The 57,671-nt window shown below is 68.3% G+C and carries 55 protein-coding genes and 2 tRNA genes (1 of these 57 running past the window's edge); 22 read left to right on the plus strand and 35 right to left on the minus strand.

The genetic code is table 11. The features are described from left to right. A partial coding sequence (locus H074_RS21740; RefSeq protein WP_007032215.1) for a peptidylprolyl isomerase occupies positions 1–326 on the minus strand: 326 nt, incomplete at its 3' end. Between the two features lie 89 nt (positions 327–415). Between H074_RS21740 and H074_RS21745 the strand changes: the two genes are divergently transcribed. Then, on the plus strand, positions 416–1,105 hold the full coding sequence (locus H074_RS21745) for a hypothetical protein (RefSeq protein WP_051071983.1): 690 nt from the start codon (positions 416–418) through the stop codon (positions 1,103–1,105). A 335-nt stretch (positions 1,106–1,440) separates the two neighbouring features. Here H074_RS21745 and H074_RS21750 read toward each other — a convergent pair whose 3' ends face one another. Continuing rightward, positions 1,441–1,893, minus strand: coding sequence for a DUF6918 family protein (locus H074_RS21750; RefSeq protein ID WP_007032217.1), 453 nt, complete (start codon positions 1,891–1,893; stop codon positions 1,441–1,443). Between the two features lie 167 nt (positions 1,894–2,060). Continuing rightward, positions 2,061–2,585: a DUF2020 domain-containing protein gene (locus H074_RS21755; protein ID WP_007032218.1), complete on the minus strand. Its 525-nt coding sequence runs from the start codon at positions 2,583–2,585 to the stop codon at positions 2,061–2,063. A gap of 72 nt (positions 2,586–2,657) precedes the next feature. On the opposite strand from H074_RS21755, the gene H074_RS21760 reads away from it, so the two are divergent. The 6 genes from H074_RS21760 to H074_RS21785 all read left to right on the plus strand — a co-directional run bounded on the left by H074_RS21760 (position 2,658) and on the right by H074_RS21785 (position 7,878). Beyond that, a complete protein-coding gene (locus H074_RS21760) occupies positions 2,658–3,377 on the plus strand; it encodes a hypothetical protein (RefSeq protein ID WP_007032219.1) in 720 nt (239 codons plus the stop codon). Next, positions 3,377–4,018, plus strand: a complete 642-nt coding sequence (locus H074_RS21765) for a pyridoxine/pyridoxamine 5'-phosphate oxidase (RefSeq protein ID WP_007032220.1) — start codon at positions 3,377–3,379, stop codon at positions 4,016–4,018. The genes H074_RS21760 and H074_RS21765 overlap by 1 nt, the downstream gene beginning before the upstream one ends. Positions 4,019–4,113: 95 nt before the next feature. Continuing rightward, positions 4,114–5,391, plus strand: coding sequence for a M14 family metallopeptidase (locus tag H074_RS21770; RefSeq protein ID WP_007032221.1), 1,278 nt, complete (start codon positions 4,114–4,116; stop codon positions 5,389–5,391). A gap of 197 nt (positions 5,392–5,588) precedes the next feature. Then, the gene (locus H074_RS21775; RefSeq protein ID WP_007032222.1) at positions 5,589–6,587 is read left to right on the plus strand and encodes a helix-turn-helix transcriptional regulator; all 999 of its coding nucleotides are present in this window, start codon (positions 5,589–5,591) and stop codon (positions 6,585–6,587) included. A gap of 10 nt (positions 6,588–6,597) precedes the next feature. Next, the gene (locus tag H074_RS21780) at positions 6,598–7,452 is read left to right on the plus strand and encodes an ADP-ribosylglycohydrolase family protein (RefSeq protein ID WP_007032223.1); all 855 of its coding nucleotides are present in this window, start codon (positions 6,598–6,600) and stop codon (positions 7,450–7,452) included. A 27-nt stretch (positions 7,453–7,479) separates the two neighbouring features. Continuing rightward, positions 7,480–7,878, plus strand: a complete 399-nt coding sequence (locus tag H074_RS21785; protein ID WP_007032224.1) for a helix-turn-helix domain-containing protein — start codon at positions 7,480–7,482, stop codon at positions 7,876–7,878. Here H074_RS21785 and H074_RS21790 read toward each other — a convergent pair. The 17 genes from H074_RS21790 to dnaA form a co-directional block, all read right to left on the minus strand. Next, a complete protein-coding gene (locus H074_RS21790; protein ID WP_007032225.1) occupies positions 7,793–9,265 on the minus strand; it encodes a DHA2 family efflux MFS transporter permease subunit in 1,473 nt (490 codons plus the stop codon). The genes H074_RS21785 and H074_RS21790 overlap by 86 nt on opposite strands. Further along, on the minus strand, positions 9,262–9,429 hold the full coding sequence (locus tag H074_RS41075; RefSeq protein ID WP_167333178.1) for a hypothetical protein: 168 nt from the start codon (positions 9,427–9,429) through the stop codon (positions 9,262–9,264). Before H074_RS41075 ends, H074_RS21790 begins: the two co-directional genes overlap by 4 nt. Beyond that, positions 9,426–10,754, minus strand: coding sequence for an amidase (locus H074_RS21795; protein WP_051071979.1), 1,329 nt, complete (start codon positions 10,752–10,754; stop codon positions 9,426–9,428). Before H074_RS21795 ends, H074_RS41075 begins: the two co-directional genes overlap by 4 nt. Positions 10,755–10,835: 81 nt before the next feature. Next, complete coding sequence (locus H074_RS21800) at positions 10,836–11,348, minus strand: YbaB/EbfC family nucleoid-associated protein (RefSeq protein WP_039923116.1); 513 nt, start codon at positions 11,346–11,348, stop codon at positions 10,836–10,838. Positions 11,349–11,357: 9 nt separating this feature from the next. Beyond that, positions 11,358–12,398, minus strand: coding sequence for a hypothetical protein (locus H074_RS21805; RefSeq protein WP_007032228.1), 1,041 nt, complete (start codon positions 12,396–12,398; stop codon positions 11,358–11,360). A gap of 4 nt (positions 12,399–12,402) precedes the next feature. Beyond that, the gene (locus H074_RS21810; RefSeq protein ID WP_007032229.1) at positions 12,403–12,804 is read right to left on the minus strand and encodes a hypothetical protein; all 402 of its coding nucleotides are present in this window, start codon (positions 12,802–12,804) and stop codon (positions 12,403–12,405) included. Positions 12,805–13,027: 223 nt separating this feature from the next. Next, positions 13,028–13,100 (minus strand) — tRNA-Ala (locus H074_RS21815). Between the two features lie 36 nt (positions 13,101–13,136). Beyond that, complete coding sequence (locus H074_RS21820) at positions 13,137–13,325, minus strand: DLW-39 family protein (RefSeq protein WP_007032230.1); 189 nt, start codon at positions 13,323–13,325, stop codon at positions 13,137–13,139. A 316-nt stretch (positions 13,326–13,641) separates the two neighbouring features. Beyond that, a tRNA-Ile gene (locus H074_RS21825) sits at positions 13,642–13,715 on the minus strand. Between the two features lie 47 nt (positions 13,716–13,762). After that, complete coding sequence (locus tag H074_RS21830) at positions 13,763–14,449, minus strand: DUF3566 domain-containing protein (RefSeq protein WP_007032231.1); 687 nt, start codon at positions 14,447–14,449, stop codon at positions 13,763–13,765. A gap of 36 nt (positions 14,450–14,485) precedes the next feature. After that, positions 14,486–17,008 carry a DNA gyrase subunit A gene (gyrA, locus tag H074_RS21835; protein ID WP_007032232.1) on the minus strand — a complete coding sequence of 841 codons (2,523 nt, stop codon included), beginning with the start codon at positions 17,006–17,008 and terminating at the stop codon, positions 14,486–14,488. A 51-nt stretch (positions 17,009–17,059) separates the two neighbouring features. Then, positions 17,060–19,027, minus strand: coding sequence for a DNA topoisomerase (ATP-hydrolyzing) subunit B (gyrB, locus tag H074_RS21840; RefSeq protein ID WP_007032233.1), 1,968 nt, complete (start codon positions 19,025–19,027; stop codon positions 17,060–17,062). Positions 19,028–19,232: 205 nt separating this feature from the next. Beyond that, positions 19,233–19,772 carry a DciA family protein gene (locus tag H074_RS21845; protein WP_039923191.1) on the minus strand — a complete coding sequence of 180 codons (540 nt, stop codon included), beginning with the start codon at positions 19,770–19,772 and terminating at the stop codon, positions 19,233–19,235. A gap of 226 nt (positions 19,773–19,998) precedes the next feature. Then, positions 19,999–21,153, minus strand: coding sequence for a DNA replication/repair protein RecF (gene recF, locus H074_RS21850; protein WP_007032235.1), 1,155 nt, complete (start codon positions 21,151–21,153; stop codon positions 19,999–20,001). Between the two features lie 9 nt (positions 21,154–21,162). Further along, on the minus strand, positions 21,163–22,053 hold the full coding sequence (gene gnd / locus H074_RS21855) for a phosphogluconate dehydrogenase (NAD(+)-dependent, decarboxylating) (RefSeq protein WP_007032236.1): 891 nt from the start codon (positions 22,051–22,053) through the stop codon (positions 21,163–21,165). A 38-nt stretch (positions 22,054–22,091) separates the two neighbouring features. After that, entirely contained in the window at positions 22,092–23,225 is a 1,134-nt protein-coding gene (gene dnaN, locus H074_RS21860; protein ID WP_007032237.1) for a DNA polymerase III subunit beta, read from the minus strand. A gap of 1,110 nt (positions 23,226–24,335) precedes the next feature. Then, on the minus strand, positions 24,336–25,967 hold the full coding sequence (gene dnaA, locus H074_RS21865) for a chromosomal replication initiator protein DnaA (protein WP_007032238.1): 1,632 nt from the start codon (positions 25,965–25,967) through the stop codon (positions 24,336–24,338). 603 nt (positions 25,968–26,570) lie between these two features. On the opposite strand from dnaA, the gene rpmH reads away from it, so the two are divergent. The 10 genes from rpmH (at position 26,571) to H074_RS21910 (ending at position 33,198) form a co-directional block, all read left to right on the plus strand. Next, on the plus strand, positions 26,571–26,714 hold the full coding sequence (gene rpmH / locus H074_RS39410) for a 50S ribosomal protein L34 (RefSeq protein WP_007032239.1): 144 nt from the start codon (positions 26,571–26,573) through the stop codon (positions 26,712–26,714). A 23-nt stretch (positions 26,715–26,737) separates the two neighbouring features. After that, the gene (rnpA, locus tag H074_RS21870; RefSeq protein WP_007032240.1) at positions 26,738–27,148 is read left to right on the plus strand and encodes a ribonuclease P protein component; all 411 of its coding nucleotides are present in this window, start codon (positions 26,738–26,740) and stop codon (positions 27,146–27,148) included. A gap of 4 nt (positions 27,149–27,152) precedes the next feature. After that, complete coding sequence (yidD, locus tag H074_RS21875; RefSeq protein ID WP_007032241.1) at positions 27,153–27,458, plus strand: membrane protein insertion efficiency factor YidD; 306 nt, start codon at positions 27,153–27,155, stop codon at positions 27,456–27,458. 4 nt (positions 27,459–27,462) lie between these two features. After that, on the plus strand, positions 27,463–28,566 hold the full coding sequence (yidC, locus tag H074_RS21880) for a membrane protein insertase YidC (RefSeq protein ID WP_007032242.1): 1,104 nt from the start codon (positions 27,463–27,465) through the stop codon (positions 28,564–28,566). Positions 28,567–28,596: 30 nt separating this feature from the next. Then, the gene (locus tag H074_RS21885; protein ID WP_007032243.1) at positions 28,597–29,154 is read left to right on the plus strand and encodes a Jag family protein; all 558 of its coding nucleotides are present in this window, start codon (positions 28,597–28,599) and stop codon (positions 29,152–29,154) included. A gap of 225 nt (positions 29,155–29,379) precedes the next feature. Further along, on the plus strand, positions 29,380–30,054 hold the full coding sequence (gene rsmG / locus H074_RS21890) for a 16S rRNA (guanine(527)-N(7))-methyltransferase RsmG (protein WP_039923117.1): 675 nt from the start codon (positions 29,380–29,382) through the stop codon (positions 30,052–30,054). Between the two features lie 64 nt (positions 30,055–30,118). Then, positions 30,119–31,048 (plus strand): ParA family protein, encoded by a 930-nt coding sequence (locus H074_RS21895; protein WP_007032245.1) that lies wholly within the window; start codon positions 30,119–30,121, stop codon positions 31,046–31,048. Continuing rightward, positions 31,045–32,061, plus strand: a complete 1,017-nt coding sequence (locus H074_RS21900) for a ParB/RepB/Spo0J family partition protein (protein WP_007032246.1) — start codon at positions 31,045–31,047, stop codon at positions 32,059–32,061. The genes H074_RS21895 and H074_RS21900 overlap by 4 nt, the downstream gene beginning before the upstream one ends. Positions 32,062–32,182: 121 nt before the next feature. Continuing rightward, complete coding sequence (locus H074_RS21905; RefSeq protein ID WP_268744771.1) at positions 32,183–32,818, plus strand: HAD family hydrolase; 636 nt, start codon at positions 32,183–32,185, stop codon at positions 32,816–32,818. Then, positions 32,815–33,198, plus strand: a complete 384-nt coding sequence (locus tag H074_RS21910) for a hypothetical protein (RefSeq protein WP_007032248.1) — start codon at positions 32,815–32,817, stop codon at positions 33,196–33,198. The genes H074_RS21905 and H074_RS21910 overlap by 4 nt, the downstream gene beginning before the upstream one ends. A gap of 5 nt (positions 33,199–33,203) precedes the next feature. On the opposite strand, the gene H074_RS21915 is transcribed toward H074_RS21910, so the two are convergent. Then, the gene (locus H074_RS21915; protein ID WP_007032249.1) at positions 33,204–34,154 is read right to left on the minus strand and encodes a D-alanine--D-alanine ligase family protein; all 951 of its coding nucleotides are present in this window, start codon (positions 34,152–34,154) and stop codon (positions 33,204–33,206) included. Positions 34,155–34,190: 36 nt separating this feature from the next. Then, complete coding sequence (locus H074_RS21920; RefSeq protein WP_039923193.1) at positions 34,191–35,510, minus strand: aminotransferase-like domain-containing protein; 1,320 nt, start codon at positions 35,508–35,510, stop codon at positions 34,191–34,193. A gap of 188 nt (positions 35,511–35,698) precedes the next feature. Here H074_RS21920 and H074_RS21925 point away from each other — a divergent pair, with 188 nt between their 5' ends. Continuing rightward, positions 35,699–36,343, plus strand: a complete 645-nt coding sequence (locus tag H074_RS21925; protein ID WP_007032251.1) for a GNAT family N-acetyltransferase — start codon at positions 35,699–35,701, stop codon at positions 36,341–36,343. Between the two features lie 317 nt (positions 36,344–36,660). Here H074_RS21925 and H074_RS21930 read toward each other — a convergent pair whose 3' ends face one another. The 10 genes from H074_RS21930 to H074_RS21975 form a co-directional block, all read right to left on the minus strand. Beyond that, positions 36,661–37,809: an N-acetylmuramoyl-L-alanine amidase gene (locus H074_RS21930; RefSeq protein ID WP_007032252.1), complete on the minus strand. Its 1,149-nt coding sequence runs from the start codon at positions 37,807–37,809 to the stop codon at positions 36,661–36,663. Positions 37,810–38,060: 251 nt separating this feature from the next. Beyond that, on the minus strand, positions 38,061–38,384 hold the full coding sequence (gene trxA, locus H074_RS21935; protein ID WP_007032253.1) for a thioredoxin: 324 nt from the start codon (positions 38,382–38,384) through the stop codon (positions 38,061–38,063). Between the two features lie 37 nt (positions 38,385–38,421). Continuing rightward, entirely contained in the window at positions 38,422–39,417 is a 996-nt protein-coding gene (gene trxB / locus H074_RS21940) for a thioredoxin-disulfide reductase (RefSeq protein WP_007032254.1), read from the minus strand. A gap of 216 nt (positions 39,418–39,633) precedes the next feature. Beyond that, positions 39,634–40,428, minus strand: a complete 795-nt coding sequence (locus H074_RS21945; RefSeq protein WP_007032255.1) for a hypothetical protein — start codon at positions 40,426–40,428, stop codon at positions 39,634–39,636. Next, complete coding sequence (sigM, locus tag H074_RS21950; RefSeq protein ID WP_039923122.1) at positions 40,425–41,084, minus strand: RNA polymerase sigma factor SigM; 660 nt, start codon at positions 41,082–41,084, stop codon at positions 40,425–40,427. Before sigM ends, H074_RS21945 begins: the two co-directional genes overlap by 4 nt. A gap of 31 nt (positions 41,085–41,115) precedes the next feature. Continuing rightward, entirely contained in the window at positions 41,116–42,672 is a 1,557-nt protein-coding gene (locus tag H074_RS21955) for a protein kinase family protein (RefSeq protein WP_007032257.1), read from the minus strand. A gap of 120 nt (positions 42,673–42,792) precedes the next feature. Further along, positions 42,793–44,883 carry a murein biosynthesis integral membrane protein MurJ gene (gene murJ, locus H074_RS21960; protein ID WP_007032258.1) on the minus strand — a complete coding sequence of 697 codons (2,091 nt, stop codon included), beginning with the start codon at positions 44,881–44,883 and terminating at the stop codon, positions 42,793–42,795. After that, complete coding sequence (locus tag H074_RS21965) at positions 44,826–45,089, minus strand: hypothetical protein (protein WP_007032259.1); 264 nt, start codon at positions 45,087–45,089, stop codon at positions 44,826–44,828. The genes murJ and H074_RS21965 overlap by 58 nt, the downstream gene beginning before the upstream one ends. A gap of 99 nt (positions 45,090–45,188) precedes the next feature. Continuing rightward, positions 45,189–47,345, minus strand: a complete 2,157-nt coding sequence (locus tag H074_RS21970; RefSeq protein WP_007032260.1) for a DUF6049 family protein — start codon at positions 47,343–47,345, stop codon at positions 45,189–45,191. After that, positions 47,342–47,866 (minus strand): NUDIX hydrolase, encoded by a 525-nt coding sequence (locus H074_RS21975; protein WP_007032261.1) that lies wholly within the window; start codon positions 47,864–47,866, stop codon positions 47,342–47,344. Before H074_RS21975 ends, H074_RS21970 begins: the two co-directional genes overlap by 4 nt. Positions 47,867–48,014: 148 nt before the next feature. Between H074_RS21975 and H074_RS21980 the strand changes: the two genes are divergently transcribed. From H074_RS21980 to H074_RS21995, 4 genes are all read left to right on the plus strand, one after another. Then, positions 48,015–49,436: a CCA tRNA nucleotidyltransferase gene (locus H074_RS21980; RefSeq protein ID WP_007032262.1), complete on the plus strand. Its 1,422-nt coding sequence runs from the start codon at positions 48,015–48,017 to the stop codon at positions 49,434–49,436. A gap of 128 nt (positions 49,437–49,564) precedes the next feature. Then, the gene (locus H074_RS21985; RefSeq protein WP_007032263.1) at positions 49,565–50,872 is read left to right on the plus strand and encodes an ATP-binding protein; all 1,308 of its coding nucleotides are present in this window, start codon (positions 49,565–49,567) and stop codon (positions 50,870–50,872) included. Positions 50,873–50,888: 16 nt separating this feature from the next. Next, positions 50,889–51,740, plus strand: a complete 852-nt coding sequence (locus tag H074_RS21990; protein ID WP_007032264.1) for a class I SAM-dependent methyltransferase — start codon at positions 50,889–50,891, stop codon at positions 51,738–51,740. A 20-nt stretch (positions 51,741–51,760) separates the two neighbouring features. Then, positions 51,761–52,750: an LLM class flavin-dependent oxidoreductase gene (locus H074_RS21995; protein ID WP_007032265.1), complete on the plus strand. Its 990-nt coding sequence runs from the start codon at positions 51,761–51,763 to the stop codon at positions 52,748–52,750. Between the two features lie 122 nt (positions 52,751–52,872). On the opposite strand, the gene H074_RS22000 is transcribed toward H074_RS21995, so the two are convergent. The 3 genes in view from H074_RS22000 to H074_RS22010 are tightly spaced (at most 40 nt apart) and all read right to left on the minus strand, a layout consistent with a single transcriptional unit that may run on beyond the window. Continuing rightward, positions 52,873–54,801 (minus strand): TNT domain-containing protein, encoded by a 1,929-nt coding sequence (locus tag H074_RS22000; RefSeq protein WP_007032266.1) that lies wholly within the window; start codon positions 54,799–54,801, stop codon positions 52,873–52,875. Between the two features lie 40 nt (positions 54,802–54,841). Beyond that, complete coding sequence (locus H074_RS22005) at positions 54,842–55,963, minus strand: ADP-ribosylglycohydrolase family protein (RefSeq protein WP_007032267.1); 1,122 nt, start codon at positions 55,961–55,963, stop codon at positions 54,842–54,844. A 4-nt stretch (positions 55,964–55,967) separates the two neighbouring features. Continuing rightward, positions 55,968–57,671 carry the 3' portion of a YrhB domain-containing protein gene (locus tag H074_RS22010; protein ID WP_007032268.1) on the minus strand. 360 nt of this gene lie beyond the right edge of the window, so only the last 1,704 of its 2,064 coding nucleotides appear in the window; its start codon lies beyond the right edge, outside the window — the gene reads right to left on this strand; its stop codon occupies positions 55,968–55,970.

Genomic DNA, 57,671 nt, shown 5'->3' on the forward strand with positions numbered 1-57,671 from the left:
GAGAACTGGAGCTCCGGGTGGAACTCGTCGCCGAACTTGTAGCCGGGGCCACCGCGGCCGGTGCCGGTCGGGTCGCCGCCCTGCAGCATGAAGCCGTCGATGACGCGGTGGAAGATCGACCCGTCGTAGAACGGGCCCGCGTTCGTGCCCTGCGCGTTGGGCTGGGTGTACTCCTTGCTGCCCTCGGCGAGCCCGACGAAGTTCGCGACCGTCTTCGGCGCGTGGTCGGGGAACAGGTTCAGGTTGATGTCACCCTGGTTGGTGTGCAGAGTGGCCTTCAGTGCGCCACCAATGAGGGATCCCTTGCTTTCAGTCACGAGCTTCATCGTGCCATCTGCGGCAAGATCTGGGGAAAAGGGGCACGATAGGTTACAAGCAACGAAGCAGAATCAAAACGATTGATGAGGTGAAGGCCATGACCCGGGCCGCAGATTCGGTGAGCGAGTCGGCGAAGGCCGGCGCGCTCGGCCTGCGCAAACGTGCTGTCGAGGCGGGTAAGGAAGCCACCGCCCACGCCGTCGAGGTAGCCGAGCAGAAGCTCTCCGAGAGCGCCGGTGAGATCGCTAAGACCAGCCGTCGCGCGCGCAAGAAGCTCGCGAAGAAGACGGAACTGACCCGCAAGGAGCTCAAGCGCAGCTCGAAGGCGGCTCGCAAGGAGGCGCTGGCCAGGATTTCCGAGATGCGGAAGCCGGGCCGCAAGGCCCGCAAGGCCGCCATCCAGGCCGCGAAGTCCGCCGGCGAGTCCAAGCGCCGGGGCAAGAAGGACTTCAAGGCGGCGAAGAAGGACTTCAAGGCCGCGCTCGTCGAGGCGAAGGCCGCCGCCAAGGGGACGCGCAAGCGTCGCCGCTGGCCGTGGGTGATCGGCATCGCCGTCGTCGGTGCCGGTGCCGCCTACGCCCTGCGTTCCAAGCAGGAGCCGCCGGTCGCGCCCGCGCCGCCGAAGGCTCCGCCCGCTCCTCCCGCCAAGCCCGCCGCTCCGGCCGCGGCCGCGCCGAAGCCCGCTCCCGCGAAGCCCGCCGCTTCCGGTCCGGCTCCGGCGAAGCCCGCGGCCCCGAAGAACGGGCACCAGGCTTCGAACGCGGGCTCCGCCGACAAGAAGAACTGAGAGCTACGCCTTACCCTCTTCTTCTGCTTGGCGAAGGGCCGTCCAGGGCCGCCGCGCACCCGGCCCCTGGACGGCCCTTTCACGTCCCCGTGCCGAAGATCGACTAAGTACAGACGAAGACCGTTTGGTGCCAAAGACCGACGCGCCCCACGACAGCACCGGCGGACTCGTCTCGCCGAAAGCGCGCCAGCGCGACGGCGAGACTTCACCGATCGCGCCCTCTTTCGGGCCGAAGGCCCACGTAAACGCGATGAAGGGGCGCCCTCCACTCCCAACAGGATGTTGAAAGCGGACCGGGCGCCCCTTCGGCGCGCTTTACGTCAGCGCGATCAAGATCAGACAGCGCTAGCGTGCTTGTCGATCAGCTGGCCGAGGCGGGGCAGGGCCTCCTCGACGTTCTTCTTGCCGTTCGGGCGCAGCTTCGAGTAGACCTTCTTGATGCTGTCGCGGCTGCTCTTCTCGGCGCGCGAGTCGGTGACCGACAGGAGCGCGTCCGAAGCCTCGTCGCTACGGCCGACCAGGTAGGCGCCGAAGTCGTTGCCGCCCTTGGCCTTGTAGTCACCGTAGAACGGCTCGAGGGCGACGGTGAAGTCGTCGAGCAGGGTGTCGACGGCGGCGGGGATGATGCCCGGCTTGATCTTCTTGACGGCGGCGAAGCCGGTCTTCACGACGGCACCCGAAACGCCGCCCTTGTCCGAAACCTCGGCGTCGACGAGGCCTTCGAAGTCGCTCACGACCGCCGGGCGACGGCTGGAGTCGAGCAAGATTTCCTTGAGGGTGTCAGCCACGAAACCTGTCCTTTTGTCTTATGGGGAGAAATGATCTTTTGTGCCGCCGAGCCACACCGCAAGGCGGCCTCCGCCGGATCTGGCGTTGCGCTGGTCCCGCGAACCGTCGCGCGTGCGGCACAGGGTAGTACAAGATCAACTTCACTCTGACGTGTGGATACCACTACCTAGAGCTTCAGCTCACCGATAGCCTCCTTCGCCACCGTGCGTGCCTTGATGCTCTGCTTCTGGTTGGTGGTCACGACTACCGCGTTCCCGCCCTTCGCGACGGCGTAAACCGCGCCTTCCCCGGAGGGCTGGTAGCCGCCCTTCCAGCCGGCCGGTTCGTCGGCGGGGTTGGAGGTGTCGATGGGGGCCGCCTGATCCACCAGTGCCTTGGCCACCGCGGGTTCTCCGACGTACACGCGCACGGTGAGCTGCAGTTTTCCGCTGAGCGCGTAGAAGAAACAGGCCGGATGCGGCTGGTCGGCCGAAGTCTTGACCTTGGAGACCTTCTGCCCGTTGGCGTCCGAAACGAACTCGTTGCCCAGGTACGGGCACGGGCCCTTGCCGGTGGGTTCCGGGGCGGGCGGGAGGCTGGGCGCCGGGGTGTTCGACGGCGCGGGCGAACTCGCCGCGGGCGGCGGCTGTTCCGTCGGCCCGCAGGCCGCCAGCAGCGGCACGACGAGCGGCAAGATCAGAAGACGTCGCATAGTGGCGTCCAGTGAAGCAGATCGCCGTTCGTGCGACGATGGCCGTGCGCGAGGAGTCTTCGGGAGGCGTCAGTGCTCAGCAAGGAGCAGTACCTGGGTGCGGTGGCAGAGCGTATCCAGCGCAGCGGGGGCAGGCTGAACACCGTCCAGATCGGTCCGAGCGCGGCCGTGGTGGGCCTGTTCACCGAATCCGTGATGATGTCGACGATGAACTACTGCGTGGTCGCCGCCGCGATCCCTGAGGTGACCGCGCCCGCGTTGTACGACTTCACCGGGCTGGCGACGCAGCACGCGCGCGCGAACGTGATGGGCACGGTCGGCTGGACGGCCGCTTCGGTGGTCATCGCCGGGCTGATCGGTGACCGTGTCCACCCGGACGCCGCGCAGGCCGCGTCGGCGAAGTCCGGCAACCAGTTCGGCGGCGAGACGCGCATGGTGGCCGTCGACGTTTCGGCGGCGCAGATGTACGCGTTCGTCGGCGGGAAGCTGTGGGGCGCGGCGGTCCAGGGTTCGGTCAACGCGAAGCTGACGTTCTGTTTCCCGCAGCCCGCCGAGGTTTATCAGCAGGTGCAGTGGGCGCAGTCGCAGGGCCAGCAGCCGCCGATGCCACCCGGACCGCCGATGCCGCCGCCCGGTCAGCAGCCGCCGCCCGGCTGGCAGCCGCAGCAGCCACCGCCACCGCCGTACCCGGTCGGGCCCCCGCCCGCGCAGGGTCCGCCGCCGGGGCAGCATCCGCCGCACTATCCGCCACCCGCGCCCGGCTATCCGCCGCAGCGTCCGCCGGGGTACTGATGGACCGCACGTTGCGTGGCTGGCCGTCGTTCCCCGGCGAACTTCCGGAGTTCGACACCGAGACCACACCGGCGACCCCGCGCGAGCTTTTCCTGGAATGGCTCAACGAAGCCGGGGAACACGTCCTCGCGCCCCACGCCGTCACTTTGTCCACAGTGGACGCGAACGGAGTACCGGACGCGCGGGTCGTGATCCTCAAGGACGTCGACGGGGACACCTGGGCGGTCGCGACGAGTTCCGAAAGCCCGAAAGGTGTGCAGCTGGCGAAGAATCCGTTCGCCGCGCTGACGTTCTTCTGGCCGGGACGCGGCCGTCAGGTCCGCCTGCGCGGTCCGGTCTCGCTCGCCGATCCCGACGTGTCCGCCGCCGATTTCACCGCGCGGCCGCCGGCGTCCCGGGTGGAGGCGTTCATCGGCAGGCAGTCCCAGGTGCTCGAGGATCCGGCCGACCTCGACCGCGCGGCCGCGGAAGCGGAGCGATGGGTCGAGGAGAATCCCGGCGTGGCACCTGAAACCTGGACCCGCTACCTGGTGACGCCGTCCGAAGTGGAGTTCTGGCAGGCGAGCCACGACCGGCGGCACCGGCGGCTCCGCTACCGGCGTGAGAACGGAACCTGGCACAAAGAACGCCTCTGGCCGTAAACGGTAACTGGGAACGACGATCGTCGGGTTGTCGTGGATGATTCACTTCGGCGACGGTGAACGCCCACCTTGTCCCCAGATCGTTCGGAGGCGAAATGTCCACACGCCGTCGCATCGGGGGCGCCTTGGCCGCCACAGGGCTCGCCCTGCTGGCCGTCACGACGCCCGTCGCGAGCGCCCAGACCGGCGACCCGGCGAGAGGGCTGTACTCGGTGGAGGGCGCGTCCACCCCCGGCAAGCGCACCGAGGTCGCCCGCACCGGAGTCGACGTCGCGGGCTCGCGCGGCGGCGCGCTGACCGTCGTCGCCACGCCGGGACAGGCCGCGGCCCTGCGCGCGAACGGGTTCGGCCTGAAGTCGCTCGGCGACTTCGACAGCATGCTCAAGCAGCGCAGTGGCCGGGTGGGTACCGCCGCCGTCGCGGGCGACTTCCCGCCGGGCGACGAGGCGTACCACACCTACGCCGAAACGACCGCTGAGCTGCAGAAGGCCGCGAAGGACCACAGCGACATCGCGACGCTGTCCAGCGTCGGCAAGTCCTACGAGGGCCGTGAGCTGAACCTGCTGAAGATCAGCGACAACGCGGGCACGGACGAGAACGAGCCCGAGGTCCTGTTCACCTGCAACCAGCACGCGCGCGAACACCTCACCACCGAGATGTGCCTGCGGATCGTGCAGCGCTTCACCAGCGGGTACGCGACCGACCCGGCCATCAAGAAGATGGTCGACGAGCACGAGATCTACGTGATCCCGAACGTCAACCCGGACGGCTCCGAGTACGACATCACCGGCGGCGAGTACCAGGGCTGGCGCAAGACGCGGAAACCGGTGCCGGGCAGCAGCGCGATCGGCACCGACCCGAACCGCAACTGGGACTACAAGTGGAACTGCTGCGGCGGGTCGAGCAACAGCCCGTCCGCCGAGGACTACCACGGCCCGTCGGCGTTCTCCGAGTCCGAGACCAAGGCGGTCGCGGAGTTCATGAACTCCCGCGTGGTCGGCGGCACCCAGCAGATCAAGACGCACATCGACTTCCACACGTTCTCGGAACTGGTGCTCTGGCCGTACGGCTACACGAAGGCCGAGACCGACACCGGCCTGAACGAGGAGGAAGCGAAGCGTTTCGCCGACGTCGGCAAGCAGATGGCCGCCACCAACGGCTACACGCCCGAGCAGTCCAGCGATCTGTACGTCACCGACGGCGACATCAACGACTGGGCGTGGGGCAAGCACAAGATCCTCAGCTACACCTTCGAGATGTACCCGAAGGACGGCGGGATCGACGGCTTCTACCCGCCAGCTTCGGTGATCCCGGAGCAGACCGCCCGCAACGACAAGGCCGTCGACATCCTGATCAACGAGGCGAAAGCCTGATCCGCTCAATTCCTGAGATCGGCCACTCGCGACGCCCGGCTCTTCGGCGAATCCAAGCCGAAGCTCCGGGCGTCGCCCGATTGTCGACGATCGCGTGACTCGGCGGATCCGCCTGCCCGCCCCGCGCAGCTTGCCGGTCGCCATGGCCCCGCGGTATGGGCATCCGGTGACACCCCGCAGCCTGGCACGATCGACAGGTGCGCAAGCGGTTCTCGGAAGGCTCCCCGATCGCGTCGACGGTGGTCACCGGCGACGACTTCGACGAACTCGAGCACACCTTCCAGGCGTTCCTCGCGCCGGACACGGTCAAGCTGCACACCCCCGCGCGCACCGGATTCTTCGACATCTCCCAGCTCAGCGGCCTCCGCGTGCCCGGGATCGACCCCCACGGCCTCTCGTTCTACGAGCTGACACTGGACTCCGACGTCGTCCTTCACGGAGAAGAGACCCCGGACGCCTACACCGTCGTCGTGACCCTTACCGGCCGCAGCCAGATCACGATCGACGGCGAGGTCATCCCGTCACGGCATGTCGTGACCGGCCCGGAAGCCCGGTTCCGGACCACGTTCGACCATCCCGACATCCTGCTGCTCCGGCTCGGCGAGCGGCTGGTGGCGGACACGATGCGCGAACGGCTCGGCGAGGCGCCGACGTCGCCGCTGCGGTTCGATCCGGTGATCGCCTCGAGCATGGACCAGTGGCTCACCCTGCTCCACACCTTCGGCGAGACCGCCGCGTCCGGGATGTTCGACCGGTCGCCGCTGGCCGCCGCGCATTTCGAGAAGCTGCTGCTGCACGGACTGCTCGACGCCCAGCCGCATTCGCGCTCCGGCGACCTCGACGAGGAACGGCCCCGGCCGAAGTCGACGGCGGTACGCCGCGCGATGACCTATTGCGAGGAGCGCGCCGCCGAACCGGTGTCGATCGGCGAACTGGCGACGGCCGCGCGGATCAGCGTGCGCGCGTTGCAGTCGGCGTTCCGCACGGAACTCGGGCTGACGCCGATGGAGTACCTGCGCCGCGTCCGGCTCGACCACGTGCACCAGGACCTGCTCGCGATCGCGCAAGGGCGCGCCGAAGGCAACGTCACCGACGTCGCGCTGCGATGGGGTTTCACGCATCTCGGCCGGTTTTCCGCTCTCTACCGCGACACCTACGGCAAACTCCCTTCGGAAACGGCACGCCTCACCGCCTGAAGGAGTCCGGATGCTGGTCGAACTGGCCATCGGCGACGCGTACGGAGGCTCCTTCGAGCACGCATATCCGAGCTTCGTCGCCGAGCACAACACGCTGACCGGTTACGTGCAGCATCACGGCCGGCTCGGTGTCCCGGCCGGTCGCTACACCGACGACACGCAGATGACGATCGCGATCGCCGAAGTGCTCGTCTCGGGACGGCGGTGGACGCCGCTGCTGCTCGCCGAACAGTTCGTGCGGGCGTATCACCGCGATCCGCACGACGGCTACGCGCCACGTTTCCATCAGCTGCTCAGCGAGGTCCGGGACGGCGAGGAGCTGCTGCGGCGGCTCCGGCCGCAGAGTGACAAGAGCGGCGCGGCCATGCGCGCCGGGCCGATCGGGATCCTGCCGACCGTCGACGATGTCCTCTACCACGCGAAACTGCAGGCCAGGATCACGCACGACACCCAGGCCGGGATCGCCGCGGCGCAGGCCTCCGCGCTGACCGTGCACTACTGCCACCATCGGCTCGGCCCGCTTTCCGAAATCGCGAGGTGGATCGACGCGATCCTTCCCGAGGACGTCGGGCACGGCGGCTGGGCGTTGCCGTGGCCGGGCAAGGTCGGACCGCAGGGCTGGATGAGTGTGCGCGCGGCGCTGACCACGCTCGCGACCGGCCGGAGCCTGAGCGGAATACTCCGGTCCGCCGTCGCGCTCACCGGTGACGTCGACACGGTCGCGACCATCGCGCTGGCCGCCGCGTCGCGCTCGCCCGAGGTGGCGCAGGATCTGCCGCCGGTGCTGTGGCGCGATCTGGAGAACGGCGAGTTCGGCCGCGACTATCTGGCGAAACTCGACGAACAAGTAATTAGGGTTGCCTAACCTCAATAAAGCCGGTGGAATGATCCCATGTATGTTCTGACGCCGGTTCGCGAGGCCGCCGACCATTTCGGGCTGGCGATCTCGACTCTGCACTACTGGGAGCGACGCGGGCTGATCACCGCCTCCCGCCGCTCAGGACAGCGGTGTTACGACGACGACCAGCTGTATCGCATCGCGCTGATCAAGCACTGGCGGCGGATCGGCGGGCTGGGCCTGTCCAAGATCACCGAGCTGCTCGCCGAACAGCACCGCTGGCGTGAGGTGGTGGTGGGTCAGCTCGCCGAGATCGAACAGGAGCGTGCGCGGCTCGACACCGCGCACGACTACCTGGTCGAGCTCCTCACCTGTCGCCGGGAGGACCGCCTGGAGGACTGCCCGTGGTTCCGTGACCGGGTCGACCTGCCCGCGCACGCGGCGGCGGGCTGAGTCCCGGCATCGCCACCGCCGCGACCACGGCCGCGGCCGCGAGACAGGCGGCGGAAGCGAGGAACGCGGCGGTGTAGCCGTGCACCAGCGCTTCTCCCGTCGGCCCGCCGGTCTGCCAGGTCGCGGTCACCGCCGTCACGAGAGCGGTCAACGCGGCGAGGCCGATCGCGCCGCTGGTCTGCCGGACCGTGTTCAGCAGACCGGCGGCCAGGCCGTTCTGCCGTTCCGGCACCCCGCTGGTGGCGGCCACGGTGATCGGGGTGAACGCCGCGGCGGTCCCGAACCCGAAGACGATTCCGGGCAGCAGCACGGACACGACGTAAGAGGCGTGCGGACCGGTCAGGGCGGCGACTCCGGCGAGGCCCACCGCGCCGATCGCGCAGCAAAGCGCCGTCGCACGCCGGGGTCCCAGCCGCACCGACAACCCGCCCGCCGTCTGCGCGCCGGCGAACATCGCCACGCCCACCGGCAGATACGCCAGTCCGGCACGCAGCGGCGAGTACCCGTGGACGTCCTGCAGGTACAGCGAAAGCAGGATCGGGCTGGCGAGGAAACCCAGCCCCAGCAGGAAGATCACCACGTTCCCGCTGCTGACCGAACGCAGCCGGAAGATCCCGAGCGCGACCAGCGGTTCGTCCGCCCACCGATGCTGGTGCACCAGGAAGACGCCGAGCAGGACGAGCCCGGCGAACAGCGGCAGCAGGACGGATCCGCTTCCCCAGCCATCGGCCGAGGAACGCATCACCGCGTAGACCACGCCGACGAGTCCCGCCGTCGACAGGATCGCGCCGAGCACGTCCAGCCTGCCGCGAGGGCGGCTTCGATCCCTCGGCGGCAGCACCGTGGCGGCGAGGACGGCCGCCACCCCGATCGGAACGCTGACGAAGAACACCCATCGCCAGCCCGCCCATTGGGTCAGCAGTCCGCCGATCACCGGGCCTGCCGCGGCAGCGGCGGCACCCATCGCGCTCCAGGTGCCCAAGGCCCGCGCACGGCGGGCGGGTTCGGTGAACGTCGTGGTCAGCAGAGACAACGTCACCGGCATCAGCAACGCGCCACCGAACCCTTGCACCGCCCGGGCGACGAGCAACGTTTCCGGCGAGCCCGCCAGCCCGGCGGCGAGCCGCGCGACGGTGAACAGACTCATCCCGAGCACGAACATCCGCCGCACCCCGAATTCGTCGCACAACCGGCCGCCCAGCAACAGGAAACCGGCGAAAGCGAGCGTGTACGCGTTCACCACCCAGGTCAGCGCGCCAGGCGAGAGGCCGAGACCGAACCGGATCGCGGGCAGGACGACGGAAACGATCGTCGCGTCGAGGATGACCACGAACGACCCCGCGCAGGCCAGCGCGAGCACGGCGCCTTCACCGGGACGACGGGTCATGCCGGTTCGCCGTTCGGCACCGGCGCGACGCCGCGATCCATCGGCACCGCGTACAGGGAATCCACTGTGGACAGCCAGCGCAATCGCGCCAGCGCTCGTTTGTCGGACTCTTCAGCCGGGAGTTCCGCCTTGGCCAGCAAGAGATCGATCAGTTCCGGAGTCATCGTGCCCCCTGGAGCGCGTCACCGGCACGCAGGACGGTCGCCTCGTCGAAAAGTCGCCCCGCGAGTTGCAGGGACAGCGGCAGACCGTCACCGGTTTTCCCGATGGGCACGGCGAGGACCGGATTCCCGACGCCGTTCCAATACGGCGTCTTGATCTTCTCGAAGACTTCCGCGTTCTGCTGCCCTTCCTCGTCCGCGACGTCGTCGAGCGGTGGAGCGCCGATCGACGCGACCGGACTCGCGATCACGTCGATGTCGTCGAAGAGACGCGCCAGCTCTTGCCGCACCACCTGCCGCACCCGTTGTGCCTGCACGTAATCGGCGCCGGACACCAGTGCCCCCGCCGCGAAGATCGCCCGCGCCGAAACGCCGAAGTCCGGCCACCTCGTGCTCAGCCCGGCTCGGTGATGGGCAAGGGCTTCGCAGCTCGCGGTGACCATCACCGCTGTGGTCAGCTCTTTCCGACAAGGCAGCGAGATCTCGACAAGCGTGGCCCCCAGGCCCTCCGCGAGGGACAGCGCTTCGTCGAAAACGCTCGCCAGCGCGGGATCGGCGTCTTCGGGGAGGTGGTTCTCACGGACGACGCCGATCCGCAGCCCCGCGAGGTCACCGGTGAACTCCGGTGCCACGAAAGGAACTTCGGCGATCACTTCCAGCAGTGCCGCGCAGTCACGCGCGGTACGGGCGAGCGGGCCGATCCGGTCGAGGGTGTGGGCGAGCGGCACGCAACCCACCCTCGAAACCCGTCCGTAGGTCGGCATCAGCCCGGTGACACCGCAGAAAGCGGCGGGCATCCGGATACTGCCGGCGGTGTCCGATCCGAGCCCGGCGAAGAACATCCCGGCGGCGATCCCGCTCGCCGTCCCCGAACTGGATCCGCCCGCCCAACGTTCGGTGTCCCAAGGATTCCGTGGAATCGGGAACGGCTTGGCGCGGTCCGGAACCCCGCAGCCGAACTCCATCGTCGAGGTCTTCCCGACGATGACCCCGCCCGCTTCCTTCACCCGCGTCGTCACCGCCGCGTCGATGCCCGGCCCCCAGTCGAGCACGACACTCTGCGCCGTCGTCGGCCCCTCCGCGACGGCGATGAGATCCTTGACGCCCAACGGGATTCCCTGCAGCGGCCCGCGATCCACCCCGGCCGCGAACTCCCGGTCCGCCCGCCGCGCCGACGCCAGCGCGTGATCCGGGAACCGGGTGATGTACACCCCGATTTCGTCGGCGGCGGCCAGCGCGCGTTCCGTCAATTCGACGCTGGTCACCTCTCCGCGACGCAACGCCCGCCCGGCTTCGAGCACCGAGCCCTCGTGTTCTCTCCGCACCACGACCCCTCCGGTCCGGCGGCGCCGATCTGACGCCGCCCGGACCAGGGTGCAAACTGAAGCGCGGTTGAGCACAAGGCCGTACTACCAGGAAGGGTTGTACCGCAGACCCTGCTCGTAGTACTGGTCGTCGGATTCCTCCGGCGCGGGCTGCTCGTCCTGGTCAGGCCCGGCCGGTTCCCCAGAACGGTCTTTGAGCACCACGTTCTCCGCGCCGGCGGGCGTCCGGGGCGACACGGACGGCGTCGGGGAAACCGTTTCGCCCGTGTCCTGGTACGAAGGCGTGAACCCGAGCCGCCACCGGAGCCGGTCCGTGATGTACCCGGCGTTGCCGATCGGCGCCATCAGCTCCGCACTGCGTTTCGCGGATCCTTGCTGTGCTTCCTGATAGGTCCGCATGACGGTGTCCGCGATCTCGGCGGGCGACATCCGCGACACTGCTTCACTCACTCTGAGCCGCGTCATCACGCCGTCGGTGTTGACCGAAACGGAAACGGCACCGTCCGGCGAGGACGCGTCCACCGACAGGGTGGCCAGCGCCTCGAGCATCGCTTGCCGGTCGTTACCCGGTTTCTTGGGTGCCGGTTTGTCAGCCACGATCCTCCGTCAGTCGACCGGTAGTGGCGACAGTTCCATCGGCGGTTCCTGGAACTTGCCGTCGTTCGAGATGTCGACGTTCTTGTCCCGTACCCGCTTTTCCGTTCCCTTGTCGGTGTTTTCGGTTTCGAAGTTGCCGGGGTCGAAGGTCTCGCCAGGGCTGACGTCCGGCGGTTCGGGGATGATCGGCAGGTTGTTGATCTCGACGTTGATCTTCGAGATCAGCGACTCCGTCGCGCGGAACATGCCTTCACGGATGTTGACCACGCCGTCGTGGAAGCTGTTGTAGATGGTTTCGGGGCTGTCCCCGACGATCGAAGCGTTCTCGGAGACCAGGGTGGAGAGCCCGGCACCGGCCGCGGCACCGGCGACCTGGACCCCGTTCGCGGTGGTGAAGAAGGTCGCCGCGGTGAGGGCGGCGCCGGCCGGCGGAACGGCCGCCACGAGCAAGGCCGCGACAGCGCCGGCGAAACCCGCCGCCAACGCCTTCGTCAAGGCGGATTCGTCTTGGCGTTCCTGGTCGTCCTGGTACTTTTCCGCGGCGGTCAGGAAGGACGCGGCGAGATTGCTCAGGTCCGCCCGTGCGGTCGCGATGGCGTCCCGCGCGGCCACGATGTCGGCTTCCAGCACGGTGAGTTTGGTGCCCACGCGGGAGTAGGTGTTCACCAGACCCTGGATGTAGCTCTTGGCGCTCTCGGCGCCTTCACCGCGCCACTTGAGAAGCAGGACCAGGGACCGGTCGAGCGGCGCTTTCGTGTCCTGGAAAGCGTTCCAGAGACGTTCGTAGGCCTCGATCATGGTCTGCAGGCTGTTCTCGCCGACGAGCTCCGCCTCGGAGAACTCGAGGAAGAAGTCGCGGACCTGTTCCTTTCGGCCGCCGCTCAAGTCCACGTCGCTGCCGAGGAGCCAGTCGTGGAAAAGGAGGTCCACCGCCGTGAAGGCCTTTTCGGCGCCCGCGGTGAGATCGTGGGAGATCCCCTCGAGGAGTTCGCTGTTGTCGCCGACTCCGGCGGTGGTCTCCGCGTCCAGTGCGTTGAAGTACCCGTCCACGCCGCTACCCCTGTTCCCCGTACGCCGCGCGGTTCACTCGCTGCTTGTTGTCCTCTTCGACGGATTCGTACAGTTCGGCGACCCGCGCCAATGCCTGCGAGGTGTCCTGCGTGCTGCGGAGCAGCTGCGCGAGCATCTTCTCGACGGCCTGGCGGTGTTCCTCGTAAGCCGCCGAAACCCCGCGCATGCCCAGGGACTTCCCGAACGCGGTGTTCGGCGCGAAAAGACCGGGGAGAAGGCCTCCCGTGACCGGGTCGGGAGCGGGTACGTCCTGCCCTCGCACACCGGTATGGGCGGTACTGACTATGTCCGCGGCCTTCCGCAGTTCCTTGCTCGACAACCTGAGATCGTCGAGGTCGGTTTCGAAACTGACCATGTTCACCTCGCTGTCCGGATTCCACCCCATGTAAGCAGCGTTGACTTGGCTGAGCGCACGACTTTGTCATCCACGTACGGTGACGAACGTCACCACAGCCCCGACCTCTCGACGCGGAGCCTGACCGCTCAACGCGACCAAACGTGGGGGTCCGGGGGCGGAGCCCGCCGGGCGGGGTTCGGGGGTTGCACCCCCGATGTGATCGCGGAACGCAAAAGGCCCGTGCCCTCCGCGGGCACGGGCCTTCTATGCGTGGAGCTGAGGGGAATCGAACCCCTGACCCCTGCCTTGCAAAGGCAGTGCTCTACCAATTGAGCTACAGCCCCGGATCGCAGGCGATCATGATAACCGCCCGCGCCGAATCAGTTGTTGCGGGACGCGTCCGCGGCCTTGGCCGGGGCGCTTCCGTTCGCGGAAACGGATCCCAGCGGACGCTCGGTGGGAGCGGTGGCCTCACGCCAGAGGTCGGCCTCGGCCTTGGCGGCCTTGTTGCGCTTGATCACGAACAGCACGCCGCCCGCGATGACCGCGAGTGCCAACAGCTTCTTCATCAGAAGCCCCCTCTTTCCGCCGAGTTGCTCCGCTTACCCACCGATGCTACTGCACGCCCGAGGTTCCACGTGGAACACCCATGACGAACCCCTGCCGGGAAGAGAAGTCCGGCAGGGGTTCGTCCTTGGAACGCCTGCAAGCCCGACACTCTTCCCACGGCTCTTCCCCACGGCAATGGGCCCGCCAGGGCCCGAGCCGAGCCGGGGGTCCAGGGGAGCGGAGCCTACCTGGCGGGGGCTTGGGGGTCCGACCCCCAAAACGAAAAACACCCGATCCGGGTTCGCGCTTTCCGCGAACACAGACCGGGCAATTGGGTGGGCCCACCAGGACTTGAACCTGGGACCTCTTCGTTATCAGCGAAGCGCTCTAACCGCCTGAGCTATGGGCCCGAACGAGGAGAAGATTACAGGACGTCTTTCGACGCCCTGCAACCGGGTCACTCTCGTTCGGAAAGGGTCACTTCCAGGCCTCCGGCGAGGTCGGCGGAGACGTTGTAGATGAAGGCGCTGACGGTGGCGAGGGCCGAGATCAGCACGATGTTGATGGCGCCGAGGATGGCCGCGATCCCGAAGACGCGGCCGGCGCTGATCAACGGGTCGGCCGGCGCGTCGGCACCTTCGCCGCCGACGAGCGACGAGTAGGTCCCGTTGAGTTTGTCCCAGACGCCCATGCCGTCGAGGACCGTGTACAGGACGCCGACGGCGACGAGCCACACGAAGAACAGCGCGACGCCGAGGACGAGGGACAGTTTCAGCACCGACCAGGGGTCGAAGCGTTTGATCTGCAGGCTGGCGCGACGCGGTCCACGGCCGGGGCGGCGGAGCGCGGTGGGGGCGGCACGGGTGCGGGAGGCCGACGGGATGGCGGAGGGGGCGGGGTCGCCCTCTCCGCTGTCGCCGAAGAGCCTCTTCGCGGCGGTGCCGCTGACCCCGTGGTAGTCGGTCACGGTTGTCGCGTCCCGCTTCGGGTCCGAGTGGGCCACGTCTTCGGTGGCGACCGAAGACACCGAGACCGTCTGCTCGCTGGAGCCTTCGGGGTCCCCGGCGCCGCTGTCGCGCTGCCAGGGCGGGCTCGACGAGCCCGCCTTCGCACCGCCTGCTTCGGGCTTCTCGGATGGTGTCACGAGGTGTCAGTCCTTACCCAGTACGTGGGGCGTCGTCTACTGCTCCGACGCCGGGGCTTCTTCTCCTTCAGTACTACCTGCAGTGGCGACGTCTGAGGGCTCGTCCGCGTTGCGTGCGACCGCGAGAAGAGTGGTTCCTTCGTCGAGATTCATCAGCCGCACTCCCTTCGTCTGCCTGCCTGCCTTGCGCACCTGTCCGGCCGAAGTGCGGATCACCCCGCCGCTGGAGGTGATCGCGTAGAGCTCGTCTTCGGCGTCGACGATGACCGCGCCCACCAGCCTGCCACGTTTCTGGTCGTACTGAATGGTGAGCACCCCCTTGCCGCCGCGGCCCTGGACCGGGTAGTCCTCGGTCGGGGTGCGCTTGGCGTAGCCGCCGCCGGTGGCGACGAGGAGGAATTTGTCCGGCTGGACGACGTTGATGCCGAGCAGTTCGTCGCCGTCGTTGAACCGCATGCCCAGCACACCGGACGTCGCGCGGCCCATCGGGCGCAGGGCTTCGTCGGTGGCGTGGAAGCGGATCGACTGGCCTTCCGCGGAAACGAGGAGCAGATCGTCGTCGGCGGCCGCGAGGACCGCGCCGACCAGTTCGTCCCCTTCACGCAGGTTGACGGCGATGAGGCCACCGGCGCGGTTGGAGTCGAAGTCGGTGAGCTTGGTCTTCTTCACCAGGCCGCGGCGGGTCGCGAGCACGAGGTACGGGGCGACCTCGTAGTTCGGGATCTCGATGACCTGGGCGATCTGCTCGTCGGGCTGGAACGCGAGCAGGTTCGCGACGTGCTGGCCGCGCGCGTTGCGGTTGGCCTCGGGCAGGTCGTAGGCCTTGGCCCGGTAGACGCGGCCCTTGTTCGTGAAGAACAGGATCCAGTCGTGCGTCGAGCAGACGAAGAAGTGCTGGACGATGTCGTCCTGTTTGAGGGTCGCGCCCTGGACGCCCTTGCCGCCGCGCTTCTGCGATCGGTACAGATCGGTTTTCGTTCGCTTGGCGTAACCCGTGCGGGTGATGGTGACGACGACGTCTTCGACGGCGATGAGGTCTTCGACCGAGACCTCGCCGTCGAACGGGATGATCTTGGTGCGCCGGTCGTCGCCGTACTTGTCGACGATCTCCTGCAGTTCCTCGGCGATGATCGAACGCTGTCGCTCGGGCTTGGAGAGGATGTCCTTGAGGTCGGCGATCTCGAGTTCGATCTCGGCCAGGGTGTCGATGATCCGCTGCCGCTCCAGTGCCGCGAGGCGGCGGAGCTGCATGTCGAGGATCGCGGTCGCCTGGATCTCGTCGACGTCGAGCAGGCTCATCAGGGCGGGCCGGGCCTCTTCGGCCGAGGGCGAGCGCCGGATGAGGGCGATGACCTCGTCGAGCATGTCCAGCGCCTTGACCAGACCGCGCAGGATGTGGGCGCGTTCCTCGGCCTTGCGCAACCGGAACCGGGTCCGGCGGACGATGACGTCGATCTGGTGCTTCACGTAGTGCCGGATCATCTGGTCCAGGCGCAGCGTGCGGGGCACGCCGTCGACCAGTGCCAGCATGTTCACACCGAAGTTCTGCTGCAGCTGGGTGTGCTTGTACAGGTTGTTCAGCACGACCTTGGCGACCGCGTCACGTTTGATCGTGACGACGATCCGCATCCCGCTGCGGCTGTTGGACTCGTCGGCGATGTCGGAGATGCCGGTGAGCTTGCCGTCGCGGACCAGGTTCGCGATGTTCTCGACCAGGTTGTCCGGGTTGACCTGGTACGGCAGCTCGGACACGACCAGGATCGTGCGACCCTTGGCGTCCTCTTCGACCTCGACGACCGCGCGCATGCGCACGGAGCCGCGGCCGGTGCGGTACGCGTCCTCGATCCCGGAGTTGCCGAGGATCATCGCCCTGGTCGGGAAGTCCGGACCCTTGATCCGGACCAGCAGCGCGGCGAGCAGCTCGTCGTCGCTGGCCTCGAAGTTCTCCAGCGCCCATTTGACGCCGTCGGCGACCTCGCGCAGGTTGTGCGGCGGGATGTTCGTCGCCATGCCGACCGCGATCCCGGAACCACCGTTGACCAGCAGGTTCGGGAACCGCGACGGCAGGACGTCGGGCTCCTGGGTGCGGCCGTCGTAGTTGTCGGAGAAGTCGACGGTCTCTTCTTCGATGTCCTGCAGCATGTGCATCGCGAGATGCGCCAGCCGGGACTCGGTGTACCGCATGGCGGCGGCGGGGTCGTTGCCCGACGAACCGAAGTTGCCCTGACCGTCGATCAGCGGGTACCGCAGCGACCACGGCTGCGCGAGCCGCACCAGCGCGTCGTAGATCGCGGAGTCACCGTGCGGGTGGTAGTTGCCCATCACGTCGCCGACGACGCGGGAGCACTTGTTGTACCCGCGGTCGGGGCGGAAGCCGGAGTCGAACATCGAGTACAGCACGCGGCGGTGCACCGGCTTGAGGCCGTCCCGCACGTCCGGCAGCGCCCGCGACACGATGACGCTCATCGCGTAGTCGATGTAGGAGCGCTGCATCTCCTGCTGGATGTCGACCGGTTCGATCCGGTCGTGGTCCGGAGCCGGCGGCAAGGTTTCCGTCATGAGGTCCTTCTCGTGGGAGCAGTCCTAAAGGGACAAAAGAGCGGGACGTCGCTAGACGTCTAGGAAACGCACGTCCTTGGCGTTACGCGTGATGAAGGAACGGCGCGCTTCGACGTCCTCGCCCATCAGGACGGAGAACAGGTCGTCGGCCTGCGCGGCGTCGTCCAGGGTGACCTGGCCGAGCAGCCGGTTCGCCGGGTCCATCGTGGTCTCCCACAGCTCTTCGGCGTTCATTTCGCCGAGACCCTTGTAGCGCTGGATCGCGTCGTCCTTCGGCAGCTTCCGGCCGGCCTCGACACCCGCCTGGATGACGGCGTCGCGTTCCCTGTCGGAGTAGGCGTACTCCGGGTCCTGCCGCGGCCACTTGATCTTGTACAGCGGCGGGCGCGAGAGGAACACGTGCCCGTGCTCGATCAGCGGAGGCATGAACCGGAACAGGAAGGTGAGCAGCAGCGTGGTGATGTGCTGGCCGTCGACGTCGGCGTCGGCCATCAGCACGATCTTGTGGTAGCGCAGCTTCTCGATGTCGAACTCTTCGTGGATACCGGTGCCGAGCGCGGTGATCAGCGACTGGACCTCGGTGTTCTTGAGGACGCGGTCGATACGGGCCTTCTCGACGTTGATGATCTTGCCGCGGATCGGCAGGATCGCCTGGTACATCGAGTCGCGGCCTTCCTTGGCCGAACCGCCCGCCGAGTCACCCTCGACGATGTAGAGCTCGCATTCCGACGGGTTGGTCGAGCGGCAGTCCTTGAGCTTGCCGGGCAGCCCGCCGATCTCCAGCGCGCCCTTGCGGCGGACCAGGTCCCGCGCCTTGCGGGCGGCCATCCGCGCCTGCGCCGAGGAGATCGACTTGTTGATGATCGTCTTCGCCTCGGTGGGGTTGCGCTCGAACCAGTCGGCCAGCCATTCGTTCGAGGTCTGCTGCACGAACGTCTTGGCCTCGCTGTTGCCCAGCTTGGTCTTGGTCTGGCCTTCGAACTGCGGCTCGGAGAGCTTGATCGAGACGATCGCGGCGAGCCCCTCGCGCACGTCGTCACCGGAGAGGTTGGCGTCCTTCTCCTTGAGCAGCTTCTTCTCGCGCGCGTACGCGTTGACGACGCGGGTGAGCGCGGCGCGGAAGCCCTCTTCGTGCGTGCCGCCCTCGTGCGTGTTGATCGTGTTGGCGAAGGTGTACACCGACGGCGTGAAGCCGTTGTTCCACTGCATGGCGACCTCGACCTCGAGGCCGGTGCCCTTGGCCTCGAAGGAGATCACGGACGCGTGGATAGGGTCCTTGCTGCCGTTGATGTGCTTGACGAAGTCTTCGAGACCGCCCGGGTAGCAGTAGGTCTTCTCCTTGACCCGCGCCGCCTGGCCGGAAGCGTCCGCTTCGGTCTCTTCGTCGGCGACGCGCTCGTCGCGCAGCGAAAGGGTCAGGCCCTTGTTGAGGAAGGCCATCTCCTGAAGACGACGGGAGATCGTCTCGAAGTTGTACGTCGTGGTCTCGAAGATGTCGCCGTCGGCCCAGAAGGTGATGGTGGTGCCGGTGTCCTCGGCCGGGCCGAGGTCCTCAAGCTCGCCGGGGACCTGGTCGGTGTACACCTGCCGCCAGCTGTGCCCGCCGCGTTTGACCTCGGCGATCAGCTTGGTCGAGAGCGCGTTCACCACGGAGACGCCGACGCCGTGCAGACCACCGGAGACGGCGTAGGAGTCGCTGTCGAACTTGCCGCCCGCGTGGAGCACGGTGAGAACGACCTCGAGGGTCGGCTTCTGCTCCTTGGGGTGCATGTCGACCGGGATGCCGCGACCGTCGTCGACGACGCGCACTCCGCCGTCGGCCAGCAAGGTAACCTCGACCTTGGTGGCGAAGCCTGCCATCGCCTCGTCGACGGAGTTGTCGACCACCTCTTGGACGAGGTGGTGGAGGCCGCGTTCACCGGTGGAACCGATGTACATACCGGGACGCTTGCGGACGGCTTCGAGGCCTTCGAGCACCGTGATCGACGACGCGTTGTACTCGCTCTTGTTCTCGGTCACAGGCGTTGATTCTCCTCGTCTCGCCCGAGCGGACGCTCGCTCATCATCAGTGTACTTGGCCGCGTTCGCAGACATGCGGCAAGGACACCCCTGATTTGCTCACAGGCGAGCTAATTCGCTCAAAGAAGACTCTTGACTCATCCGAAGCACTCTGGGCGCCTTCTCGGCGCACTGGTGGCACAGTTGCCGCGAAGCGCAACTCGGGTCAGCCGTACGTGTCACGCGGGCCGCGTCCCGGGACGTGCCGCGGCCCTTTCCGCCAGCTCGGCGCCGTCGGCCCCTGGATCCGCATCTTCTTCACCACGCCGTGCCCGACGCCCGTCGCGATCTTCGCCAGCAGCTGCCCCTGAAGCAGGCGAAGCTGCGTCGCCCACGCCGTCGAGCTCGCGCGAACGGTCAGCTCGCCATCCTTCAAGGCCACCGGCTGGGCGTGTTCGGCGACCTCGTCGCCCACGAGTCGTGCCCAATGGCCGAAGACCTGACCGTTGGCCAGCCGCGTGTTCCAGCCGCGGTCGACCGCGATCCGGGAGGCGAGCCTGCCGAGCGGTTGCGGGTCGCGGGCGTCGGCACCCGGCCCTGACCAGCGACGACGTCGCGGGCTTTGACCGGCCGAAGCGGCTCCCCCGCCGGTGACACGGCCACGGCGCACGCCCGGTTCGACTCCACGGGCCTTCGCTTTGGCCTTCGCGGCGTCCAAAGCGGCTCGAGCGAGGTCGCGGCCGGTAGCCGGTCCCTTGCTTTCGATATCGGTTGCGCCGTTCGATATCAGGGGTCGCTCACTCTGCGTGTCGAACAAGGCTCCCTCACTCGGGTCACCGCCCGCGCGGGGGGTGTCAAGCCGCTTTTCAGGCCCCTTGGTCACGCGGGGCGATAACGCGTTCACGGTGTTATCCACACTGTCCACAGGTTTGTCCCCAGATCGGTGGGCAACTGCTGTGGCGCCGATCACCCGGGGTGTCCGCTTCACGGGATCAGCCTCGGTTGATCTCACCATCCGCCACGAAGAACCGGTGCCCGGCCAGTTCGGCGGGCACGTCCTCGTCCACGGCGGCGGTCACCAGCACCTGTTCGGCGCCTGCCGCCACCTCCGCCAGCCGGGCCCGGCGACGCCGGTCCAGCTCGGCGAACACATCATCCAGCAGAAGCACCGGTTCCCCGGCCTCGCCACGCAGGAGCTCGTAGCTTCCCAGACGCAACGCGAGGGCGAACGACCAGGACTCCCCATGGCTCGCGTATCCCTTCACCGGCGCTTCGCCGAGGATGAGATCGAGCTCGTCCCGATGCGGGCCGACCATGCTCACCCCGCGCTCGAGCTCCAGATTCCGCGACCGTTTCAGTGCTTCGACCAGCACTTCCTTGAGCACCGCTTGGTCGGCGCGAGGACCGTCCGGAACACCGTAGCCCTCTGGCATCGCTTCGCCCAGGCTCGACTTGTACGCGATCTTCGCCGGTCTCGAGTCAGGCGCGACACCCATGTACGCGGAGGCCGCATACGGCGCGAGGTCCGCGATCAGGTTGAGCCGGGCGGCCAGCAGCGCGGCCCCCGCCACCGAAAGGTGGTCGTCCCAGACGTCGAGCGTGGACAACGCGTACGGGTCTTCGCGCCCCGTACGTCGCTTGCCCGCCGTCTTGAGCAGGGCGTTCCGCTGCTTCAGCACCTTCTCGTAGTCGGCGCGGACCCCGGCGTACCGGGGCGCGCGCAGCACGAGGAGCTCGTCCATGAAACGGCGGCGCTCCCCGGGATCCCCGCGCACGAGTGCCAGGTCCTCCGGGGAGAACAGCACCGTGCGCAGGATCCCGAGCACGTCACGGGGCTTGCCGACCGCGCCGCGGTTGACCCGCGCGCGATTCGCCTTGCCGGGCGTGATCTCCAGCTCGACGGTCAGCTCGCGGTCCTCGTTGACCACCGCGACCCTGATCAGCGCGCGTTCGCACCCGTGCCGCACCAACGGCGCGTCGGTCGCGACGCGATGCGAGCCCAGGGTCGCGATGTAGCCGATCGCCTCGAGGAGGTTCGTCTTGCCGCGGCCGTTCTGTCCGACGAGGACGGTCGGGCCGGGTTCGAGCGCGAGATCGGCTTGTGGCCAGGACCGGAAGTCGGTGACCTGGAGATGTCTCAAGTACAACCCGGTCGCCTAGCCGCCGACCTTTTTGACCGAGTGCCCGCCGAACTGGTTGCGCAGCGCGGCGACGGCCCGCATGGCGGCGGAGTCCTCCTGGCGCGAGGCGAACCGCGCGAACAGCGCGGCCGAGATGACCGGCGCCGGGACCGCGTTGTTGATCGCCTCTTCCAGCGTCCACCGGCCTTCGCCGGAATCCTCGACGTAGCCCTCGAGGTCGTCCAGCTCCGGGTCCTCGTCGAGCGCGCGGACGAGCAGGTCGAGCAGCCACGAGCGGACGACGGTCCCCCGCTGCCAGCCCTTGATCACCGCGGGCACGTTCTCGACGACCTTCGCGGCTTCGAGCAGCTCGAAGCCTTCGGCGAAGGCTTGCATCATGCCGTACTCGATACCGTTGTGGATCATCTTCGCGTAGTGACCGGAACCCACGGCGCCGGCGTGCGAGAAGCCTTCGTCACGCGGACCTTCGGGGCGAAGCGCGTCGAAGATCGGCATGGCCTTCTCGACGTCCGAAGCCGCGCCGCCGACCATCAGGCCGTAACCGTTGTCCTTGCCCCACACGCCACCGGAAACCCCGCAGTCGAGGTAGCCGACCTTCTTCGCCGCGAGCAGGTCCGCGTTGATCTTGTCGTCGGTGTACTTCGAGTTGCCGCCGTCGATCACGAGGTCGCCCTCGGACAGCAGGTTGCCGAGCTCCGCGACGGTCTGCCGGGTGGGTTCACCGGCGGGCACCATGATCCAGACGATCCGAGGACCGTCCAGTTTGGACACCATGTCCTCGAGTGAGGTGGAGTCGGTGACGTCGGGGTTGCGGTCGTAACCGATCACCTCGTGACCGGCCGCGCGCAGCCGCTCACGCATGTTGAACCCCATTTTGCCGAGGCCGATGAGTCCCAGCTGAGCCATGAAGATCCCCTTTGGTGCGAAACAGGTATGGAGGCCGGTCAGCCCGGGAGGCGAACCGGCATCAGGAGGTACAGGTAGCCGGGGACGACGTTGCCCTCCTCGTCGGCGGGCTTGATCAGCGCCGGCCGGTTCGGGGTGGTGAACGTCAGTTCCGCCCGGTTCGCGTTCAGCGCGCCGAGCCCGTCGACGAGGTAACCAGGGTTGAACGCGATGGTCACCGGCTCACCCTCGTAGTCGACCTGAAGCTCTTCTTCGGCCGAACCCTCGTCGTCGCCGCCGGCGGAGAGCCGCAGCGAACCGTCGTTGAACTCCAGCCGCACCTGGGTGCCACGCTCGGCGACCAGCGAAACACGCTTGATCGACTCGGCGAGCGCGGAGACCTCGATGACCGCGCGCGACGAGTGCTGCGCCGGCAGCAGCTGCCGGTACGGCGGGAACTCCGCGTCGAGGAGGCGGGTCGTGGTGTAGCGACCGGAACCGGAGAGACCGAGCAGGCCCTCGCCGCTGGCGAGCGCGAGCCGGATCTTGGCACCGCTGGCGCCGAGCGTCTTCGCGGCTTCGGCGAGCGTGCGCGCCGGGACGAGCACGGCGGCGTCGGACAGGCCCTCGGCCGGCTCCCAGGTGAACTCGCGCATCGCGAGGCGGAAGCGGTCGGTGGCGACCAGGGTCAGCGAGGAGCCGGAGATCTCCAGCCGCATGCCGGTCAGCATCGGCAGGGTGTCGTCCTTGCCCGCCGCGACGACGACCTGGGTGACGGCCTGGCCGAAGGCATCACCGGTGAGTTCACCGGCGAAGGCGGGCTGGGACGGCAGTTGCGGGTAGTCCTCGACCGGCATGGTCGGCAGGGAGAAGCGCGCGGAACCGCAGGTGATGGTCGCGCGGGCGCCGTCGACGGAGATCTCGACCGGCTGCGCGGGCAGTGACTTGGTGATGTCGGCCAGCAGACGGCCGGAGACCAGGAGACGGCCACCGTCGGCGATGGTGGCCGGGACGCCGACCGTGGCGGAGACCTCGTAGTCGAATCCGGAGACGGTGAGAGCGTCACTCGTCCCGTCGGATCCCGCATCGAGCAGGACACCGCCCAGAACCGGGACCGGAGGCCGCGACGGGAGGCTTCTCGCCACCCACGCGACGGCGTCGGCCAGCCCGTCACGCTCGACGCGGATCTTCATGCGCGCTTCCTTTCGACAGCCGAGCCCCTGACGGCTCGAAAGCTCAACGGGTCACCTCGGCCGGAGAGCGCGATGGCCAGGTGCCTCGCAGGTGTGTTCGGTCCGTGCGAGGACGCGAACGCACGTCGACACGCAGACCAGGTGCAGGGACCCACGTTAGGCCGTCCCCGGGGTCCGCGTCACCTCGGCCTCCCCTTGCTTTTGTCGACAAGACGACACGGCTCTCCGGCTGTCCCCAACTTCGTCCTTCGCCTGTTTTTGTTTTGTTCTCTTCTAGAGAAGAAGAAAAGACAGCAGTAGTAATAGGTGCTGTGGATTGTGTGGACAAGGCTCGTTCGCGCAGGTCCGAGTGCCTAGGGGGCTGTGGACTCCGGGTGTGTACGGACGGTGGACAGCTCGGGCCGTCGGTGGATGGTTTCGGGCGGCGCTCGATCTGTCCACAGTCATCCACAGTTGTCCCCACGGTTATCCCCAGTTGTGCGGCGATTTGTACCCAGGCTTGTGGGCGGCGTTCGTGACCGGAATCGCTCGGGAGAGTGATCCGAGCCGCCTGGATCACCCTTGTGCACAAGATGTGGGCAACCTGGGGACAGCGTGTGGATCTTGGTGTGGAAATGCTGTGGATTGCCTGTGAGTGCGATGTGGACGGAAACCCGGTCGTCGCTGGTCTCCGGCTCGCTGGAGTTGTGCACAAGATACCCACAGCCTGTGGATTTCCTTTGTACACAAGGGAAATCGCGAAGGCGCCGTACGCGCGCTTCGTCTCCTTCGCGCACTCCGCCGCTTCTCATCAAGTACCCGCTCTTCGCGGCTCTACACGCGTTTCGGGCCTATGTAGAGACGAAGAAGGGGCTCCCACCTGGACGGTGAGAGCCCCTGAAACCCTTGCCAGCTAAGGACTTACGAGCAGATATGCCTTGGTGACGCATGCTCGACGACCACAGGGTCTCCCCAAGGGCGCCCCGCGCCCGACGGAGACTTCACCGTCGAGCGCCCTCCCTTGGGCCGAAGGCCCACGTAAACGTGATGAAGGGGCGCCCTCCGCTCTCAACCTGAGTTGGAAGCGGATCGACGCCCCTTCGGCACGTTTACGTCAGCGCTCGACAGATATCACTGCCGGGCGCGCTGCTTGATCCTGGAGGTCAGCTCCTGGACCTGGTCGTAGATGCGACGTCGTTCGGCCATCTCCTTGCGGATCTTCTTGTCCGCGTGCATGACCGTCGTGTGGTCGCGGCCGCCGAAGGTCTGCCCGATCTTCGGCAGCGACATGTCGGTCAGTTCGCGGCAGAGGTACATCGCGATCTGACGCGCGGTCGCGAGAGCCTTCGTCTTGCCGGGGCCGCAGAGGTCGTCGAGGGTCACGTCGAAGAACTCCGACGTGACGCCCATGATGGTCGGCGCGGTGATCTCCGGCGCGTGCGAATCCGGGATGAGGTCCCGGAGCACGATCTCGGCGAGCGCGACGTCGACCGGCTGCTGGTTCAGCGACGCGAAGGCGGTCACGCGGATGAGCGCGCCTTCGAGTTCCCGGATGTTCGCCTCGACGCGCGAAGCGATGAACTCCAGGACCTCACCGGGAACCGCGAGCCGGTCCTGTGCGGCCTTCTTGCGAAGGATCGCGATACGCGTTTCCAGCTCCGGCGGCTGGATGTCGGTGATGAGGCCCCACTCGAACCGCGTGCGCAGCCGGTCTTCGAGCGTTTCGAGGCGCTTCGGCGGGCGGTCGGAGGAGACGACGATCTGCTTGTTCGCGTTGTGGAGGGTGTTGAAGGTGTGGAAGAACTCTTCCTGCGTACCTTCTTTGCCTTCCAGGAACTGGATGTCGTCGACGAGCAGGATGTCGATGTCGCGGTAGCGGCGCTGGAACGCGACCTTGCGGTCGTCCCGCAGCGAGTTGATGAAGTCGTTGGTGAACTCTTCGGTCGACACGTACCGCACGCGCATGCCGGGGAACAACCGCTGGGCGTAGTGCCCGACCGCGTGCAGCAGGTGGGTCTTCCCGAGTCCGGACTCTCCCCAGATGAACAACGGGTTGTACGCGCGCGCCGGTGCTTCGGCGACAGCGACCGCGGCCGCGTGCGCGAAGCGGTTCGACGCACCGATGACGAAGGTGTCGAACGTGTACTTCTCGTTGAGCTTCGTCTTCGACGTCTGTGGCTGTGCCGGCGCGGTGTAGGGCTGGCCCGCGATCGGCTGGCCGGAGAACGTCGGCCAGATCTCGGTCACGGCGGCGAGGGCCTCGCCCTCTTCGTCGACTTCTTCATCGCTGTCATCGCCATCGTTCAGGCTGTTGTCCACCGGCTGCTGCCTCGGCGGCCGGGGCTTCGGAGGCTCGGGCCGGGGCCTCGTCGGGGACAGCATGCCGTCACCCTCGGGCAGCGGAGGGGGACCCGGCACCGGGCCGGAACCGTTTTCCACTCGGCCGGGTGACGCTTCATAGCGGGGGCCGGGCGCGGGCGGAGGCATCGAGGTGTGGGGTTCGGTGCTGTCGACCTTCACCGCGAGCGAGACCGCGCGGCCGAGCCGTCGCGAAAGGGCTTCGGTGATCGCGCCGCGGAGGGCGCGTTCGATGGCTTCCTTGGCGAAGTCGCTGGGGGCGGCGAGCAGCGCGGTGCCGTCGAGCAGGCCGATCGGCCTGGTCACCCGCATCCAGGCGCGCTGCTGCGGGGAGAGAGTGCCATCGGACAGCTCGCGCACGACCTGTTCCCAGATGACGCCAAGATTGTGCTGGTGATCGGACACCTGCCTGACTCCCCTCCCCTCATCGGTGCGCTGCGGCGAGATCACTCAGCGGCCCGAAACGCCGGGTCGAGCGTCATCCTGGCCCGATCGACTCGTGCGCACAGCAAATATCCACATAGTTGTCCACAGCTGTGCACTAATGTACGGCGGCCCGCGGTGACGCCACCTGCGGGATCGACGTATGCCGACGGGACGCCTCCACATCCCCAAGGACACCCGCGCGCCTGCACCGTTCCACCTCGGCGAAAACCCGGGAGGGGCACGCTAACAAGCCCCGCTCGTTGCCACAAGGCGTCCTCGCGCGCAAGCATTTCACGGTGTATGGCGTGTTGCCATTCGATGCCCTCGCGTCGTCGGTGATCACTCTCCACGTACCGTCGCGATCCGTGGTCGAGGGGGTGCCTGCCGGGCACTGGAGGTGGGTGCGTACCCTCGTAAGGTCTCCCGTATACAGCGGGGGCGTTTCGCGTGCCCACGTTGTCGTCGCTCGACGTGACGAGGCCACACGTTGGTAGGAGACACCAGAGACTGCCGTGCGTCAGCACGACACGCCAGGAACGGGTCGAACCGTTCCCGGCGGCCGAGAAACAGGAGAAGTTAGTCGTGAGCAAGGGTAAGCGCACCTTCCAGCCGAACAACCGCCGACGCGCTCGGACCCACGGGTTCCGGCTGCGGATGCGGACCCGCGCCGGCCGGGCCATCCTGGCGGCTCGCCGTCGCAAGGGCCGCGGCGCACTGTCCGCCTGATCCGGCCGCCGTCGAGGGACGTCGTGCTGCCGGCCGCCGCGAGGTTGCGGCGCAGTGAGGATTTCCGTGCCGTGATGCGGCGTGGGGCCAAGGCAGGCAGGCGCCGCCTCGTCGTCCATGCGTTGACCACGGACCCGCCCGATGCCGCCGAAGCGGCCCGGGCGGGTTTTGTGGTGAGCAAGGCCGTGGGTAACTCGGTGGTCCGCCATCGGGTCGCCCGCCGGTTGAGGCATCTCATTTCCGCCAGGCTCGGAACACTGCCGCCGGGGAGCTCGTTGGTGATACGGGCACTACCTCCGGCCGCGGACGCGTCCAGCGCGGAACTCGGCTCGGACCTCGACGCGTCCTTGCGGCGCCTCGGGCTCTCCGGGCACTCTGCCGTCACCGGGAAGTCCCGCCAGACGCGACCCCCCGACAACGGATCAGCGGTGTAACGGCATGCGAGCCACCGAGAACGACACCACCGAAGAAGCCCGTCCCGGCCCGGTGGCATGGGTGCTGCTCCTGCCCATCAAGCTGTACCGCAAGGTGATCTCGCCCTTCCTTCCTCCGGCGTGCCGGTTCTACCCGAGCTGTAGCGCGTACGCCGTCGAGGCACTGACCCGGCACGGCGCCGGCCGCGGCACCTATCTCGCGGTCCGGCGCTTGCTGCGCTGTGGCCCGTGGACCATGCCCGGCCGCGACCCGGTACCCGAGACGTTCTCGTGGCGCCACCGCCGACCTGAAACACCGATCGAGGAGTAGCTCAGTGCTCGACTTCATCTACTACCCTGTGTCCTTCATCTTGTGGTGTTGGCACAAGGTCTTCGGGTTCGTGTTCGGTGAGGCGAACGCGTTCTCCTGGATCCTCGCGATCATCTTTTTGACGTTCACGGTCCGCGGCATCATGTTCAAGCCGTTCGTGAACCAGGTCCGGTCGATGAAGAAGATGCAGGACTTCGCGCCGGAAATGAAGAAGATCCAGAAGAAGTACGCGAACGACCGGCAGCGCCAGGCGATGGAGATGCAGAAGCTCCAGAAGGAGCACGGCGTCAACCCGCTGGGCAGCTGCCTGCCGATGCTGCTTCAGATCCCGGTCTTCATCGGTCTGAACCACGTTCTGCGGATGTTCACCATCAACCCGTACGGCGGCCCGAAGACCGAGAACTACTTCTTCACCCAGGCCGGTGTCGAGTCGTACCAGCACGCCAAGATCTTCGGTGTCACCCTCGGCGACGCCATCTACACCGGTGTCGGCATGGTCAGCGGTGGCAACGTGGCGGCGGGCTTCCACTGGGGCGTCGCCCCGGTCGCGATCCCGCTCATGATCGTCGCCAGCATCGCGACGCACCTCACCGCGCGTCACTCGGTCCAGCGCCAGAACCCCGAGTCGGCGACCCCGCAGACCGCGATGATGAACAAGCTGACGATGTACATCTTCCCGCTCGGTGTCCTCATCTTCGGCGCGCTGTTCCCGGTCGGCCTCCTCTTCTACTGGCTCGCCAACAACGGCTGGACCCTGATGCAGCAGCGTCTCGTCTACACGAAGATCGACAAGGAAGAAGAGGCCCGTAAGGCCGCCGAGAAGGAGAAGCGCTCCAACCTCGGCCCGAAGCCGGGGCAGAAGCCGACCGCGCCGCGCCCCGGTCAGAAGCCGGTCCAGCAGAAGAAGAACAAGCCGTCCTCCGGTGGTCAGGTCAAGAAGGCGGGCTCGCCCCACGGCTTCGCCCAGACCGGTTCGTCCACCGCGGAGAAGAAGGACGCCAACGACGCAACAGCCGAGTCGTCGACGAACGGCTCGAAGGAGAACGGTGCGGACGTGCCCGGTCTCATCTCGGACTCGACTAAGAAATCGGGCCGGAAGCGTCGCTGACGCCGATCCGGTCCGGAGAGGAGACCAGTAATGGCGGAGACGATCGACACGATCGACGCCGAGGAGAACAGCGCGGCCGAGGTTGAGGGCGCCGCTGAAGAGACCGCTCGCAAGGGAGGTGTCGACGACGACGTCCTCGTGAAGGAGGGCGACATCGCCGGCGACTACCTCGAGCGGCTGCTCGACCTTTTGGACTACGACGGTGACATCGACCTCGATGTCGAAGCGGGCCGCGCGATCGTCAGCATCGACGGCGGCGAGGACCTGGAGAAGCTCGTCGGTCCCCGCGGCACCGTTCTGGAGGCGCTGCAGGAGCTGACGCGACTGGCGGTGCAGCAGGAGACCGGTTCGCGGAGCCGGCTGATGCTGGACATCGCGGGCTGGCGCGCGGACCGGCGCGAGGAGCTCCGCGAGCTCGGCCGCTCGACCGCCGAGACGGTGGTCTCCTCCGGTGAGCGTGTCCGGCTGCAGCCGATGAGCCCGTTCGAGCGGAAGGTCGTGCACGACGCGGTCGCCGCCGTCGACGGGGTCAAGAGTGAGAGCGAAGGAGAGGACCCGAAGCGCCGGGTCGTCATCTTCCCCGCCTGACGGTTTTCTCGAACGAAGCGGCCCGCCGGTCATCCGGCGGGCCGCTTCTTTTATGGGGCGAGGCTCCAGCGGGGCGAATTACACGCGTGGCGTTTCACGTGAAACGCCACGCGTCGAGTGGAGTTGTCCACAACTTCGGACTGTCTCCCCGCTTTGCGGTCGGCGTCATGGACAATCAGTGGAGCGCGTTTCACGTGAAACGGCGTAGAGGGTTGAGGAGCAAGAGTGGGCTTGGACGGGGTCGCCGCATCGGTACGGAGTGCGGCGTCGGAAGTATTCGGAGACCGCGTCGAGCAAGCCGCCGGCTACGTCGAACTCTTGGAGCGGCACGGCGTCGAGCGAGGGCTCATCGGACCCCGTGAGGTCGACCGGCTGTGGGAGCGCCACGTCCTCAACTCCGCCGTGATCGGCGAGCGCATCCCCGACGGCGCCCGCGTGGTCGACGTCGGCTCGGGTGCGGGGCTTCCGGGTGTACCGCTCGCGATCAGCCGACCGGACCTCGATATCGTTCTGCTCGAACCGATGGCCCGCCGGGTCGACTGGCTGGCCGAGGTTGTCGAAAAGCTGGAACTCCCCATCACCGTTGTCCGCGGACGCGCAGAGGAGCGGCAGGTACGTGAGGAGCTCGGTGGCGCGGATGTTGTCACCGCCCGGGCGGTCGCTCCCTTGGCCCGGCTCGCGAACTGGTGCCTCCCGCTCGTGCGTTCCCAAGGTGCTCTGGTCGCCCTCAAAGGAGCGAGCGCCGGAGAGGAAATCGAACGCGATCGCGTCGCCGTCCGTAAGGCTGGCGGCGGCGAGCCGGAGGTCTTCGAGTGCGGCAGCAAGGTGCTCGAGGTTCCGAGCACGGTCGTCGTAATAAGTCGGTTGCGTCCAAAGCCGCCGCGCGGCAGGCGCAGCTAGACCGGTTCCACGTGAAACAACGCAGAACGACTCTCACGTCCACTACAGAGGAGGCTCGAGACCGGTGACTCCCCCGCCGTCCGACCCTGTGAGCGCCGGCCAGGAACTCGGCTGGACCCCCATCGCCGAAGAAGCCGTCCGCGCCGCCAGCGTGCTGCACCCCAAGGAGGGTGCGCTCCCCCGGCCGAACCGTCGGCGGGTGCTGACGGTCGCCAACCAGAAGGGCGGCGTCGGCAAGACGACGAGCACGGTGAACCTCGCCGCCGCGCTGGCCGTCCACGGGCTCAAGACGCTCGTGATCGACCTCGACCCTCAGGGCAACGCGAGCACCGCCCTCGACATCGACCACCGGTCCGGCACGCCGTCGATCTACGAGGTGCTGATCGGCGAAGTGTCGCTCGCCGAGGCGGCGGCGCAGAGCGAGCAGTCGCCCAACCTCTACTGCGTGCCCGCGACCATCGACCTCGCCGGCGCCGAGATCGAACTCGTCTCCATGGCGGCCCGCGAGATGCGGCTCAAGGAGGCGCTGTCGTCCGAGATCCTCGACGAGCTCGGCGTCGACTACGTGTTCATCGACTGCCCGCCGTCGCTCGGTCTGCTGACCGTCAACGCGATGGTCGCCGCGCAGGAGGTGCTGATCCCGATCCAGTGCGAGTACTACGCGCTCGAAGGTCTGGGTCAGCTGCTGAGCAACATCGAGCTCGTTCAGGCGCACCTGAACCGCGAACTCAGCGTCTCCACGATCCTGCTCACCATGTACGACGGCCGGACGAAGCTGGCCGATCAGGTGACGAACGAGGTCCGAAACCACTTCGGAGACACTGTTCTCAAGACGGTGATCCCGCGCAGTGTGAAGGTCTCCGAGGCGCCCGGGTACGGGCAGACGGTCCTCGCGTACGACCCGGGTTCCCGGGGCGCGATGAGCTACGTGGACGCCGCGAAGGAGATCGCCCAGCGTGGGGTGGAGATGAAGGAAAGGAGCGGTACGGCATGAGCGAGCGCAGAGGGGGGCTCGGGCGCGGGCTCGCCGCCCTGATCCCCACCGGGCCGCCGCCGGGCCCAGCGGCCCCGGCCGAGAACGGCTCCCCGGTCCCGTCCGCTCCCCCGAGTAAACCCGCCGGGCCGGACGACAAGGGCTGGTTCGCGGCCAACGGCGCGGCCGGTTCGCACGGCGGAACGGTCGCCGGCGCGGTCTACCGCGAGGTGCCGGTCAGCCAGATCAAGCCGAACCCGAAGCAGCCGCGGCAGGTCTTCGACGAAGACGCGCTCAACGAGCTGGAGCACTCGATCCGCGAGTTCGGGCTCATGCAGCCCATCGTGGTCCGGGAGCTCGGCAACGACGAGTACGAACTCGTCATGGGCGAGCGGCGGCTGCGCGCGTCTCAGCTGGCGGAGCTGGAGGCGATCCCGGCGATCGTCCGGCAGACCGCCGACGAGGCGATGCTGCGCGACGCGCTCCTCGAGAACATCCACCGTGTTCAGCTCAACCCGCTCGAAGAGGCGGCCGCGTATCAGCAGCTGCTCGACGAGTTCGCGGTCACGCACGAGGAGCTGGCGGGCCGCATCGGGCGTAGCCGTCCGGTCATCACGAACACGATCCGCTTGCTCAAACTCCCCCTCGCGGTCCAGCGACGGGTCGCGGCCGGGGTGCTCTCGGCGGGCCACGCCCGGGCGCTGCTCTCTCTCGAGGACGCCGAAAGTCAGGAAGAGCTGGCCGCGCGGATCGTCGCGGAGGGCATGTCGGTTCGCGCGACCGAGGAAGCCGTCACGCTGAAGAAGAGCGAGAAGCCGGCCAAGCCGAAGCCCGCTCCCCGCAAGCCGATCCAGGCGCCCGGTCTTCAGGAACTGGCGAACCGGCTCTCGGACCGGTTCGACACTCGTGTGAAGGTCGACTTGGGTCGCCGCAAGGGGCGGATCACGCTCGAATTCGGCTCGGTGGACGATCTTGAACGCATCGTGGCGCTCATGGATCGAAATCAGGCAAATCAGACACGCGAGACCGATTAGGGATCACCCCAGGTCGTTTTGTCACGGTGACGATAGCTGAGCGCCGATGATTCGGTGACACTGAGTACTTGAACTGGGGGCAAGTGTGAAAGGGCTTTTTGGTGGTCTGAATCCACGCGCGGTGGTCTTCGATTGCGATGGATTGCTCATGGACACCGAGCCGTGTTGGTCGGTCGCCGAGACCGAGCTGTTCGCGCGGCGAGGTCTCCCCTTCGGTCCGGACGAGAAGGCGTTGGTGATCGGCAAGTCGCTACCGGCCGCCGCCGACGCGATGGCGGAGGCGTTCGGGGAACCCGGCGGCGGTGCTCAGATCGCGGACGAGTTGCTGAGGTTGGTGACCGAGGTCGTCACCGCGAAAGCGGAGGCGATGCCCGGCGCGCGTGAGTTGGTCGAACTGACCGCCGCCGCGGTCCCGGTCGCCGTCGCCAGCAACTCGCCCCGGGCACTCTTGGAAGCCGCGCTCATCCGCGGCGGGCTTTCGGAGATGTTTCCCGTGAAACTGGCCGCCGATGAGGTGGCCGCGCCGAAGCCGGACCCGGAGATGTACTTGACCGCTTGCCGGCTCTTGAATGTCGAGCCTGCCGACGCGCTGGCGTTCGAGGACTCGATGACCGGCCTCCGGTCGGCGCGGGCGGCAGGGGTACCTGTCATCGGCGTGCCCACGCTGAAGCATCAGGACTTCCCCGCCGACGTCGTGCTTGATTCCCTGCGTGATGAAGAGCTGCTGGCGTGGGTGCGAGGATGGCCCCGGCGATGACCGGCCTCTGCTTCGTCCGCTTCCAGAGCCCGACCCGCAATGAGCGAGGAACCTTCACCGGTGTCTTCGGTCTCGTCAATGGGCTCGCCCGGGCCGGACGCCTCACCGCCGAGCAGGAAACCTTCCGTCGCGCGAACAACGACTGGTACGACGCGAACTTCATCAACCCGGCCCATACCGATCCGAGCGTCTACGACGCCGCGGTGAATCCCGGGGCCGCGGCGTGGTTCAAGGTGACGGCGCGGATCTTCATCGAGCGGGTCGACGGCTACCTGGCGATCCTGCGGACGCACGGAATCCCGTGCGAGACCGTCCGATCGGCGAATCCAGGACGGGTCGTCTACGAAGACGAATACCAGGTAGTCGTCGTCCAGAACTGAAGGACTCAGCTTTTGCGGGCGATCGCCCGTCCGACGAGTCCGGCGAAGACCGATCCGAGCGTGGCACCGGCCGCCTCGATCGCCACCGGGACGATCGAAGTCTCGGTCAGGCCCGGCGACAGGTTCACCGCGAGGAAGTAGACCGTTCCGTCTTCGGCGACCACGGCGTCGGTGCGCGAGATGTCGCGAAGGCCGAGTTGCCGGTGCACGGCGACGGCCAGTTCACTGACCGCCTTGGCTGCGTCGTCGGGGATCCGCGCGGGGGTGAAGAAGTCGGTCAGCCCGGCGGTGTAGCGAGCGGTGTAGTCGTACACGCCGCTCTCAGGCACGATCTCGACCGCGGGCAGGGCCTCGGGGCCTTCATCGCCTTCGATGACCGTCACGGCCACCTCAACGCCGGAAACGAACTTCTCGGCGAGAACGGTGTCGCCGTAAGCGAAGCAGCCGACCATCGCGCCCGGCATCTCCGCGGCGTCCTTGACGACCTGGGCGCCCAGGGCCGAACCACCCTGGTCGGGCTTGAGGATCATGGGCACGCCGAGTGTCTCGACCATCGAGTCCAGCACGGCCTGCGCGCCGAGTTCTCGGAAGGTGTTGTGCGGCAGCACGACCCAGTCCGGCGTGGTGAAGCCCGCGTCGGCGACGAGCGCCTTGGCCGTCGGCTTGTCCCACGCCCGGCGGCAACCCTGCGAACTCGTGCCGACGAAAGGCACATCGAGCATCTCCAGCACCGTCTGCACCGCGCCGTTCTCGCCCTCGCCACCGTGAAGGGCGACGATGGCCGCGTCGGGCCGCTGGGTGCGAAGACGTTCGAGCAAACCTGCGTCGGTGTCCCACTCCTCGACGGTGAGACCTTCCGCCCGCAACGCGACCGAGAGCCGGCGCCCGGAGCGGAGGGAGACGTCGCGTTCGTGGGAAAGTCCGCCTGCGAGTACGGCGACGGTGCGGTCGGCCACCGAAGACTCCTTTTGCGCTTGGGGACGTCCGGCCGATCAGACCGTGTCCGGAGAGGGGTTCTGCGGCCCCGAGATCGAGCGTGGGCTCACGTTACCGAAGGTACGCGCGAGGTCCATTTCGGACTCGAGCACCGCGGCGAGCCGCCGGACGCCTTCGCGGATCCGCTCGGGCGTCGGGTAGCAGTAGGAAAGACGAAGCTGCCTGCTGCCGAAACCATCAGCGTAGAAACCGGTTCCGGAGGCGTACGCGACGCGGGCCGTCACGGCTCTCGGCAGCATCGCTTTCGTGTCCACGCCTTCGGGGACGGTCATCCAGACATAGAAACCGCCGTCGGGTTTGGTCCAGCTGCAGCCGGCGGGCATGTGTTGATCGAGCGCGGACAGGATCGCGTCCCGGCGCTCCCGGTAGTTCTCGCGGAAGGTCTTGATCTGACCCATCCAGTCATGAGTCGAGAGGTATCGCGACACGATCAACTGGTTAAGCGTTGGCGGACAAAGCGTCGCGGACTCGGCCGCGAGCACGAGTTTCTCCCGGACGGCGTGCGGTGCGAGCACCCAGCCGACCCGCAGGCCGGAGGCGAACGTCTTCGAGAAAGAGCCCAGGTAAACGACATTGTCGGGGTCGATCGAGCGGAGCGCCGGGTACGTCTGCCCGCTGAAGCCGAGCAGACCGTACGGGTTGTCCTCGACGATGAGGATGTCGTTCTCGCGGCAGATCTCCACGATCTCCGCGCGCCGCTCGACGGCAAGGGTGACGCCGCCGGGGTTGTGGAAGTTGGGGATCGTGTAGAGGAACTTGACCCGGCGGCCCGCTTTCCGCGTCTCCGCGAGCGCGGCACGCAGCCCCTCGGGAACCAGACCGTGATCGTCCATCGCGACGTGGACCACGTCCGCCTGATACGCGGCGAAAGAGCCGAGCGCGCCGACGTACGACGGGCCCTCGGCGATGATGACGTCGCCCGGATCGCAGAACAGCCGGGTGACCATGTCGAGCCCCATCTGGGAGCCGACCGTCACGACGACGTCGTCCGGGTGGGCCTTGATGCCCTCGAGGGCCATGATTTCGCAGATCTGCTCGCGCAGCGCGGGGACGCCGTGCGCGGAGCCGTACTGGAGCGCGACCAGACCGTCATCGGCGATGAGTTCGCCGACCTGCCCGGACAACGTGTCCAGCGGCAGCGCGGCGAGGTTCGGCATCCCGCCGGCGAGCGACACCACTTCGGGGCGACTGGCCACCGCGAACAAAGCCCTGATCTCGGAAGCAGTCATTCCGGCCGTACGCGCGGCGTAGCGGTCGAGATGAGGGTCGAGGTTGTGGCGGCCGGGCTCCGGCCGGACAGGGCGATTCTCGGTCATCAGGCGCTTCACCCGTGCTTCGAAGTGGACATAGTCGCTACCGACTGGTAGTTCCATCGAGTGTAACCACCCTCCCTTGAGGGGCCCTGGCCTTCCGGTGTTCATCACATCGGCCTATCCTCGGTCAGGACCCTTCAGTGAGCCCTGCTCGGGACAGGGCTGCGTCGGTCATTCAGGGAGGTTTGTCTGTGTCGCGTCGCGTCGTGGGCGTAACCCTGGACAACCTCGAGCACCTGCCCAAGAGCTGCCGCCGCTGCGTGTACTGGGAGCTGGCGCCGCATATGAAGGCGCAGGCCGAGGAATACGGCGCGACAGAGGTCGAAAAGGAAGCCTGGGTCTCCAGTGTGCTGCTGGAGTGGGGTTCCTGTGGCCGGATCGTCTACAGCGACACCCTGCCTGTCGGCTTCGTGCTCTACGCGCCGCCGAACGCCGTGCCCCGTTCGCTGGCCTTCCCGACTTCACCGCCCGGCCCGGACGCGGTTCTGCTCACCGCCTTCCAGGTCCTTCCCGAATTCCAGGGTGGCGGGCTCGGCCGGATGCTGGTGCAGGCGGTCGCGAAGGATCTGACCAAACGCGGGGTCCGCGCGATCGAAGCCTTCGGGGACGCCAAGCCCGACGAGACCGATCCGGACGGCGGGCACAGCTGTGTGCTGCCCGCGGCGTTCCTGCAGAGCGTCGGGTTCAAGACAGTGCGGCCGCATCCGCGGTGGCCGCGGCTGCGACTGGAACTGCGGTCGGCGATTTCGTGGAAGGAAGACGTGGAGGCGGCCCTCGAACGGCTGCTCGGCCAGGTCTCCATCACGACGGCCGAGCCGAGCCTGGGCCGCGCCTGAACGTCGGACCTTCTGGAAGGTCGCCTTTCTTCGCACCCGACTGAGGTGCTTTAGCAGAGTTTTCGGACGCGGACAGCAGCCATCCGCCGCCTTGGGGACAGCTGTGGGTAACCCGCCGAGTTATCCACAGATCGCTGATAGGAGCGGTGGAAAATCTGTGGATGGGTAGGCTGGATCTGGGGACGCCCCCCGGGAAGGGCGGGGGCTGCGCGCCGGTGGGTCTAGGGGTGGCGTGGTCGGGCGAGGGGGCACACAACCGGTTGTGCCGAGGGCGTCGGCAGGGGGCTGTGCGCCCGCGTGCGGGTGTGGAGGACTGGCTACTCCGCTTTGGCGAGTTCGTGGGCCAGGACGTCCGCGAAGGTGAACGTGCCTGTCGGCTGGTCCCCTTCGCCGAGGAGGTACAGGCGCTTGACGGCGACCAGGATGCCTTCGGCGACGACGTCGCGGAAAGCCGGGTCCGCCAGTTTGCGGCTGTCTTCCGGGTTGGTCAGGTAGCCGATCTCGATCCGCACGGCCGGGCAGCGGGTGCGGGTGAAGATCTCCCAGGTCTTGTAGTGCGTGCGGCAGTCGAGCATGCCGGTGCGGGCGGCCAGTTCGCGCTGGATGAAGCCTGCCAGCAGCTCACCGACGGTCGACGTGGTGCCGTTGCCGGTGCCGAAGTGGAAGCTCGCGACCCCCTGCGCCTTGGGCGAGGGGTTCTTGTCGTTGTGCAGCGAAAGGAACAGGTCGGCGCCCGCCTCGTTCGCGAACTTCGCCCGGTCGCCCTCGCTCGGGCTCTGGTTCGGGCCGCGCGAGATCAGGGCCTCCATGCCCGTGGCCTGCATCCGGCCTTCGAGCCGCCGCGCCAGGTCCCAAGCGATATCCGCCTCACGCAGACCACCCGCGACGACCCCGAGGTCCTCGCCGCCGTGGCCCGGGTCGATCACGATGCGCTTGCCGCGCAGCCGGGGGCCCGCCTGCCGTACCTGCTCCTGCTCGCGCAAGAAAACGGGGCGGCCGCCGCGGGCGCGCGGCGACGAGAGCCGGTGCAGCTCGCGGATGGTGGCCGGACCGCACATGCCGTCGGCGACCAGGCGCATGTCGCGCTGGAAGGTCTTGAGCGCGCGTTCGGTCTGGGGGCCGAAGTGCCCGTCCGGGCGGCCGGCGTCGAAACCGAGCTCGGTCAGCCGCTCCTGGAGCGCGAAGACGTCGTCCCCCTGCATGGGGGCGGAGAACATGTAGGTCAGCGGGCGGCTGCCGAGGTGGAAGCCGGCGCCACGAAGCGCCTGGTAGGTCGCCGGACCCACCAGACCGTCGGTGATGAGCCCACGGCGCTGCTGGAACGCTCGCACGGCATGCTCCATCGCCGTGTCGAAGACCTCGTACTCCCCGGATTCGGTCACCGGCGGGAGCAGCTCCATCGCCGCCAGCGTGGACCTGATCTCGGCGACGTCCGGTCCGGCGTCACCGCGGCGGAGTACCCGCATGCACTCCTCGCTCTTCCCTTTGGGGCACCGATCGAGCTCGATGCACGACTATGAAAACCCTGCGGGGCGAACCCCGGTGCTCTATTGTGCCCTGTGAACTCTCGGTGAGCGCGGAGGCCCGGTCGGTGCGCCGAGTCACCGATCGTGGAACTCGTCCAGGCGTCCCCGTAACGGTGAGAACTACCCGTTCCGCGGGACGACGAAACCCGGAGCCTGGGCAGGCCCCGGGTTTCGGCAGGTGAAACGCGAGATCAGAGGACGTCGGCGAGGTCCGACAGCAGCGCGGCCTTCGGCTTGGCGCCGACGATCTGCTTCACCGGCTTGCCGCCCTGGAACAGGATCAGCGTCGGGATCGACATCACCTGGTAGTCACGCGCAGTGTTCGGGTTGGCGTCGATGTCGAGCTTCGCGATGGTCAGCTTCTCGCCGTTCTCCGCCGCGATCTCCTCGAGCACCGGGGCGACCATCTTGCACGGACCGCACCAGGTCGCCCAGAAGTCGACCAGCACGGGCTTCTCGCTCGTCAGCACGTCGTCGACGAACGTCTTGTCGGTCACCGTCACGGTGTTGGCCATGGTGTCTCCTTCTGGGTGGTGAACGGGGCTGGGAAAGTCAGTTGGTGGTGGCGCCGTAGCCGCCGCCGACCAGCTCAGGAGTCTCCTGGGCGGTCTCGACACCGGCGTGCTCCGCCAGCCATCGTTCCGCGTCGATCGCCGCGGCGCAGCCCGAGCCCGCGGCGGTGATCGCCTGCCGGTACGTGCGGTCGACGAGGTCACCCGCGGCGAAAACACCGGGGAGGTTCGTGTACGAGGTCCGGCCCTTGGTGAGCACGTAGCCGTCCTCGTCGAGGTCCACCTGGCCGCGCACCAGTTCGCTGCGCGGGTCGTGACCGATCGCGACGAAGAACCCGGTCACGTCCAGCTTGGACTCCTCGCCGGTCACCGTGTCCTTGAGCTTCAGGCCCTCGACCTTGCCCTCACCCTCGACTCCGGTGATCTGCTTGTTGAGCGCCCACTTGATCTTCTCGTTCTCGCGGGCGCGCTCCAGCATGATCTTGGAGGCGCGGAACTCCTCGCGGCGGTGGACGATCGTGACCGACTTGGCGAACTTCGTCAGGAAGGTCGCCTCCTCCATCGCGGAGTCGCCGCCGCCCGCGACCACGATGTCGTGGTCGCGGAAGAAGAAGCCGTCGCAGGTGGCACAGGCCGAAACACCGCGGCCGAGCAGTTCCTGCTCGCCGGGCACGTTCAGGTAGCGGGCCGCGGCGCCCATCGAGAGCACGACCGCACGGGCCGCGTAGCGCTTGCCGTTCGCGACGACGTACTTGACGTCACCGGTCAGCTCGACGGACTCGACGTCCTCCTGGCGAAGGTCGGCGCCGAAACGCTTGGCCTGCTCGCGCATCTCTTCCATGAGGTCGGGGCCCTGGATGCCTTCGCGGAAGCCGGGGAAGTTCTCGACCTCCGTCGTCGTCATCAGCGCACCGCCGAACTGAGTGCCCTCGAACACCAGCGGTTCGAGCTGCGCTCGTGCCGCGTAGACAGCGGCGGTGTATCCCGCAGGACCCGATCCCACAATGATCAGGTTCCTGATCTCCTCGGCAGCCACCCGTGACCTCCGCTCGTAGTGACCTGTTCACCAGGCTCAACACGATCGTAGGGGCCGGTGTTCCCGTGGTGACCGGCGCTACTTTCTCCCGCCTTGCGTCACAGCGGAGATCCGACCTCTAGCGCCGCTAGAAAAGCTAGCGCGGTAGCAAAGGTCCCTCGCTCCCCCCGAAATGGGGCTGGTGGGGAGCGAGGGACCGATGAGGTTCCGGAGCGGCTACTTCTGTCCGATGATCTTGTCGAAGAGGACCGCCGGGTTGCCCGGGCCGCAGTCGGCGCCGAAGGCGACGATACGGAACTGGGCCAGTTTGCCTGTGGTGTAGATCACCATCACGCCGTCCTTGCCCGCGACGTTCACCGGCCGAATGCCCTCCGGCCGCACGTCGGCGTCCATTCCGGCCGCGGCGACACAGGCGTCGAGCCGTTCTTCGGTCTTCAGTGAGCCGAAGTCGCGGACTCCGATCGCCTTGCCGACGAGGGCGTCGGCCCCACCGCCGTCTCCGCCGATCGAAGGACCGGAAGCCGAAGGTGCGGGCTGGGCGATACCGCCCGAGTCCGGTTGCCGCGAAGTGGGCACGACGATCGCCACGGCGGCGATGGCCGCCGCTGCCACGGTCGCTATCCCGGCGCCCCAGCCGATCCGCTTGTTCCGCCGCCGTCGTGCGGCCGCGAGGTCCACCACCGGGGCGACCTGCTCCTGCGGCTGCTCAGGTGCGCCCTGAAAGGCAGGCGACGCCTGACGTGTCCGCATTTCGGCGGCCAGCGCGGCGTCGATCCGTGCCGCGTATTCCGCCGGCATCGGAGCGACCGGCTCGTTCGCGAGTTCCGCGAGGTCGGCCGTGGTCGCCTCGAGTGCTTCGATGATCGCCAGTGCTTCGGGGTCGGCGTTCACCAGCGGCCACAGTTCGGCCGCCTCTCGCTCGTCCAGCACACCTGCGTGCAGGTCGGCGAGCACATCGACAGACCACGGCGGACCGACGGTCCCACCGATCCCCCTGCTCTCGTCTGTCATCGTCCCTCCCCGTCACCCGGCGTGCCCTGAGGACGCCTGGCACCCCGTTGCGGGGTAGCGCGCTCTCGTTTGCTTTCGTGAGTTGGGACGTTCGCAATCGCATCGGGGTTCCGTAGATGTCCGAGAACCTTCGCGAGCTTTCCGCGACCTCGGGCACACCGGCTCTTGACCGTGCCCTCGGCGATGCCGAGCATCTTCGCCGTCTCGGCGACGGAGTATCCCTCGACGTCGACCAACACGATCGGGGCACGTTGCTCTTCGGGGAGCTGGTCGAGGGCTTCCTTGACCAGCAGACTCGTCTCGCGCTCGGACATCGAGTCGCGCGGCGAGGCGGGCTCGTTGAACTGCCCGGTCTCGGGCAGCGGAACGGTCGGTCTGGCCTTGCCTCGCCGGATACGGTCGAGGCAGGCGTTGACGACGATGCGGTGCAACCACGTCGTCACCTGCGATTCGGCTCTGAAATTGCCCGCTGCTCGGAACGCGGAGATGAAGGCGTCCTGCAGGGCGTCCGCGGCTTCTTCCGGATCCCGCAAGGTGCGCAGGGCTACCGCCCACATGCGGTCTCGATGTCGCTGGACCAGTTCACTGAACGCGTGCGGGTCACCGGCGGCATGCGCCGCTATGAGATCCGCGTCCGTTGGAGCTGCAGCTGTCACCCGGGAGAGCCTACTGACCCGGTGTCCGGCGTCACCCCGCAGGCAGGAAGGTCAGCTCTTTGAGTTCGGTGACGAACTTTCCTTCGTCATCTTCACCCAGCTGAGTGATCCAGATGATGAAGTACTGACTCTGCTGAGGCTGCTGCAAGGCGATGGTCGACTCGCCCGCCGCGAGATCCCCGCTCCCGACGACCTTCGTCTCGTCGAGCTTCGGGTTCTTCTTGTCGGCGGAGCGGATCTCGACCTTCGAGCCCGGACTGGCCGCGTCGATCTTGAGCTGGCTGAGGTTGACCGGGTCCTTGAAGGTCACGACCAGCCCGACGCCGTCCTTGAGCACGGGGAACTGCTTGTCGTACTGGTCGGTCCTCCATGAGGTGTCCGCGTCGCCGTCGGTCGTGTTCCTGGCCTTGCCGGGGCTGTCACCCTTACCGCCCGGGTTGTAGACGGCGACGGCCGACGGCTTCACTGCGGCACCCACAGCGGGAGAAGGCGGCTTCTGAACGGGCGGTGGCTGCTCGCCCGGCGGAGTAGCGATCTGCGAGGACGACGCGGCGACGTTCAACTTCGGGCCGCTGGACTTCGACTCACCCTGGAACAGGTTGATCAGCATCATCCCGCCCCAGGCGAGGATGACCACGGTCGCGACGACCAGCACGGTCACGCCGAGCGCCAGCTTCCTGCGCCGCGCGACGTCCTTGACCGGTTTCTTCGTCGTCCAGACCGTACCGTCCGATTCGGCCACGGCCTCTTCTTCACCGACGGCCTTGATCAGCTGCGTGCGTTCCTCGGCTTCGGCGACCTGGTCCAGCACGCGCAGGATGGCCGCGCTGGTGCGGATGCCGCCGTGGCCGCCGTCCTCGATGGTGCGGACGGCGAGCGAGGACAGTTCGACCGGGACCGTCGGGACCAGCGAACGGGGCGGGATGACGCGGCCGGTCGGCGCGTGCGGCGCCGCCGGGATCGCGGCCGGACCGCCGGGAAGGGCCCAGCGGCCGGTCAGCAGCAGATACAGCACAGCGCCGAGTGCTTTGACGTCGTCGCGAAGGGTCGCTTCGGGCAACGGGCCCGGGAAGGCGAGCTTCAGCGCACCGTCCGGAGTGAGCCGCAGACGCTGCGGATGGTCGAGGCCGAGAACGAGACCGTTCTGGTGGGCATGGTCGACGGCCTCCGCCAGCGCCTGCACCATCCGGGCTGCCGCGGCGGGCGCCACCGGACGTTGCGCCACCAGGTCGACCAGGTCGCTGCCCTTGGTCCATTCCGCGACGACGACACCGAGCAGGCCTTCGCTCGAGGTGACACCACTGCCGAGACTCAGTACGTCGAGGACGCGCGCTACCCCGCCGTGGCCGAACTTCGAGGCGTGCGCGGCCCGCTCCAGCGTCCGGCGCGCGAGCCGCGCGGCTTCCGCGTCCGCCGGGTCGCCGACCAGCAGCGTCAGCGCCACGTCCCGCTTCAGCTGCCCGTCGCGGGCACGCCAAAGATGCGCGGCGGCCCGCTCGTCCACCCCGAACTGTGCGAGCAGGCGATACCGGCCGTCACCGACGACCCGTCCCGGGGCCAGCGACCCGCCTTGGGCACGAACGCCCACCTGGCTCGCCTCCCCTGCCTGTTCGCTCCGTCTCGTATCCACCGCACTCTCCCGCGTAGCTCCCACCTGGAGGGTACCCAGAATACGACCCGTGAACGCGCGCCATCCGTACGTGAATCGTTATCCGCGCTTGATCAACCGGGTGATCCTCGCCGTGGCGGGCTTCAATTCTTCGACCTTCAGGGCGATGAGCACGCCGAACGACACCACGATCCCGACCACCGTCTGCAGGAGAAGTTTCACCCAGGCATGGAAAGTAGGCCCGAACGAGTCAGGGACGATCTGCCCGGCGAGCCACGCCGCGCCGACCCCGAGCACACTCGCGACGACCGTGAAGAGGATCACTCCGAGAACCCGCTTGCTCCGGAGGTTTCCGAGGGTCACCCACAGCCAGACCTGACCGAGGATCGCGCCGACGACGAACGTGAGGCCGTTGACCATCATCACGCCGAGCACGATGTTGTCCGGCGACAGCAGCGCGGGGCACAGGTACAGCAGCGGTACCTTGACCACGGTCATCACGATCATGATCAGCACCGGTGTCCGCGCGTCCTTCATCGCGTAGAACACCCGCATCTGCAGCATGACCAGGGCGTACGGCAGCAGCGCGAACGCGGAGATGGCCAGCGCCTCGCCCATACGCGACGCGTCCTCGACCCGGCCCTTGCCCAGGGTGAACAGGGCGATACCGACCGAACCGCCCACCACGGTCATCACCGCGGAGATCGGCACGAGCATCACCGTCGAGATCCGGGAGGCGTAGGACAGGTCGCCGATCAGCTTCTTGTGGTCGCCGTCCGCGGCCGCCCGGCTCATCCTCGGCATGATCGCGGTCAGCAGTGACACCCCGATGACGCCGTACGGAAGCTGGAAGAGCAGCCACGCGTTGCTGTACGCGGTCACACCACCCTGCGAACCGCTGGTCAGCACGCGGGTCGTGATCGTGTAGCCGACCTGGCTGACCGCGACGTAGCCGACGGTCCACAGCGCCAGCCCGCCGAACTCCTTCATGCGCTTGTCGATGCCCCAGCGCCATTTGAACTTGAACCCGGACCGCAGCAGCGGCGGGATCAGCAGCACCGACTGCGCCACGATGCCCGAGGTCACGCCGATGCCCAGGGTCAGCACCTTCGGGTCGGTGATCGACACCGGATCGGTGGAGATGTTCCCGGGCATGATCCACACCACGAGGATCGTGAAGATGACGACGAGGTTGTTGATCACCGGCGCCCACGCAGTCGGGCCGAAGATGTTCTTCGCGTTCAGCACCGCCGAGAGCAGCGCGAACACACCGTAGAAGAAGATCTGTGGCAGCAGCAGGTACGCGAACGCGGTGACCAGCTCGGGATTCGCCTGCCCCTTGTCGTCGACATAGAGCTTGGTGATCAGCGGCGCCGCGAAGACCGCGATCGTCGTCCCGACGACGAGCAGCGTGCCCGCCACCGTGACCAGCCGCTGGGTGTAGGCCTCGCCGCCGTCCTTGTCGTCCTGTGACCGCACGAGCAGCGGGACCACGAGACTGGACAGCACACCGCCCATCAGCAGCTCGAAGATGATGTTCGGCATGGTGTTGGCGACGTTGAACGAGTCGTTCTCCACCTGGGCGCCGATGGCCGCGACCAGCAGCAGCTTCCACGCGAAGCCGGTGATGCGGCTGATCAGCGAGGCGATCGCCATCCGGCCGCTGGACTTCGCGAGCGACGGCGCCTTCGCCGGGGCGGCGACGTCCTGTTCGCCTGTGTCCCCCGGCCGCGGTGTGACCAGCGGCGCGTCCTTGATCGCCGGCATGACCTGCGTGGCGAGCTGGTCGTACGGACGGAGGACGTCGGGGTCGGCGACCGGCCAGCGCGAGCCCATCGGGACGCCGGGGGTGCGCGGGATGAACCGCGTCGCGTCGGCTTCGTCGCGCCGCTCGACCTGCCACGGGCGGACCGGTGGCGGCTGGCGGCGCCCGCGATGCGGCGGGGGCGGTGTCTGGTTGAGCGCCTGCGGTGCCGGCGGACGGCGTTGCGCCGGATTCTGGGACGGCTGCGGCAGCGGCTGGCCCTGCGGCGGCGGGACCGGCTGACGCCGGGTCGGCGGAGGCGGCGTTCCCTGCCCGGGGGGCACCTTCCGCGGCGGTGCCTGGTTCGGCGGTGGGTTCTGGGGCGGCCTCAGCCGCCGTGTCTCGTCGTCGGGACGGCCCGCGACCCGCTGGCGGCGACCGTCCACCGGCTGCTGAGGAGGCGGCGGTGCGGCCCGCCGCGGGCGCTCACCGCGTTCGGGCGGGACCGGCTGCGGAGGCGGCTGACGACGTTCCGGACGTTCGGCGCGCTCGGGGCGTCCTGAACGTTCCGGACGGCGTGCCGGGCCATCGGTGCGACGGGGCGGTGGAGGGCCTTCGCGCCGGGGACGGCCTGCACGCTCGGGCGGTACACCCGGCTCTCTTTCCAACGTGCGCCCAATCCTCGGTGCTCGACTACGTGATGCCCGGCGGCATCGTTCGACCCAGGGTAATCGGGAACGGCCGGAAACACTTAAACCTGTGCGTCCTCGGTCACACGTGGGGCGGTTTCGTTCGCTCGATCGGCGCGCGAGTCCTTGATCCTCCGGTAGATCCGGCGGGACGACAGGAGCAGCAGCGCACCCGCCGCCGTGATGGTGATGATGATGGTGATCGCGCCGTATTCCGTGGAGGTCAGCTCGAACCGCGCGGCGGAACCGAGCGGGGTCCCGTCGGGCGTGGTCAGTGACACGTCGACGCTGAACCGGCCCGCCCGCAGCGCCTCGACCGGGAGCAGCCGGTTGCGGGCGCTGTTGGCCGGGACCATCTGCGCCTGCAACTGGGTGTCGTCGGTCGGCCGCAGGCCCACGTTGTTCTTCAGGGCGACCTGGACGGCGACGCCGACCGGCAGGTTGTTGGTGATGAACACCGGCAGCGGCGCCGCGCCGGACGCGAGCGCGATCGTCTGCTTCGGCCGCTCCACGGTGACCTGGCTGCGGATCGCCTCGAGGTCACCGCGGGCGTTGCCGGTGACGATCGCGGCGTCCGCGCCACGCCACGAGGTCGACGCGGCCCTGATGAGGGCGAGCCGGACCGGGGTGATCACATCGGCCGGATTCACCCGTTTGGTGGCATCCATCGTCATCGCCGATGACAGGCCCAGCGTCTCGTCGTCGATCTGGGACATCTTCGCGGTGACATCGCCGCTGGTCGCGGCCGTCAGGTCCTGCGGGTCGTAGTTGACCGACGCCGTCCCGGACGGGCTCTCGCCGAGCAGATCGGGCAACGGCGCCGACTTGATCAGACCGGCGGCGTAGAAGTCGCCCATCCGCTCCAGGAACGTGGTGAGTTCCGTGCCGGTCGCGGCCCAGTGCCGCGGCGGCGCGATCAGGAGCCGCGAGCGCTCCGGCCCCTCGGGCTGCCCGCCGAGCCCGGCCCGGAAGGCGATGGCGCCGAGCCCGTTCTGGGTGGACCCCGAGCCGTTGAGCGCGGACGAGATCAGCGCGTCGATCGGCTGTGCGCGCAGGTCCGTTCCTTCGATCGAGACCCCGCCCGAAAGCGGCGAGCCGGACTGAAGCTTGCCCGAATCGGTCAGCACAGTCTTGACGCCCGCCTTGCCGATCGCTTCGACGGTCTGCGAGTCGAGGGCGCCGCCGGGCCAGAGCACGCCGTCCTGCGGCTGGATGCCGAGCAGGTTCTTGATCGTCCCCGCGCCGCCGAGCGCACTGGCCAGGAGCGCGGTGTCGGTGGCGTCGCCGGCACGGACCTTCGTCAGCGCGGTGAGGTCGGCGTCGGCGAACGGGAGGGTGACCACGCACCGGCCCGCGACCAGCGCCTTCAACCTGCCGAGCCAGTTCTTCGCGGTCTCGACGCCCTTGCCCGGGACGGGCCCGGCGCCCGAGGCGACCTGATAGCCGCGGGTCATCCCGTCCACGGTCGCGACCAGGTCGGGGTCGATGGCCAGGCACAACGACGACGAGACCTTCGTGTCGGCCTCGGCCGCGCGCGCCGCCTCGACCAGCGAGTCGAGCCGCCCACCCGCCGCCAGTTCATCGGCCAGCCGCTCGTCCGCCAGGGTCAGCGGGCCGCCGAGCGGGGCCGACACGAGGTGCACGGTGCTGTTCGTGATCGGCCACAGCAGGCTCGCCGACGGCGCCGACGGCGGACGCGGCGCGGGCGTCTTGCCGGGGACACCGAGCACCGGCATCAGCAGGGTGACCGCCGCCAGCCGTTCCGGGCCGCCGAAATCCGGGGTGCCGTTGACGTTGACCAGCAGCGGGTACACGCCGGGCTTCGGGAACTGCAGCTTCGAGGACTGGCCGAGCGGGACGGACAGGTTCAGCGCGGCGCTCTGCCCCGGCGCCAGCTCGTCCGGTTCGAGATCGACGAACTCGGTCGCCGCGAGATCCTTGAACTTGTCGCCGGCGAGGACGTCACCGATCTGCTGCTCGCTCTGCAGCCGCGTGCCCAGTTGCAGCCGGACGCCCAATTTGCTGATCCGCCGGTCGCCGATGTTGGTGACGCGGCCGGTGACGGTGAGCGAAGCCGAGGTCGAGGTGATCACGCGGGGGTTCAGCTGGTCGAGGTCCACGCGCAGCCGGGGCTGTTCCTGCGCCTGCGCGACCGCGACGGGCAACGCGGGCAGGGCCAGGAACAGGATCGACAGGACAGTGGCGGCAAGCCGCTTCACTCAGGTGCTCCCTCGGCGGTGTGCTGTTGCTGCGCGAAGAGTTCTTTGGCCTTCCGGACCAGCTTGCGCTCGTCGGAATAGGCGAGTCTGGTCTCCAGTTCGGCGAGCGGTACCCAGGCGACCTCGGTCACCTCGACATCCTCGTCCGAAAGTTCGCCGCCGGTGGATTCCAGGATGAAATGGTGCACCGTCTTGTGCACCCGCCGTCGCTCGGCCACGAACCAGTAGTCGATGGTGCCGAGGGGTTGCAGGACCCGCGCGGAGATGCCGGTCTCCTCGCGCACCTCGCGCACCGCGGTCTGCTCATGAGTTTCACCGTCCTCGATGTGGCCCTTCGGCAGCGACCACAGCAGTCTGCCGTGCCGGTCGAGCCGCCCGATCAGCGCGGCGTTCGCCCGTTCGGCGTCGACGACGAGTCCACCGGCCGAGGTTTCGTCGACCGTGGTCAGCCGCCTTCCCCGCCTCCGCCTCCGCCGGCGGCCCGGCTTCGAAGCGCCGGAGCGGCCGGCTGATCCAGACATGCTGCGATGCTAGAGCAAACGGCGGTACGGGTACGCTGGCTCACCGTGCCCGTGTTGGGCCGGGTCGTAGTAAGTACATCCAAATCGTGGTGGGATTGTCGTGAACAAGGTGGTCGCCGGGCAGGCGATTGCGGGGAAGAGCACTGCGATGCAGAACGCTGTGACGGAGCTGATGCGCATCTCCCCGTTGGCGGACGAGCTCGCGAAGCTCTTCGCGAAGGCGGGGTACAGCCTGTACCTGGTGGGCGGAAGCGTCCGCGACATGATGCTCCGCAGGCTGTCGAGCGATCTCGACTTCACCACCGACGCCCGGCCGGACCAGGTACTCAAGATCGTCAGCGCCTGGGGCGACGCGGTGTGGGACGTCGGCATCGCGTTCGGCACCGTCGGCGTGACCAAACAAGGCATGACGCTGGAGATCACCACGTTCCGCGCCGACAGCTACGACCGTGTCGGCCGCAACCCCGAGGTCACCTTCGGCGACAGCATCGAGGGCGACCTGCTCCGCCGCGACTTCACGGTCAACGCGATGGCGATCGACTTGGCGAACCAGACCTTCGTCGACCCGTACGACGGGCTTCAGGCACTGCAGGACAGGGTGCTCGACACGCCCGCGACCCCGCAGGAGTCCTTCGCCGACGACCCGCTGCGCATGCTGCGGGCCGCGCGGTTCTCCGCGCAGCTCGGGTTCACCGCGGCGCCGCGGGTGGTCGACGCGATGACGTCGATGGCCGAGGAGATCGACCGGATCACCGCCGAGCGCGTGCAGGCCGAGCTGTCGAAGCTGCTGCTGGCGGACGACCCCCGGCCCGGTATCGAGCTGCTGGTCGACACCCGCCTCGCCGACCGCGTGCTGCCCGAGGTGCCGGGGATGCGGCTGGCGATCGACGAGCACCACCAGCACAAGGACGTCTACGAGCACTCGCTGACCGTGCTCGCGCAGGCGATCGACCTGGAGAAGTCGCACGAACCGACCTCCGAGCCGGATCTGATCCTGCGGCTCGCGGCGCTCTTGCACGACGTCGGCAAGCCCGCGACGCGCGAGTTCCAGCCAGGTGGCGGCGTGAGCTTCCACCACCACGAAGTCGTCGGCGCGAAGATGGCCCGCAAACGTTTGCGGGCGCTGAAGTTCTCGAAGGAGATCGTCCAGGACGTCAGCCAGCTCGTGTTCCTGCACCTGCGGTTCCACGGATACGGCAAGGGCGAGTGGACGGATTCGGCGGTGCGGCGCTACGTCACCGACGCCGGTGACCTGCTGCCCCGGCTGCACAAGCTGGTGCGCGCCGACTGCACCACGCGCAACCGGAAGAAGGCGGCGGCGCTGCAGGCGACGTACGACGACCTCGAGCGGCGGATCGCGGCGATCCAGGCGCAGGAGGACCTCGACCGGGTCCGGCCGGACCTCAACGGCGAGGAGATCATGCGGATCCTCGGGCTCAAGCCGGGGCCGGACGTCGGCAAGGCGTGGAAGCACTTGAAGGAACTGCGGCTCGACCGTGGTCCGCTGGAGCACGACGAGGCGGTGGCCGAACTGAAGAAGTGGGCCGCGGAGAACGGCATCGGCGGCTGATCACGGCGAAGACGTCCGGTTCGGCACGGATTTTCGCGTCATCAGCTGAGATAAACCCCCTTGGTCTCTGGATCCACGTGGCGTAACCGGAGATACTCCTGCCGGTGCTCCGGGCAGGGGGAAAGTCCATGGCGAAGCGGCCGCCCAGTTTTCTGGTGACGTTGCTGCGTCGTGGCGCGCCCGCGCTGGCCACGGCGACGAGCGAACTGTCGGACGAGGTCGGCGACCCGACACCGATGCGCGCGTTCCGGCGGATCCAGCACATGTCCGGTCCCATCGACACGGCCCATCGCGACAACCTCCTGCTCAGAGCCGCCCGTTACGTCGCCCTCGTCCCGTTGGTCTACCGGCTCTTCGCGGTGCCCGGCGCGTTCGGCGTCTACGTCTCCACACACGGCATGATCGGGATCGGCCCGGTGGGGCTGGTGGCGCTCGGGTCGGTCGCGCTCTCGCTGTACGGCATCCGGTGGATGCTGCGCTCGGCGCCGTTCCGCCCGCAGTACGCCGCCCGGCTGCTGGCGATCGACCTCGTGTTCACGCTGCTCGCCTCGCCGGCACTCGGTGCGCTGGTGCCGGCTTCGGTCTTCACCGAGGCGATGGCGGTGCCCGGCAAGCACCTGCTCGGTGAGGTCGCGCTGCTGGCGCTGGCGCTGGGCATGCCCGCCGCCGCGGCGCTCGCCGTCGTCAGCTTCCCGGTGCGGATGCTCGCGTCCCTGTTCGGCACCGGTCACGCCGCGCCCGGCGACGCCATGGCCGCCTTCCCGTCGATCCTCGGTGTCCTCTTCACCGCGAGCGGTGCCCTCGTCCTGATCGGGCTCGGCACCCGGCTCGCCCTCGCATACGGCATCCGCAACGGCCGGATCGCCGAACGAGCCCGCCAGCACCGGATGATGCACGACTCCGTGCTGCAGACCCTCGAAGCGATCGCGCTGGCGAACAAGGGCGACCCGGCCGCGCGGCTCGCCGAGGTGCAGCGGCTGGCGCGGGCGCAGTCGATGGAACTGCGCCGCACGATCGAGAACGAGACTTCCGAACGGTCGGAGGCCGGTTCGCGGCCGTTGGGCGAGAAGCTCGCGTCGCTGGCGGCGGAAATGGCGCGGGACGGGCTGCGCGCCCAACTCGTGATCGCCGAACTCGACGACGACACGCTTTCGGAGGTCCGGCAGATCGCCATCCGCGACGCCGTCCGCGAGTCCCTGCGCAACACCCTCAAGCACGCCGGGACGGACAAGGTCGTCGTGCGGGTCGAGGAGCAGGAAGGCGGCGTCGCGGTGATCACCCGCGATCACGGCGCCGGGTTCAGCCTCGACTCCCGGCCCGCCGGTTTCGGGATCAGCGAGTCCATCACCGCCCGGCTGAACGAGGTCGGCGGGACGGCGAGGGTGGAGTCGGCTCCGGGCAATGGCACCAGAGTCACCCTTTGGGTGCCTTTCTGACGGTAAACAGGAGAACATGAAGAAAACGGATGTCCTGGCCGAAGCGCTCACCGCGTACCGCGACGGTGACCGGGCCAAGGCAGCGGACCTCGCCGCGCGGGCCGGATCCACGCTCGGCATCGAACTGCACCGGTACCTGACCGAAGGTGGCGGCGGAGATGTCTACGACCAGCCCGCCGCGTTCACGGCGTTCATCCGCGGCGGCGGGAACGTCAAGCTCTACAGGCAGCTCAGCGCCATGCTCGCCCGGCGCTATGGCAGCGTCGGTTCCCTGCTCGATCTCGGCTGCGGCGACGGACTCGCCGTCGTTCCCGCCCTCGAACAGGCGGACCGCCAGCCGGGCCGGATCGACCTGGTCGAGCCGTCGAGCGCGCTGCTCGCGGAAACGCGCAAGCATCTCGACGGCACCCACGGCCTGCACACCTGGGACGCCACCGCGCAGGAGTTCCTCGCCCGCGACGACGACAGGCAGTGGCAGCTGACGCAGTCGACCTTCGCGCTCCAATCGATCCCGACCGAGGAGCGCACCGAGGTCCTGCGGGCGCTCCGGCCCCGCACCTCCTGTCTGGTGCTGGCCGAGTTCGACGTCCCCGAGTACGACGAAGGTTCCGCCGAATACCTGCTTTCCCTGGTCACGCGCTACGAACGCGGGATCTCGGAGTACGGCAAGGACGCGTCGCTGGTGGCGCAGGGGTTCCTGCTGCCGATCCTGCTCGGCCTGGTCAAACCGGGGGCGCACCGGACGAACTGGGAGCAGCCCGCCACCGATTGGGCTTCGCAGCTGAAGGAAGCGGGCTTCACCGGAATCCGGATCGAACCGCTGGCGGACTACTGGTGGTCCCCCGCGGTGCTCATCACCGCGTCCTGAATTTGGCTACTTTGGGGGTCATGGGGATCCTGCTTTCCGCGCTCGAACTCGCCGTCGTCGAGGACGGCAGCCCGGCCACCGAGGTACTCGCGTCGACAGCCGCCGTCACCGGGAAACTGGAGGAACTGGGCTACCACCGCGTCTGGATCGCGGAGCATCACGGCTCACCCGCCATCGCGACGTCTTCGCCGCCGGTGCTGGCCGCGCATCTGGCGGCGGTGACGTCGTCGATCAGGATCGGCTCCGGTGGGGTGATGGCGCCGAACCACGCCCCGCTCGCGATCGCCGAGCAGTTCGCGACGCTTTCGGCGTTGCACCCGGGCCGGATCGACCTCGGCGTCGGGCGTGGTCCCGGCACCTTCGACGAGAAGATCATCCGCGCGTTGCGCAGGGGCGCGGACCCGGCGACGGACGACGATTACCGCGCCGACGTCGCCGAATTGCTGCGTCATCTGGCCGGGGAGACCGGCATCCGGGTGCTGCCCGGCGAGGTGCCGACGCCGGAACCGTGGCTGCTGTGTTCCAGCGCGGCAGGCGCCCGTCTCGCCGCCGAGCTCGGCTTGCCGATCGCGGTCGCCCACCACATCCGCCCACAGAACACGGCCGAGGTGCTGCAGGCCTATCGCGAGAACTTCAAGCCGTCTCAGTGGCGCGAAGAGCCGTACGTGATCCTCGCTGTCGAAACCATCTGCGCGGACACCGACGCCGAAGCGGCCTATTTCGCCGGACCGTGCGCGGTGATCAAGTCGTACCTGCTCAACGGCGAGGGCGGCGACCTCGCCTTCCCGACCAGGGAGCAGGCCGCCGCGCACGAGTTCACGCGAGAGTCGAAGGAGCTGATCGCCCGGTTCACCGCCGCGCAGGCGCACGGCGGGCCGGAAAAGGTGGTGCGGTCGCTCAAGGACCTCGCCGCGGCCACCGGTGCCGACGAGCTGATGCTGACGACACCGGTGTACGACGCCGCGGCGCGGGCCCGGTCCTACGAACTGGTCGCGAAAGCCTTCGGGTGATCACGTGTGCTCAGGCCCGGATCTCGCGTGCTTGAAGCCGGATCTCGCGTGCTTGGGCGCGTTCCGGCTCCAAGCACGCGAATTCGGTCTTCAAGCACGCGTGTTCGGTCTTGGCGCCGGGGCTACTGGACGCGGGACAGCGCGCCGGATTCGAGATGCTGGGCGATCGGCCGCGGCAGCACGTAGGCCACGGCCCCGCCCGGCGTCCCGTTCCACGGCGCGGTGATGCCGGTGACCACCCGCAGCGGCCGCACGACACGGTAGAGACGGCGTTCCCGCTCGCGGTCCGCGGCCAGCGACGTCTCGATGAACCGCGCCGATTCGGCGTGCACGAGGTTGCCGGTCTCGTTCCCGAACCGCTGCACCGCGGTGCCCGACGGCAGGACGACGATCCGCTTGCGGCGGAAGAAGTTCAGCGGCGGCTCGCCCCGCAGCGGCAGGATCGGCCAGTCGGCCGGGTTGTCGGCCTCCTCGTTCGCGCCCACCGCGGCCCGTGCCGGATACAGCAGCAGGGTGCCGAGGAAGAACCGCGCCGCCTCTTCGAGTTTGGCGAACGCCACCGGCTCGTCCGTCGGCGGACGTGAGACCTCCCAGCCGCTCTCGGTGCGGCGCAGGGTCCAGAGTCCCGGCTCCGGCACCGCGTTCGCGCCGATCCGGTAGGACGTCGGCGCCACCCCGTGCTCGGCCAGCCGGTGGTACAGGACGTCCAGCACCTCGACGGCCCGGATGTCGCGGGCGGGCTCGCCGTCCCGTTCGACGCGGGTGCGGGCGCTTTCGTCCGGCAGGTCCGCGGCGGTCTGCGGCGGCCGCGGCTTGCCGACGATCTCCGCCTCGGCGGTCGCCCGCACCAGCTCGCCGACCAGCGGCGGCCGGAATCCGGCGGCCCGGATGTGCTCGATCAGCTCCGGCTCCGGCGGCACCCCGTACTTGCGCAGGTAGTGCGGGACGGCCGCGGGCCAGATCCAGACGCCGTCGGTGTGGAAGGCGTTCGGCACGTCCGGCGGGCCGTTCGGGGTGAAGATGTCGGGCTGCGGACCCGGCCGGGACAGCGCCACCGGTGAGCGGAAGAGGTAGTCCAGTACGCCGCGCATCAGGTCCGGCGGCACCGGCGGGCGGTTGACGACCGGTCGTTCGCCCTCGTTGTGCGCGTCGACGACCTTCGCGTGCCGGAACACGACGTCCAGCGGGAGACCAGCCTTGGCCGAGAGCCAGGCCGGGACGTGTTTCGGATCGCGCGGGAAGATCGCGAGTTCGGTCGCGTACGCGCGCGGCGACGGCTTCCCGCCCTCATTCGGCGCGAGCCGCCAAGTCGGTTCCTGCTCGGCGTCGAAGTCGAAGTCGAAATGTGATTCCGAGTCGAGCGTGAAGGTGCCCTGGAACCAGGTGCCGGTCTCGGGCTGGTGCATCGCCGCGCGCAGCCGCGCGAACAGCGAGCCGAGCTCCGGCGGGGCCGCGATCGACACCGACACCGGGCCGTTGCCCTCGTCGCCGACCGAACGGACCTCGAGTTCGGAGTAGTCGCCGACCTGCCGGAACTGGGCGCCGACCCGCTGCCAGCCCGGCGGCAGCACCCGCAGCAGGGTCCGGCCGATGGCACGCAACAGCGCGGCCTGGTCACCCGCGCCGATCTCCGGCCGGGCTTCCGGCGTCTCGACGAAGTCGTGCCTGGTCTGCCACAACGCCGTCAGCCGCGACGGCGAGGCCGTGGTCGAGAAGTCCGTCAGGCCCAGGTCAGCGGCGCGGGCCGCGTCCTCGCCCGCCCAGCGCAAGGTCAGGTCGCCGCCGCCGGTGTTCGGCGCGATCTGGAAGTGCTCGTCGTCGAACCGGCCGTACGACCGCAGGCTGAAGGTCGCGCCGGCCTCGCCGTTCAGCACGACGCGGGCCGGACGGCCGTTCCACTCGCGGTCGAACCCCTCGGGCGCCGCTTCCCCCGTCGGCGCGATGAGCAGCAGCGTGCCGTCTTCGGTCGACCGCTGGGCCGCGAAGACGGTGTCCCCCCAGACGGCGTACAGGCCATCCGGCCGCTCCGCCGCTTGAACCCGGTAACGCACGATGTGTCCCCTCCCCAAATTCCCCAAACCGCAGGTAAATCTAGTGGGCCGGATAGCGGGCGTACCACCGGTCGTCACCCGGTGCGTTCCCGCCGAACTCCGCGAGCGCGTCGTCCGCCAGCTCTCCGATGACCTCGGACAGTTCCAGCTTCTCCAGCCAGTCCGTCCGCAAGGATTGCTCGCCGTACATCGCGCCGACGAGGTTTCCGCAGACCGAGCCCGTCGAGTCGCTGTCACCGCTGTGGTTCACCGACGCGAGCAGCGCGGCGTTCGGGTCCGTGGTGGTCAGGGCGACGTAGACCGACATCGAGAGCGCGGTTTCGCCGATGTTCCCCTGGCCGAGCGTTTCGAGCTTCTCCGGCGTCGGCGCCCCTTCGCGGGCCAGCGCGAGCGCCTGGTCCAGCGCGACGCTCTGCTCTTCGTGGCCCCGGTATTTCTCCAGTTCGGCGCGAGCGGTCGCGACGGCGTCGAGCAACGGTTTCCCGATCAGCAGTTCACGCACGATCACCGCGAAAGCGCCCGACGAGAGATAACCGCTCGGGTGGCCGTGCGTCAGCGCCGCGCTCTCGGCGCCGAGCCGGAACACCTCGGCGACGTCGTCCGACCACAGCGCGACCGGCGCCGCGCGCATAATCCCGCCACAGCCCTTCGAGTTGTTCACCGGCTTGTCCATGCCGGCGCGCACGCCTGTCTTGCCGTACGCCTCCAGCTCGCTGAAGCAGGTGAGGCCGGGCGCGCGACGGCTGAACAGCTCACGGTTCGTGATCAGCCAGCCGTCCGGTTCCGTGCTCGTGTTCTCCGGACCGCGCGCCCGTTCCCATGAGACGCCCTGGGTGTGCAGCCAGCGCTGGTAGGCCAGCTGGAGCGACTGCTCGACAGCGGTAGCAGCGGTAGCAAAGGTCCCTTGCTCCCGGCGCGCGGCGGCATGGGCCCTGATCAGGCCTTCCAGGGTGAACAGCGTCATCTGGGTGTCGTCGGTGATCCGACCGATCCCGCCGTACGCGGGGATGAGGTCGGTGATCCCGGCGGGTCCCGCGATCTCCCGGATGCGGTCGATCGAGTCGAACTCGGTCTTCGCGCCCAGCGCGTCGCCGATCGCCCCGGCGAACAGGCTGCCGCGCAGCCGCGACCTGGTCGCCGGATGTTGAAGCCACTCGCGCATTTCTCTACTGATCTCCTCGTGGATACCGTTTCGCGTCCCAGCGCCGCCGCTCTTCGGGCTCGCGGGGCAGGCCGAAGCGGTTGAAGTAGTAATAGGCGTCGCCCGCCATGGCGTCGACGACGCCGAGGTCGGCATACGCGGCGAGCCACGACTCCGGCAGACCGGGAACGGTGAGCCTGGCGCCGACCATCGCCCCGGTCAGCGCCGCGGTCACCGTGCCGCCGCGCGCGGCCAGTGCGAGCGCGGTTTCGGCGTCGTACCCCCGCTTGGCGGCGGCGAACAGGGCTCTGCCGAGCACCGATAGCGGCGTCCTGCCGTCCCCGATGCTGTCGAACTGCTCGATGTCGTCGCCGTCGATGTCGTTCCTGAGGTCGAGCACGGTCTTGACCAGGTCGCCGACCTCACCGCTGTACTCGTCGAAGCCCTCGAGGAAGTTCGCGACCGCCGGTTCGCCGTCCCGGGCCGCGAGCTGGGCGCGGAAGACGTTCACCAGCAGTTCGGCGCCGTGGACGACCTCGTGACCGGCGGCGGAGCCGACCAGTTCGCGGACGACCTTCATCGCGTAGAAGGTGCTGTCCGCGGGGCCTTGCACCCCACCGGTCACCGTCGCGGCGAGCGCGGTCGCCAGCATGGCCGAGAACTCCGCGGGGGCCGGTCCGGCGGCCGCGGTGGCCTTGGCGACCCAGCCGTCCGGCCGTCCGCCCGCGGGCAGCGAAGCCGGGATCTCGGGCTTTTCCGGAGTCGGGTCCAGCCCGCGGATCACCGATTCGGTGTGGAACAGCAACTGCCGGGTCAGCCCGCCGAGTGGCAAGCCGTCGGCGGGATCCGCGCCCGAGCCGAGCGCGTCTCCGAGCGCGAAGCCGACGTACGCGCCGAGAAGCCGCGGGTATGCGAAGCTGCCGACGGGGAGCGTCGGGTCGTAGAACTTCCCGAACGTCCAAGCGCTCGGGCGCGGCTCGCCGTCGTCATAGAAGTGCGTCACGAGGCCGTTGGCGAACAGGTCTGCGGGCAGTTCCGGCAGCGGACGCCCGTCGTACTTCGCCCGGGAGCGCCGGAACGCCAGCGTCGCGCCGCGGGTGTAGCGGACGAGTTCGCCGGTGCTGAGCGGATGGCCGTTGTCCCGGGCCTGGTCGACGAGGCTCCGCAGGTTCGAGGTGGCCGAGCCGAGATCCTGGCCGTACTCCTCTTGAAGAGCTTTGAGCGCCTCCCCGTACTCCTCGCCGAAGTAAGCGGGACGCCCGACGGACTCGGGGCGCTCGGTACCCGCCGGGAGGTCGAGATCCGCGACCTGACGCAGCGTCTCCGGGTAGACGTTGAAGGTCTCCGGACGACCGGGGTTGACCAGCAGGCCGACCCCGGGAGTGTCCTTGGCCCGGCGCAGGAGCACGCGGGGCTGGATCCGCTGCCACACCGTGTACTCCGATGGGACCTGCGCCTCGGAGGTGTAGACGACGAACCGCACGCCCGCGTCTCCGAAGTCGCGGACCTGCAGGTGGCCGTCTTTCGCCGGGGCGAGGACGTCGAGGTCGAGCATCCAGTGGACGAACTCCTCCGGGGTGATCCACTCGACGCGGAGGTAGCCGAGAAGCGTCTCGACGGGGCTTTCCGGTGCCGGGCGGCCGGAGAAACGCGGCCCCGGCCGGTGATCCGGGTTCGCGCGGACCGCGCCGGTGGGCTCGCCGTGGAGCGTGTGCTGCTCCCAGCGCAG

Source organism: Amycolatopsis decaplanina DSM 44594 (assembly GCF_000342005.1).
GTDB lineage: Bacteria > Actinomycetota > Actinomycetes > Mycobacteriales > Pseudonocardiaceae > Amycolatopsis > Amycolatopsis decaplanina.

Bases quoted from the DNA above. Each gene is read 5' to 3' on its own strand.
- H074_RS21745 (WP_051071983.1), top strand. From the start codon at position 416: ATGACCCGGGCCGCAGATTCGGTGAGCGAGTCGGCGAAGGCCGGCGCG.
- H074_RS21755 (WP_007032218.1), bottom strand. From the start codon at position 2,585: ATGCGACGTCTTCTGATCTTGCCGCTCGTCGTGCCGCTGCTGGCGGCC.
- H074_RS21765 (WP_007032220.1), top strand. From the start codon at position 3,377: ATGGACCGCACGTTGCGTGGCTGGCCGTCGTTCCCCGGCGAACTTCCG.
- H074_RS21770 (WP_007032221.1), top strand. From the start codon at position 4,114: ATGTCCACACGCCGTCGCATCGGGGGCGCCTTGGCCGCCACAGGGCTC.
- H074_RS21780 (WP_007032223.1), top strand. From the start codon at position 6,598: ATGCTGGTCGAACTGGCCATCGGCGACGCGTACGGAGGCTCCTTCGAG.
- H074_RS21785 (WP_007032224.1), top strand. From the start codon at position 7,480: ATGTATGTTCTGACGCCGGTTCGCGAGGCCGCCGACCATTTCGGGCTG.
- H074_RS21790 (WP_007032225.1), bottom strand. From the start codon at position 9,265: ATGACCCGTCGTCCCGGTGAAGGCGCCGTGCTCGCGCTGGCCTGCGCG.
- H074_RS41075 (WP_167333178.1), bottom strand. From the start codon at position 9,429: ATGACTCCGGAACTGATCGATCTCTTGCTGGCCAAGGCGGAACTCCCG.
- H074_RS21810 (WP_007032229.1), bottom strand. From the start codon at position 12,804: ATGGGGTGGAATCCGGACAGCGAGGTGAACATGGTCAGTTTCGAAACC.
- H074_RS21820 (WP_007032230.1), bottom strand. From the start codon at position 13,325: ATGAAGAAGCTGTTGGCACTCGCGGTCATCGCGGGCGGCGTGCTGTTC.
- gyrA (WP_007032232.1), bottom strand. From the start codon at position 17,008: ATGACGGAAACCTTGCCGCCGGCTCCGGACCACGACCGGATCGAACCG.
- gnd (WP_007032236.1), bottom strand. From the start codon at position 22,053: ATGGCTCAGCTGGGACTCATCGGCCTCGGCAAAATGGGGTTCAACATG.
- dnaN (WP_007032237.1), bottom strand. From the start codon at position 23,225: ATGAAGATCCGCGTCGAGCGTGACGGGCTGGCCGACGCCGTCGCGTGG.
- yidD (WP_007032241.1), top strand. From the start codon at position 27,153: ATGCGAGCCACCGAGAACGACACCACCGAAGAAGCCCGTCCCGGCCCG.
- H074_RS21885 (WP_007032243.1), top strand. From the start codon at position 28,597: ATGGCGGAGACGATCGACACGATCGACGCCGAGGAGAACAGCGCGGCC.
- H074_RS21900 (WP_007032246.1), top strand. From the start codon at position 31,045: ATGAGCGAGCGCAGAGGGGGGCTCGGGCGCGGGCTCGCCGCCCTGATC.
- H074_RS21910 (WP_007032248.1), top strand. From the start codon at position 32,815: ATGACCGGCCTCTGCTTCGTCCGCTTCCAGAGCCCGACCCGCAATGAG.
- H074_RS21920 (WP_039923193.1), bottom strand. From the start codon at position 35,510: ATGACCGAGAATCGCCCTGTCCGGCCGGAGCCCGGCCGCCACAACCTC.
- H074_RS21930 (WP_007032252.1), bottom strand. From the start codon at position 37,809: ATGCGGGTACTCCGCCGCGGTGACGCCGGACCGGACGTCGCCGAGATC.
- trxA (WP_007032253.1), bottom strand. From the start codon at position 38,384: ATGGCCAACACCGTGACGGTGACCGACAAGACGTTCGTCGACGACGTG.
- H074_RS21945 (WP_007032255.1), bottom strand. From the start codon at position 40,428: ATGACAGACGAGAGCAGGGGGATCGGTGGGACCGTCGGTCCGCCGTGG.
- H074_RS21975 (WP_007032261.1), bottom strand. From the start codon at position 47,866: ATGTCTGGATCAGCCGGCCGCTCCGGCGCTTCGAAGCCGGGCCGCCGG.
- H074_RS21980 (WP_007032262.1), top strand. From the start codon at position 48,015: ATGCAGAACGCTGTGACGGAGCTGATGCGCATCTCCCCGTTGGCGGAC.
- H074_RS21985 (WP_007032263.1), top strand. From the start codon at position 49,565: ATGGCGAAGCGGCCGCCCAGTTTTCTGGTGACGTTGCTGCGTCGTGGC.
- H074_RS21990 (WP_007032264.1), top strand. From the start codon at position 50,889: ATGAAGAAAACGGATGTCCTGGCCGAAGCGCTCACCGCGTACCGCGAC.
- H074_RS21995 (WP_007032265.1), top strand. From the start codon at position 51,761: ATGGGGATCCTGCTTTCCGCGCTCGAACTCGCCGTCGTCGAGGACGGC.
- H074_RS22005 (WP_007032267.1), bottom strand. From the start codon at position 55,963: ATGCGCGAGTGGCTTCAACATCCGGCGACCAGGTCGCGGCTGCGCGGC.